Source organism: Papillibacter cinnamivorans DSM 12816, assembly GCF_900176335.1.
GTDB lineage: Bacteria > Bacillota > Clostridia > Oscillospirales > Oscillospiraceae > Papillibacter > Papillibacter cinnamivorans.
This window is the reverse complement of record NZ_FWXW01000004.1, coordinates 115,344-173,014: the sequence shown is the minus strand read 5'-3', so window position 1 is coordinate 173,014 and position 57,671 is coordinate 115,344. Positions and strand designations below refer to the sequence as shown.

Sequence of the window (57,671 nt, the reverse complement as noted above, 5' to 3'; positions counted from 1 at the left end):
CCCTGTTTTATCTGCGACTGCAGCGGCGAAAATTTCGGCAGCCTTTCCGCGGAGCAGCTTGATCGATACGCAAAGAAATTCAGATATCCGGAGCAGTTTCTCCGCGTTAACGGAAACATTGAGGCTATCCCTTACAAACCCCAGAACAAAGACCACGAAAGATGAGGAAATTACGATGACGAAGAACTATGTTGTTGCCCTGGAGGCTACTTCCTATAAGGAAGTTCCCATTTCTGCAGCGTCCGAGGAAGTCGCTCTTGAGCTGGCGCATGAAATGTACTTCAATTCCGGTGAACTTGAATTCAGTAATGATGACGTCATAGAGATCACTGCTGGCATAAAAGCCGACGATACCAATGATGCCAGCGAGGTTGTAAGCATTGATGAGCTTGAAGCCCTCTGTGATATTGTAAGGTTCATCCGCTTCACCGACACCCCTGAAAAGGCCGTTGCGATTGGTCTTGTGCGCACTATGGAATACCTGCGTGGAGAGCGGATGGCATTGTCTTGACAAGCAACGTCTCTGTACGGACAGAGACCACTTGTCAGGGACTTGGCGTCCCTAAAACCCTGCTGAATAGGATGGTGTATTTTGAGAAAAAGAAATTGCAGATTTGAAGTTCGCTTCACAAAGGACGAGCTTTCCGACCTCACAAAAAAGGCCCGGAAGGCTCGTCTTTCTAATGGTGCATTTATCCGTCGTGCCGTCAGTGATTTGGAGGTGAAAGCGGCCCCTCCCGCTGATGTACCAACGCTGATTCGTGAGGTTCGCCGCGTCGGGCATAATATCGACCAGATTTTGAAGATTGCCAATTCCCAAGGCCTCGTAGATGTACCTCAGCTTCATAAGGCGTTGGAAGATAACCGCACGGTTGAGAAAGTGATCGTTAAGGCGTATACCATGCCGGAGGCCTAAGATGGCGGTAACCTCAATCTGGCCCATCAAGAGCCATTTGGAGACGGTCATCAACTATGCTCGCAATCCGGAAAAGACCATTGAAAAGAATTATGAGGGAATGGCCGCGCTCCACAAAATCGACAATGTGGTGGAGTATGCTGCGGACAATATGAAAACTGAGGAGCGTAAATATGTGACCTGCATCAACTGCCGAGAAGAAACAGCAGTCGAACAGTTTATGGAAACAAAACGCTATTGGGGTAAAACCGATGGCCGAATCTGCTTCCACGGCTATCAGTCCTTTAAAGAAGCTGAGGTTACAGCGGAAATCGCACATGGAATTGGAGTGAAGCTTGCAGAGAGGTTATGGGGAGACCGCTTTGAGGTAGTTGTCGCCACGCATTGCAATACAGGTCATTACCATAACCATTTTGTTCTGAACTCGGTTTCGTGCGCAGACGGGTATCATTTTGATAATTCACCATACGACTATCGCCGTATGCGGGAAGAATCCGACAGGCTTTGCCGCGAGTATCGGATTTCCGTTATTGAGAATCCAACCGGTCGCGGCAAAAACTATGGAGAATACCTCGCTGAAAAGAATGGAAAGCGTTCACCGCGCGGAACAATCCGGGCAGACATTGATCGTGCGATAGCGGTAAGCATCTCGTGGAGGGGCTTTCAAAAGGAAATGGAGACTTGCGGGTATGAGTTTAAGATCAACGGTGAAAGCGGAGCTCAGCTAAAATATCCGGGCCTGAAACCACCCGGAGCAAAGAGCTTCTTTCGGTTTCATAAGCTCGGCGCAGGATATGGCCTCGATGACATCTATGAACGGCTTTCCCAAGAACTAAGCAGGACCGTTCCATTTCCGGAGGAGGAACGCGATGAAGTTTTACGCCATAGAGCAAAGACCCAGCCGCAATATCACAAACATATGACGGGACTGCAGGGCTTGTACATTCGCTACTGCTATGAACTTCATATCATAGAGAAGCATCCGGCATCCGCAAAACGGGTGTCTTTTTTTATGCGTGAAGATCTCGCAAGGCTGGATAAATTGGATGCTCAGACCCGATTTCTCGGCAAGTCTCAAATCGAAACCATCGAAAACCTGATGGCACATAAAAACAAAACAGCCGGCAAAATGGACATTCTCGCTGCCAAGCGGAATGAACTTCGAAATGACCTCAAGCGCGTATCCCGCAATGGCGACTCAGCCGACGTGGAAGCGGTTAAGGCACAGATTGCGGATACTTCCGCACAGCTTAAAACTTTACGAAAGGATTTGGTTTTATGTGACGCTATAGCATTGCGCTCTGCTCAAACCAGAGAAGAGCTTGAATGGTTAATCGACCAGCAAGAAAACAATCGAGAGGAGGAAAAACAATATGAGCTATTCGGGCGACGCGGCAGAACAGGTCGTGAGAATGACACTCGAGGGAACTGAGGTTGCGGCTAAGATAACCGGTGCCAGTGCAAAGCAGATTGCTCTCCTGATCTATGCCGTGCTGAAAGATCAGAAAAAGACGAAAGGTAAAACCCGTTTGACCAACATGCTTCGCAGCGGTAAGGAGCTGAAAGTTTTCGCTGTCCATGATAAGGATTTGGTGAAATTCTGCACCGAGGCAAAGAAATACGGCATTCTTTATTGTGTTCTCAAGGATAAGGATGCATCTGATGGAATTACGGACATTATGGTTCGTGCTGAAGATGCTAGTAAGGTCAACCGCATTTTTGAACGTTTTGAATTTGCTACCGTTGATATGGGCAGCGTGAAAAGCGAAATCGAGCACAAACGAGCCGAGAAAAAAGCGGATATGCAGGTCCCGGAACGTACCGTAACTGAAAAAAGCAAGGAAGACTTGTTCCTCGACGCGCTTATGCAGGTAAGTCCCACGAAGGAGGAAGCGCAGACAAAAAACCCTACGGAGGCTCGGAACTTGAAATCAAATCAGTCCGAGCCTTTCTCAAATCGGAACGGACGAGCCGTAAAGGATACCGGCGATGATCCAACCCCGTCGAGGCGTTCTGTCAGACAGGACCTAAAAGATATTCGTGAAGACCAGCGGCATAGAACTACCGCATCCAAAGAGCGTTCCAAGACGCAGAAACCTTCGACGCATATCGAACCCCAAAATAAGAAAAGGAAAAAGGAGCGATAACTTATGCCTAACTATGATGACATTTTTACTTCCCCGGCTCCTGCCAAGGAAGCTCCTACCGACCTGCCTGCATTCAACAAGGAAACGTGGGTCGGAAAGAAACAGCAGGAGCGTTCCGACGCTTACTCACTCATTGATGACACGGCCCTCAAGATGGCCTGCAATGGCGAGCTGTTCCAGACTTATCTGGATGTCCAGGCTCGCTTTGACCGCTATTCTGTGGGAAATGCAATTCTCATCACCGCGCAGAATCCGGAGGCCACCAAGCTTGCCGATTTTGATAAGTGGAAAGAGGACGGTGCCTATGTGAACAAGGGCGAGACCGGAATCACTCTTCTGGAACCCGGCAACGAGTATGAGCGTGAAGACGGTTCCACCGGCGTTTCCTATAATGCCAAGAAGGTTTTCGACGTTTCTCAGACCAATGCCAAGCAGAAAGCCGAGCCTGTTGTCACCCGCGATGAGCGACTGCTTCTCAAAGCACTCATTAACGATGCGCCGTGTCAGCTCTCCATCAGCGAAAATCTGCCGGATAACGTCAATGCTGTATATAAACCAGACAGCAAAACGATCCTGATCCGTCAGGGCATGGATGCACAGACAATCTTTCGCAGCCTTGCAAATGAGCTTGCACATGCCCACATGGACAAGGGCGATTACAAGCGTTCTGAGAGCAGCTTTAACGCTTACTGTTCTGCCTATATCCTTTGCAAACGCAACGGCATCTCGGTTGATACCTTTAATTTTGACCGTATGCCTGAAACAGTCAGCAAAATGGACGCTCCTGCTATGCGCAGGCAGCTTGCCGCAATCCGTGATGTGTCCAATGAAATTTCGATGGATATGAACCGTGTTTTTGAAAAGAACCAGAAAAACCGAGACGACGGTGCCCGCTGAGGAGGTGTTCCCTAATGACAGTAGATAAGAGGATGCTTTATCTTGATAATTTCGAGCAGCGAGTGATGGTCAGGAGCCTGAACGACGCTCGCACGCAGCTGATGCAGAATGAGAAACCGACCGAAGATGTTGATGACCTTCTGCTGAAGCTGATCGATGCCCCAACTAAAAAAGCAAAACGAAGGCTTGAGCGTGAGGCAAGATAAGTTTTCCCGTTTAAGTCTGATTCTGTATGCCTGCGGGATTATTCCTGTTGTATGGCTCGCGCTGCTCGTAGCTCCGGCTTTTGGAGATGGGACTATTGGTTTCCTGAATAATGCGGGGGGCATATTTGCGAATCCGCTCCATATCGAGATTTGTGAGGACAGTGTAAAAGCCGTCCTCATATCTCTTCTCTGCTATGGCATGGGGATCGCTATATATCTCTCTAACGACCGGAACTATCGGCGGCGGGAAGAACATGGCTCGGCGAAATGGGGCTCGCCAAGCTCTGTCAACAAGAAGTACTCATACAAGGAGAAGACAGAAAACAAGCTGCTGACCCAGAATGTATCTATCGGCCTGGACGGACGAAAGCATCGACGAAATCTGAACGTGCTTGTCTGCGGCGGGTCCGGCAGCGGTAAGACAAGATTCTTTGCCAAACCCAACATTATGAATGCCAATACCAGCTTTGTTGTGCTCGACCCTAAAGGTGAGCTTTTGCGCGACACCGGTAATTTACTTAAATCCAGCGGATACGACATTAAGGTGATTGACCTCATCAACATGGACAAAAGCCATTGCTACAACCCATTTGTCTATCTTAGGAGCGACAATGATATTCAGCGTCTCGTGACGAATCTTTTTAAGAACACGACGCCGAAAGGAAGTCAGTCTCAAGATCCGTTCTGGGATCAGGCAGCAACTATGCTGCTCCTAGCTCTTGTGTTTTACCTCCACTATGAAGCGCCGGAAGATGAGCAAAACTTCCCGATGGTCATGGAGATGATCCGTGCCGGTGAGGTCAAAGAAGATAACGACGAATACATTTCGCCTCTTGATGAGCTGTTTGACCATCTCGAAACGAAGAATCCTGAGCACATCGCACTAAAATATTACCGCAGTTATCACTCCGGTAGCGGCAAGACTCTGAAATCCATTCAAATCACCCTGATATCCCGCCTTGAGAAGTTCAATCTGGACTCTTTGGCCAGTATTACGCAAAATGATGAGATGGAACTTTGGCGGCTGGGTGAAAAGAAAACTGTCATCTTTGCGGTTATCCCCGACAACGACAGCAGCTTCAATTTTATTATCGGTATGCTCTACACGCAGCTATTCCAACAGCTTTACTATCAGGCAGATATAGTACATGGCGGCAGGCTACCGATTCACGTCCACTTTGTCATGGACGAGTTTGCCAACGTCGCGCTGCCGGATGAGTTCGATAAGCTTCTTTCCACAATGCGAAGCAGGGAAATATCTGTTTCTATCATTATTCAGAACCTTGCACAGTTAAAAGCGTTGTTTGAGAAGCAGTGGGAGTCTATCGTCGGTAACTGTGACGAATTCATTTATCTCGGGGGTAATGAGCAATCCACACACGAATATGTGTCTAAGCTGCTTGGCAAAGAAACAATCGACCTGAACACCTATGGCCAATCCCGCGGCAGAAGCGGCAACTATTCTACCAATTGGCAATTAACAGGACGTGAGCTCTTGACCCCGGATGAAGTGCGTATGCTGGACAACCAGTACGCGCTTCTTTTTATTCGGGGCGAGCGCCCGGTAAGAGATCTCAAGTACAACATTCTAAAGCATCCAAACGTTGCACTTACCGCCGATGGCAGTTCGAGGCCATACAGGCATGGTGAAGACACGCGCAGCATTGCTTCCATCACTATTGATTCTCAGCTTTTCGAAGAAGCTGCTCAAATAGATTATAGCAAACACGAGTTTCAAATCCTCACCGAAGCGGAACTGGAAGAAAAAATCAGAGAAATGGAGAAGATTCAAAATGAACAAGAAAGCAAATAGGATTCCTATGCCGGGTAAGGTAAAGAAATGCTTTCGTCGCTACTGTACCCTCGTGCTGATAGGGGCCCTCGCCGGATGCCTCTCGCTTACGGTATTTGCAGCCGATGATCCGCTGACTGTGGTAAACAACCTGAGCACCTTTATCTTCGGCCTGATCCGCGCTGTCGGTCTCATTCTTCTTGGCTGGGGTATCGTCCAGGTTGGCCTTTCCCTGCAGTCCCATGACCCCTCTCAGCGTTCAAATGGTTTTCTGACCCTTGCGGGCGGCATCGTTATCACCTTTGCGAAGGAAATCCTGGACCTCATCATTGGTTGACTATCTAAACAAGCCGGGCGGGTCTGGTTTAACAGACCCGCCCGCAAGGAGGTGAATTAAGTGTCGGATAGCTGGGTTGTCCAAAACCTTGAAAATGCGCTTGAGGTCTGGAACGGAAAACTAAGCGAAGTATGGCAGCTCATCATACAGTCGCCGCAGACATTCAAAGGCGGTGACATCTGGAACGTTGTCGTTAACATATATGGCGCTCTGCAGGCCATCGGTTATGCGCTTCTGGTCCTTTTCTTTGTGATTGGAGTCATGAAAACCTGCGGAAGTTTTGCGGAGGTGAAAAAGCCGGAGCATGCGCTCAAGCTGTTTATCCGCTTTGCGCTGGCAAAGGCCGTTATTACCTATGGAATGGATTTGATGCTGGCACTCTTGAACATAGTCCAGGGCGTTATTTCCACAATTATGAACTCCGCGGGGTTCGGCTCTTCTGCAACAACCGTATTGCCGGCAGAAATTGTAACGGCAGTTGAAGACTGCGGATTCTTTGAGTCCATACCATTGTGGGCGGTCACGTTAATTGGCGGACTGTTCATATGGGTACTGTCGTTTGTAATGATACTCAGCGTCTATGGACGTTTTTTCAAAATGTATATGTATACTGCAATTGCTCCGATTCCATTGTCTTCCTTCGCAGGTGAGCCGACGCAGAGCATAGGCAAGAGCTTCATAAAGAGTTATGCGGCAGTTTGCCTTGAAGGAGCGATCATTGTGTTGGCCTGTATCATTTTTTCAGTCTTTGCCAGCTCGCCGCCGGTCGTCGATGCGAGCGCCGCACCTGCCGCGATGGTCTGGAGCTATATCGGGGAGCTGATTTTCAACATGCTGGTGCTGGTAGGGTCAGTCAAAATGGCAGATCGCATTGTCCGCGAAATGATGGGGCTTTAATCACCGATGTTTTGATGCAGCAGTTCCTCAACGGAAATGTCGAGTGCTTTTGCAAGAATAACAACTTCGTAGTCCTGCACAAGCCGATACTGCCCCTCCAAGCGCGAGAGGCTGGTTGCGCTTATATCCATACCCAACGTTTGCAGCTTGGCAAGAAAGTCCTTTTGCTTTATATGCTTTGCTTGCCGAATGGCAACGACTTTTGTTCCAATAATATTTTTATTGCCCGGCAAGTCTTTTCTTGGTTTCATAACATGCACCTCACATATATAAGAATATTATGTGAGGATATCCTTGTTTTAATGCGTATTTCGCAGTAAAATAAAAATAATTCGATATTCGCATTATAATGGGAGGCACACAATGGAAGATAAGCGTAAAATCTGCTGTTTCACGGGGCATCGTCCGGCAAAGTTGTCTTTTGGATATGATGAAGAAAGTCCGGAGTGTCTGCGTCTGAAAGTGAGACTGCTCAGCCTAATCGATGAAATGAGAATGAAGGGAGTGACGAACTTCCTGTCGGGAATGGCTCAGGGCGTTGATATTCTTGCTGCCGAAGCGGTGATAGACATACGAAGGACTTATCCGCAGAATAAAATCCGACTAATTGCCGTCGTGCCGTATGAGGGCCAGGCGGACAGATGGAGTGAGGCATATCGGGAGCGGTACTTTAATATCCTTGCGGTAGCCGACGAAGTCATCACTTTACAGCACCGATACACGGACCGTTGTATGTTGGATCGGGATCGTTATATGGTTGATGCCTCCGGATACATGATCGCCGTTTACAACGGTTCAAAGGGCGGCACAAAATACACCGTAGATTATGCGATAGGCAAAGGGTTGAACATTACTATTATCAACCCAGACACGCTTGCACGTGAAAATATCTCGCCGCCTACGCAGAGCATGGAACGGTGAAACTTTCATTCATCGTATGCTGTTGGGCAATTCGACACATTCATAACTATAATAATTTAATCTTCAGAGGCGTCACGCGTTCGCGTGGCGCTTTTGCTACATCGGGAGGATTGAAATTGGAAGTAAAAATCAACAGAGAGATTCGGAACTACACCGAGTCAATGTTTTTTGGACTGTCTATGCGACAGTTCATTTTTTCTATCTTGGCTGTCGTCATTGCGGTAGCGCTGTACTTTCTTCTGAAACCGGCTGTCGGAATGGAAGCGGTCTCTTGGATGTGCATACTCGGCGCGGTTCCGTTTGCCGCCATGGGCTTCATCACTTACCACGGCATGACAGCCGAGCAGTTTATTTGGGCCTGGCTGCGTTCCGAGATGATCGAACCAAGGGAAATCATATTTGAACCTGTTAACCTCTATTACGAAGCGCTCAAAAGCAAAATCAAAGAACACGAAAGTGAGGGTATAAAGCGGTCATGATGAAGACACTACAAAGAGCTCTTAAGCAGGATCAGGAAAAATACAGCGTTCCTCGGAAGGTACATGACGTGATCCCGATCAAGCGAATTTGGAACGACGGCATTTTTCTTGTCGGCAACAAGTATGCTAAAACCTTTAAATTCACAGATATCAACTATATGGTGGCCAGCCGTGAGGACAAGGAAAGCATGTTTTTGACTTATTCTGAATTGCTCAACAGTCTGGACAGCGGGGCTACCACAAAGATAACAATCAACAACCACAGGATAAATAAGCGAGATTTTGAGAGTTCTATCCTGATGCCTATGCGTAGCGACGGACTTGATGAGTTCAGAGACGAATACAATCAGATGCTGATTGATAAAGCAACCGGAGTTAACGGCATTACGCAGGAAAAATATATTACGATTTCCGCATGGAAGAAGGACATTGAGGAGGCGAGAACCTATTTTGCGCGTGTCGGCGCGGATCTGATTTCTCACTTAAATGCGCTTGGTTCTAAGTGCGTGGAGCTTTCCGCAACGGAGCGGCTTCGCATCCTGCATGACTTCTATCGTTACGACGAGGAAAGCTCTTTTACTTTCAATGCAAAGCAAATGGCAAAATGGGGACATAACTTTAAGGATTACATTTGCCCGGATGCAATAGGGAAAAACAGCGATTTTCTGAAGCTCGGCGATAAGTATTGCCGGGTTATTTTTTTAAAGGACTACGCGGCCTATATCAAGGACAGCATGGTGTCCGAACTTACCGACATCAACCGAAATATGATGCTGTCCATTGATATTATCCCGGTCCCAACAGACGAAGCCGTTCGTGAGGTCGAAAGCCGCTTGCTCGGTGTTGAGACGAATATAACAAACTGGCAGCGTCGGCAAAACAGCAATAGCAATTTCTCCGCCGTTGTTCCCTATGATATGGAGCTGCAACGTAAGGAAAGTAAAGAATTTCTCGACGACCTGACAACGCGCGACCAGCGGATGTTATTTGCGGTCGTCACCATGGCGCACATGGCGGATACCAAAGAGCAGCTTGACAGCGATACGGACGCAATCCTGTCTATCGCGAGAAAGCATATGTGCCAAATGGCTGTCCTGAAGTACCAGCAGCTTGATGGCCTCAATACCGTTCTGCCAATCGGCACACGGAAAATCAACGCATTCCGTACTCTTACAACGGAGAGTCTGGCAGTATTTATGCCCTTCAAGGTTCAGGAAATTATGGACAAGGGCGGCATCTATTTCGGTGAGAACGCAATCTCCCATAATCTCATCATGTGCAATAAGGCCAATCTTATGAACCAGTCATCCTTTCTGCTTGGTGTTCCCGGTTCCGGTAAGTCCTTCTCGGCGAAGGAAATGATTACATTCCTGACGTTGAATACTGAGGATGATATTCTCATTTGTGACCCGGAGGGCGAATATGCGCCCCTGATCGAGGCCATGGAGGATATGGGCTCTGTCATCCATGTTTCTGCAGGCGGTAAAGACAGGCTGAATGCCATGTATATGGTCGATGGCTATGATGAAAACAACCCAATTGTTGTCAAGTCACAGTTTATCATGTCGCTGATCGAGCAGATCGACAACAACGGTGTAGGGCCGCAGCAAAAGTCCATCATTGACCGCTGTACGGCTGCCGTCTACCAGGAAGCGGCGGAAACCGGCATTATTCCAACGCTCAGTACGCTGCGGGAAAAACTGCTTGAACAGCCGGAACCGGAGGCAAGACAGATCGCACTGTCGCTTGAACTCTACACCACAGGTTCTCTTGACATCTTCGGACACAAGAGCACGGTAAACCTTGACAAGCGAATTATTGTGTTCGATATTCATGGCCTCGGCGCGCAGCTCAAGCCGGCGGGTTTGCTGGTGATTACCGACACCATGCTGAATCGCGTTACGCTTAACTGGAAAAAGGGCAAACGCACGCATGTCTTTATTGATGAGTTTCATGTCGTTTTTGAAAATGAGTTCAGCGCGGCCTTCTTTAACTCGGCCTGGCGTCAATTCCGCAAGCGAAATGCATCCCCCACAGCCATTACACAGAACGTAGAGTATCTGCTTGATTCCATACAGGCCAGCACGATGCTGTCCAACTCCGAGTTTATTGTCATGTTGAATCAAGCGGCATCCGACCGTGAAAAGCTGGCACGACTCTTAAATATCTCAAATGAGCAGATGAGCTATGTCACAAACGCTGATGCCGGCTGTGGCCTTATCAAATACGGAAGCGCACTCGTTCCTTTTATCAATCGTTTTCCGCAGGATACAAAGCTATATCGGTTGATGACAACCAAACCCGGAGAGGGTTCCTTCGCACTGGGGCAGGCTTAATGCCTGCTCCAACTATTATTATCATGGAGGTGTGGTGTGATGAGCAAAATCAAGACCCGTGAAACACTAAAAGACATAAAAGCCCTGGATAAGGCAGCCATTGCCTCCGAGCGAATGAGGGACGCATTTATACGTTCCAAAGATACCGCCTCAAACCTTATGGATGACGGGCAGGTCTCTCCAAGTGAATATGCAAACGATAAAGTTCAATATGTATCGGAGGACATTCCCAGAGAAGTAACTCACAAGATTGCCTCTGATACCAAAAAAGCGGCACAGAGTGGCCGTGAAGCCATTCAGCGCCGTCGTATAATCAAAAACGATGAGAAAAAATCAACTTATCAGACTGAAGAACAGTATCGTCAGCAAAATCAGCAGGCGTCATCTGCTCGGCATTCTGCAAATGCTCAACAGAATACAGTACAGAGCAACACTGCAGTTCAGCGTCCTCAAGCACAACGCTCTGATACCAAGCGAATAACGAATCAAGGTCGTGAGCTAACAAGAACGCAGACCAAAACAAACGCAATCAGGCAATCTCAAAACTCTTCTGTCGGGACCTCTGAAAAACTGGGACAGATTAACCATCCGAAAGAACCATTAAAAGCGGTGAAGCAGCCCGGCCGCGCAATAAAGCAAACAGGAAAAGCTACAGCAAAGTCTGCCAAACGCACAGTTAAAACAGGAGAACACACATCAAAAGTGGCGGTCAAAACCGCTCAGAATACTGCGAGGGCTGCACAAAAATCCTCCATCGCCGCTCAGCGAGCCGCAAAACTTGCAGTACAGTCTGCCCGAGCTGCCGCCAGAGCGGCTGCTATCACAGCTAAAGCGGTTGTAAGAGCAATATCAGTTGCAGTGAAAGCCATAATTGCCGCTGTCAAGGGACTTATAGCAGCAATAGCTGCCGGCGGATGGGTCGCGGTAGTGGCTATTGTTCTGATCTGTCTGATTGGAATGATTATTGCTTCACCTTTTGGTATTTTCTTCGCCGGCGAGAACACAGACCCGGATGCAGTGCCTGTATCTGCGGCGGTCGCACAGGTTAACTACGCTTTCAATGAAAAGCTGGAGACGATACAATCATCCGGTGATTTTACCGATGTCGTCATAAAAGGAAGTTTGGCTGACTGGCCGGAAGTATTGGCAATCTTTGCGGTGAAGGTTGCCGGCAGTGATGAGGTGGATGCAACCGATGTTGCAACCCTTGATCCTGCTCGTATTGAAAAGCTGAAAGCTGTTTTCTGGGACATGAATTCTATCTCTAGCCATGTTGAAACAATTAGCCATCCAGACAGCGACCCAGACGACGATGTTGACGATAGTTGGTCGGAAAAATTACTGCATATCACTATAGCTCACAAGACTGCCGAAGATATGACAGCCATATATAATTTTTCAGAAAAGCAAAACACTCTACTGGAAGAACTGCTGGTAGAGCGGGATACATTACTTGAACTGATCGGCGAAGTGACCTTTATAAGCGCCGATGCTGCGGCAATTATTAAGAACCTGCCTGACAATATTTCCCCAGAACGAAAAGTGGTAATAAAGGCGGCCTGCTCTCTTGTCGGAAAGGTAAATTACTTCTGGGGCGGCAAGAGCTTGACCATCGGTTGGGATTCTCGTTGGGGTACCCTTCAAAAGGTTACGGCAGATGAAAGTCCAACTACCGGCACCTATCGGCCATACGGTATGGACTGCTCGGGTTTCGTGGATTGGGTGTTTTATAACGCCAGCGACGGTAAATATATTATTAGCCACGGTAGTGGTGCTTCCGCCCAGCACAGCTATTGCCAGACTATTTCGTGGGATGAGGCAATGCCGGGTGATCTCGTGTTTTACCCGGAAGATGAGCATGTCGGCATCGTAGCGGGAAGAGATGAAGATGGGAATTTGCTCATCATTCACTGCTCAAGCGGATACAACAATGTTGTGATTACAGGCGTTGACGGTTTTACTTCTATCGGCAGGCCTCTGCTTAACTGATTCCAACCAGTATATTCCAACCTTTTCGGAGATTTGTCAATTGAATCTTTTCTTATAATGCTATGGGGCAAGTATTAGGGACAGGCGGCGGCACATAAGATCAATATGAACACAGCCGCCGGATCAGCTTTACAGAAGCGGTCTCCGGCGACATAGTATTCTTTCGATCTGTCCCCACACTGGCATATACGCAGGCTTTGACGAGAGCGGTCAACCCATAGTCATACACTGCGGCTGTACCAATGGTATCTCTTTAACTAATCTGCCAATTTTCAGCATCATCGTAGTGTGTTGTGCAAACGACATATTCAATCACAGTATAGGCAATAAAATCTTTTCTACATGAAGAAGCGATAATCATAAATCGAACCTTCATATTGCGAAAGCAATAACCCAATACGAGCAATCTCATTGGATGATTCTATTGTGCAAGGCAATTTGGAGTAAAGTCCAAAACTATTCCAATTCATTTTAGATAGACCTAAAATTTCAGATGCAATTTGTGCCATATCCCCAGAACCGTAGTGCTTGACGATTTTTAGCGGAAACGGAATCGTCTTACTACCTTGGATATACTTAAATTTTGGATTTCTTATTGATGGTGCAATACCATGAGTGTACAACAGCATTATGTTTTCGTTCAATGGGAAACACAATCCACGCCGGACAGGAAATCCATCAATAGCAAAGTCCCTTGAATACTCAAAGCATCTTACATCATCTTCGAAATTGATTTCCAACAATTCAATGTCGGTAATCCCTGCTGACGAAAGGCACTTTACAAGTCCATCAATTTCCTCTTTCTTAAATGGAGTGCGCTTATGGATTACTACTCTTTTAGGAAGCTCGGTAAAAGATTTATAAAACAACTCCTTTATATTAAGCCCAAGTTTATATGCTTCATTTTCCGATAAAAATGGATTATTTCTACGATCTAAAACAACATCATTAAGTTTCGAGAGTTTATATTTTAAACCTTGCCCATCTGCCGAATAGATGTGGCTACATCCTACAACTATATCGATTCCAGTAGCGGATTTATTAATGCTGTATCCAATTCCAGCAAAAGCAGTATCTTCTCTTAAGCCGGAGATGACCCATGGAATACGACATGACTTAACATATATTGCAAGAGATAATGCCCACATTATTTGACAACGCAAATCACTCTCAAGCGTTTTTTCTCGAATAAATTGCGTGGCAATATTCTTTTGGACAGCATACGCCTTAACAAAATTATGTAGATCATAGGTTTCATAATCATCATTAAATGACGTTAGCCATTCAAATTCATTGGGTATATAAATCAGTACAACATCAACTTGTTGCGAACTCAATTTTTCAAGTTGATATATAATGCTACGTCCGAATTCTTTTACAGCCGCTTTTCTGTCAGTGTTGCTTGTGGCATTTATGTTCAACCAATGTGGTGCGGTTGTTAGTGGAATGTTTAATCCGACTTTAAAGGCACTATAAAAACCAGGAAACGGAAGCACATAATCAACATTGAACTTTACAGAGTGTGTATTATTCAATGCATTCAAGAAGGTGTAAAATTCAGAAGAATGACTCTGTGGACAAAGTACCCCTATGTTAATCGACGACCTCAGCACTTTGTCATTTAAAGGGAAGTCATAAGGATTATTTTGTGACAATCCTCTCATCGGATGAAAATCATTGACCAACCTGTTTTGCTCAGAGTTAAAGAAAGTCAATTCAGGGTCACGGCATTCAACACCATTCATGATTATTCTTTTTGGATTTATCGACGACGGTAAGCTTAATTGATGGCTTCCCGAATTGCCATTTATACCAATTAAGGCGCTGTTGGCACCAAAGCTGAAAAAGAATCCCTCGTTATTTTCAGGAGGAAAACATGCTTTTACCACGCTGTTACCAATAAGAGCGCTTGTCCATTCATCAATATAATTATTTATAGAAAGATTGGGTTTTGCGCCATTAACCCTTGCAGAAAACGAATCCGAGAAAGATTTAATAATAGCTTTTTTATATCTATCTGCATCTCTGAAATGGTATGCCGGTGCAAAGGACAAGTATGTATATTTGTAGTCAAACTCCAGTGATAATTGAACGCCCAGATATGCATGAATTGAAACATTTTCAATTTGATAAAAGAATGCATTCTTGGGATCTTTTGTATCCCATATTTTATCTTTTGAGAATGCAAACCCGCTTCTTTCTGCTAATACTCTTGTTGCAGTTCGAAGCAAGAGTTCTCGAAACGCTTCGTTCTGAATCGCAAGCTCTCGGGTAAATGGTGTTACATCAATGCCACCAACCAGTCGCTCTGAACATATTTTAACAATTTTTTCTTTTGCACCCCATGCATATACTAAACCCTTATAAGGAATCGCTATTATGTTGTGTTCTGAGAGAGCATTACAAAAACTCCATGGCTTTTCATCGGCAGAATAATTATATTTTAACTGATAGCAAGTAGATGGAAAGATTATCGGATACAAGTTTGTCTTAACGATCTTTTTGAGCGTACCAGTGGATTCTTGGAACGGCATTGAAGTAAGGTCTTTATGTTCGCCTAATGTATTCAAAAGAGTGTCTATCCTATTAAGAAAATTCGTGTTGTCGCTCATGCAATGCCGCGACAGAAGAAGCATAGTTTTATCGAACCCATCCGTAGCTATGTAGTATCCATGTCTTCCATTGGCGGATACAACATCTAATAATTCTTCAACAGCGGTAGGACAGTTTACTCCATATCCGCACCAATATAATCTTCCTGCCCCGGGTTGTGAATAAGCATCTTTTAATGCTGCCATCAAAGATTTATCCCGTCCACTATAGCCTATGACGATGAGGTTTCTCTTTGCAAGTTCATATTGTAAAGCTTTTAAAAGCACATCACTTTGAGAGTCGAGTTCAGCAGCAGTATTCTTTAATGCTCCATATTTGTAATCACCATGAAGAGCTACACAAAAAAGTTCTCTTATAACATCTGACCTATAAATGCGTTCTTGTGATTCTAAAGTCACTTCCACAGGTGTCAAGTTGTATTGATGCGCCGTCTTCAAAGATAAGCCATCAAAATTAGTCGTCCAAACACTTTTTATCCAACCAATTTCGGCAAGCATAGCAATTAAATGGTATCCTAAGCTTGGATTTTTATTTTCTGTTAAATGTTGAAAGTACTTCCTGCGGTCATCGTCAATTGGATATGCCTTTTCAGCATAGAATGAATATTCTTCATCAGAATTCACAGAAGGATAAATCATTTGAGAATCTAACCAGTTTTGAATTACAACGCGGACATTATCCATTTTAATATTTTTAAATGAGTCTGATGCTGTTGGGTTTTGGGAAATAAAAATTTCATGCTTCCAATCCCAAATGCATTCAGATGCTGATTGTATATCAGACTCCACCGAAGCTCCGGCACCTAAAAGTAACGAGTGAGTTGTGTCTTTATTCTGTTTGAGTGAACGAATAAACTCGTCAAATTTAAGCATCTGCATAAGGAACTCCTTTGTGGAAAAAATATGTATTCCAATAAAAAATTTTGCGCATAGCACATTAATCGACTACATTTACATAGCATGTCTCCGAATTGCACATTGCTATACCGCAATGATCTTTCTCAGATAATAATTCCATCACAGTGATCAATTTCATGCTGAATGATCTGTGCGGTCCATCCAGTGAAGGTCTTAAGGCGTACTTGAAATTCTTCGTTTTGATACTGAACCTTAATGGTCTTGTAGCGTTTGGCCTTGCGCGTACCGGTTAATGATAAGCAGCCTTCCTCAGTCTCATATGGTTTTGAGCGCCGGATGATTTCCGGATTGAACATAATCATATACTTGCCGTCATAGTCGAAAGCAATAATGCGCTTATTGATGCCAATCATGTTCGCCGCCATCCCGACACAACCGTCTTTGTGAGCGGTCAGCGTGTCCAGCAAATCCTTGGCTGCACAAATGTCATCTTTCGTGGCGAGTTCTGCTTTGTGAGCAAGAAACGCTATATCCTTATTTATTGGTTGAATCATACTTATCCGCCTCTTCAGCCCTTGTTTTCAAGGTGTTGAAAATATGCCATCAGCTTTTCATTGCACACCTGCTCAATTTTTGCCTTCTCATCTTCGTTCAGGTGTTTCCAGATGGTCTCGTCAACCTGAATAATCCCCAGCGTCTTGGTGTGGCGCATAATACTCATATCCTCAAAGCGTTTATAAGGATAAATTAGTATATTATGTAGAATCTCTTTATCCGAAATATCCGCATTAAGGTAAACGCTCTTTGCTTTCTCAACTACTAAGCCATTTTTGCGTCTATTTTCAAAAAAGGACCGGAAATACGTCACGATATCATCCAGCCTCACACGACCCTTATTGTCGGCGTACTGTATTACTGCTTTGATGAGCACCGGTTTATAGGAATAGCTCATGTCCATCTGCTTGATCATTTCCATGAACAGGTCCTTCCGGTTGGAGTCGTCAATCAGCGTCCAGCCGTACTGCTCAGCATATTTGTGGAGCGTTTCCTCTTTGAAATATTTAAACATCCGGTGTTCACTCATAGGAACGACCAGATCTGGGACGAGTTTACCGTCTCTTACATATTTTTCGATGGTCTCTGACTGTACGTCCACACGGCGCACAAACTCCATTTGAGAGATCATTCCGGCAGCTTCTGCCTGCCAGTTGAAGATGTCCACAAGCTCATAATCCGTGGCATCTACCGGCCAGTCGATAAGAGCATCCGGCTTTTCGCCTCTGGCGTACAGACCCTTCTCAGCCTCAAGTTGGCCATTCGGGGAAAGCGCTAATCCGCCCGCGTGGTAATCCTTGAGCTGAAACAGACGGTGCAGGGACTGCGGTATGTTGTATTGGCTTGCGTTGTCAACGAAGTCAAACACCATCAGGCAGTCCTTACCTTCGGCCAAACGCATACCACGGCCTAGTTGCTGGGTGTAGAGAACTTTAGACATGGTGGGACGCGCCATAAACAGTACTTCGGTTTGGGGGCAGTCCCATCCTTCGTTAAGCAGGTCGCAGGCACACAAAACCTTAATTTCTCCGGAAGCGAATTTTGCAAGATGCTCCTGCCGTTCGGAGGCTTTCATGCCGCCGGATACAGAGCAGGCGGTAACGCACGCTTCGGAAAAGAGGGAAGCGATCTCCTTCGCATGCTTCACGCTCGCACAGAACACCACGGTGCGACGGTCTTTCACATATTGCAGCCATGTGTCTACGATCAGCTTGTTTCGTTCCGGTACATAGATTTTGTTCTCTAAATCGCGGATATTATATTGAACGCTATTGAAGCGTACTTTTGTCAAATCAATATTGGTGTGGATGCGGATGCAGCGCACAGAAACAAGTTCGCCGATTTCTACGGCAGTCTGAATGTCCAACTTGTGTGCCGTCTTTTTGAAAATGTCTAGAATAACGGTATTGTCGTCCATACGTTCAGGCGTAGCGGTAAGCCCAAGCGTAAACTGTGGCTTAAAATAGGCTATGACTTTCTGATATGTATCAGCGGAGGCATGATGTGCTTCGTCAATTATAAGATAGTTGAAATCGCTTTCTTTGAACTTGTCAAGGTTGAGCGCGACGCTCTGGATACTGCCACATACCACTTGGGTGTCAGGTTCTTTAACCGTATCAACAAAGCGGCCGATGGTCACTTCCGGCCAAAGACTTTCAAAAGTTTCCACCGCTTGTGCTACCAGCTCGTGGGTGTGGGCGAGAAAAAGCGTTCTACCTGCACAGGACTTGGCATCCATCACCGCAGTCACAGTCTTACCGGTGCCGGTCGCGTGATACAGAAGACCGATAGTCTCGTGATTGGTTCGCATCCCTTGTAGTGCTTTCAGTGCGGCCTTCTGGTGCTCCTTGAGTTCAAGGTTTACTGCGTCTATGGACTTCGCCCGCTGGGAGGGGAGGTAGTCCTCAATCTCCTTGAACTGTGGATAAGCTCCGAGAAAAACGCGCAATTCGTCCTTGATGGTATCTGGTTGTATCTGCATCTGGCGAACGGCGAACCGGTACACATCCCAGCCTAGGTGTACCATACTGTTTTGCTTAAGTAGATCATCATAGAATTTACCGGAAGCCACCAATTGTTTATTATGTGAGGCCTCGTCATCAACTTCGATAGCAATGCGATGAGACCCGTTTTCAAGAAGAAAATCAGCAAATCGACTGTTTTGATAAATATCATAAAAATGATACTGCGAGTAGAGATACCCTGCTTTTTCGGCACCAAATGTATCACTGAAAAGCTCTATGAACAGGTTTTCCGCAGAACTGCCTGATGCAGCGTAAAGTGTTGGCATTACGATTCCTCCCGGACTTCCTGTAACAGAATCCTTTTTTCAAATCCACCACGAGCTATTCGCTTTTTTTGGCAGATATCTTCTAACTGCACAATCGAATAACCTCTAGCAATTGCCGCTGCCCGGACAACTTCCAACAAATCTGCCAGTTCTTCAATGTTCTGATCTTGATGGTATTCCGCCAGTTCCTCGTCAAGCTTGGCATCTAACATACAAAGATATTCATCATCAGAGAGGATTGATGTAATACAGGTTTTTCCCGCAGCTGCAATGATTTCAGGAATACGATCACGCACTAATTTGTTATGAATAATAGTGTTCATTTTTAACTTTCCTGTTCTTGAGTAAGTTATTCTGCTAAACTTTTAGCCACCGAAAGCATTCGAAAAAATTCCTTTTCAAGTTCACCCATATTTGTCTCAGGTCCCCAACTTATGCGGATAGAATTTTCTATCTGCTCGATAGGAATTCCCATTGAGACAAGTACATAGCTGGGAGAATAGTTTTTTGATGTACATGCCGACCCGTTTGACACACTGCAATACTGCTTTGTTGAAATCATAAGAGCTTCAGAAGATACTCCGTGAAGGCATAGATTTAATGTGTTGTTCAAGCAATATTTCTGATCTCCATTAAAACTATAGCTAAGGCCAGAATCTTCGAGAAGTTTCAATAAAGACATTTTTATCGCACTTAGTTTAGCTTCATCCTTTTTGTATTCTATCTCAGCAATTTCGCATGCCTTCCCGCATCCACCGACAAGCGCTACCGGAATGGTGCCAGGACGTATTCCGTGTTCTTGCTGCCCACCGTACATTATTGCTTTCACAGGTGGCAGCTTATATTCCTTTTTCCTAAGAACTAATACCCCGACACCTTGTGGACCTCTTAATTTATGGGCACTGAAAGAAAGCATGTTGTATTTTAGCTCACGAATCTCCTGAACTAATTTCCCGCAGCTCTGAGTTGCGTCAACATGAAACAGCACATTTTGTTTTGACAGTTCTTCACCCAATTCCTTAACAGGCTGAATGATACCAGTTTCGTTATTAACATGCATCAGACTAACCAAGAGTGTATTAGCACAAACTTTTTTTAAAACTTTAGCAACATTGATCCGGCCAGATGATTCAGGATCAATAAAGTCCACGATAAAGCCCCTTTCTGACATTACCTTGACCGTCTCCATCACTGCCTTATGTTCAATTGAAGTCGTGATAATGTGATTTTTTCCGCTTTCAAGCGCATATGTTTGCAACCCCTGAATAGCAATATTATTGCTTTCCGTCGCTCCACTAGTGAAAAAAACCTCTGATGTGGAAACGCCTAATAATGAAGAAACCTGCTTTCTTGCAGTTTCTACAACAGAACGAGCATGATCTCCAAAGTCATGGGTACGGCTATCAGCGTTACCAAAGTTATTTTTATAGATATCTACCATCGCTTCTAATACTCTAGGTTCGACAGGAGACGATGCATTGTAATCCAAATATATACTCATCTTAATCTTCTACCGCCAATTTCAAGAGATCATCTAAACTCTTAATAAAACCAGTGCCGCAAAGATGGGCAATTCCGCGTTCCAAATTGAGCCTAAAATATTTGGACACAGCTTCTTTATCTGTAGGGAGCCCCATTGTCACACACCATGCTTTTACCAGTGCTTCATAGATCTCATAATAATCGCCACCAAAGGTGTACCAGGACATTTCCAGATTACTATCAGCAGCCAACAGGGTATCTGTTGGCAATGTTTTTTCCCCAAGCGAGTACGTCAGCGCCCATCTACATAGAATATTCCAGTTTTTAATGCCGGTCTTTCCTTTAAGGCGAGAAAGCTGATCTTTAGCCTGCTGAGACAGGCGAACTTGTTTAATAATCATTTTTCCTGAAAGTATCCTTTCAAAATAGTGGTACTTCTTGTTTCTTCACAGTAGCTTAATGTAAACTTATCCCCTATAGAGTCTTTCATCAATTCATAATAATTATGATCAATTTCAGTATCAGTGGATAGAATAATTGTTTGATCACTGGCATGTGGGAAATATGTAGTTACCACTGAAGTCCGATGCATGGAATCTAAACGTGAGAGCGGAGTATCAATAATTACAGGAAGTTTTTTCTTAGAACAAATAGCCAGTGCCCAGAGGATGGCTATTACCATCAGCTGTTTTTCTCCAGCTGATAAAGAGTCTTTATCTACTTTGATTCCGTTCTCCATGAGATATGACAAATCTAGAGTTTGGGGATCCATGACAATTTGTTGAATAAGATTCTTCTTGTTTGCGAGTTTTTTATAGCATTCCGTAATGGTTATCCCAAGTATACTTGTTTTCCGTTTCTGAAGTTCTATAGTGTATTCATCAATTATTCTCAAAGCAATGTTAGAATACTTAACCAAACGATCGGAATCATCCAGCAACTCGATATTTGTCAAATAATTTTCTGTTAAATGGTTGAATTCAATTGTCTTTGCAACTACGGATGCGTTTATAGAACTGCGATTCTGCTCAAGCGTTGCCAATTTTACTTCAAAATCAACTAAAATTGCATTCTGTTCTTTGAGTGACTGTAGTATACCACTCAATTTTTTCTCATTAATATCCAGCGACAGGTAATTATCTACTTCTTCCAGTTTTTTCTTTAGGCTCGACTTTCTTTGCAATGAGAACAGCGTAGTTCGCTTACTTTGATCAATAAGATCCTCAAGCAACCCATTTAACTGGAATAGCGCATGGTCAGACATTTCATACACGGATGTTGTTGCACCCGCAGAGGTTCTCTCCTTTACAAATTCAACGAAATCGTGACTTGCAGAATATGCGGCCTCGTGCTCTCGAGCGAATTCAATCAGCATATCATCGAGGTGACTTAATGCCTGTCGCATTATTAGATCATTATGCTCATCTTCGGCCTGTAGTTTTATCTGTTGAATCAAGTCTCTTACAAGTAAAAGTGGCAGTTCTCCAGATGCAATATCAATGAGTGCATTTTCGTTTTGTTCCATTTCAGCGAGAAGATTTGACTTTTGCTGCATCAATTCCTGCCTTTGTTCAACTACGTATCCACCACTGATTTCGTATTGAAGATGAAACCGATTTATCTTTTCTTTTTGTTGCTGTATGGAGACAGTTTGCTGCTCGATTTCGCTATCAATTTTTGCCAATTGATAAATCAAGTCATCTCGTTCCTGCCTAACGGCCTGGAGTTCTTCTGTAGATTCTTTTCCTTTAGTTTTTTTACTTATCCGTCGCAAACTTCGGTCAAGATCATTTTTTATAACATCTAAAACGCTTATACCCAGCATGGAGCGAATAGAATTTTTCATCTGTGCATTTGTGTTATCTACAGCGAGATCAGCTATTTTTTCTCCATCAAAAAAATAGAAACTTGATAACGCACTGGGAAGAATGTTTTCAACAAACATTGCCCAATTTTTTGTAAGAAAATCACTGTATTCGCTATTTTCCTGAACAGTAATAGTATCACTTGTCCTATTTGACAAGGCATCCCATTCTCTGCGAACCAAATATACCGCCGAATTACTTTCGTTTAAAATGAATTCAAGCTCGACAGAACTACGTTGACTCCAGGTGCCTTTGTTGACATATGATCTCAAATATTGACCATAAGATTTATAGCCACCTTCTTTGTAAGCAATAGAATTTGGTCCGTACAGCGCCAATAAAATTGCTTCAAGGAAAGTGGTCTTCCCACGACCGTTCATTCCACCGATTAGAACTATTGGGCGAGTATGGGTGAATTCAAATGTGTTTAAACCGGCATAAATGCCAAAGTTATCCATAGCTAGTCTTTTAATAATCATTACACATCACCCGCTGTGTCTTCACAACTATCTTCAGGGATATAGTCTAAAAACTTTTCGTTATATCTGCCGCCCATTTCCTTTTTGCGCGTCATTTTATTGGAATAATACTGTGTGGCATCAAATTCGTTTTGATAAAACGTCCGGCTAATTGTGGCTTCCAAATCATCAACTATACCTTTGCGTTGATTCAGGCCTGAAGCCTGATTTTCTACATCAATTAAGCTGTACATCATTTCAAAGACCAATTCTTCATCACTGTACAATTTTTCGCATACTGACTGCAATATATCCCATTCTTCTTTACCAAAATTGTTTTTATGAATCCACTCGGGATCTTCGAAAGGAATGTCCATGATGCTTTCATAAATCCGGGGCAAAGTGTCATCAAATTCATGCTTGTCCAACACCCATATTCTGCGAATAGATCTAAGCTCCTGAATTCGGATCAACTCAAGATCATGGAATTCTTCAGGACCGTTTCTGTTTATATGTTTTTGAACTTGAAGCAGCTTACAAAGCCACTCTTCACGGACTTCTTTTTTATATGGCCCATGAAATAACCTTCCGTAGTTACCCTGTAAATTACCATGCATTCTTCTAAAACTGCGTCGTTCTCGGTCTCCATCTTCATTACCAAATTCATTTCTAAATTTCAGAAGTGGTGTCATCCACTCTTTTTCCTCATCATTGGCGATCATAGCTTCCATGGATTTGTCTTTTTCAACCATCGTGCATACCCAACAACCGAAACGGCTTTTCCCACAGGACGGTAAATCCTTATCCATCATGAGCGGGCACTCGTTATCTGCTGTAGCGCCTTTGTACATGGTTAGCAAATCCATATTGGAGTATCCCCAAGGGTTCTTATATTGCATAAGGAATACCCAGACATCTTCGTCTGACCAGTCTTCCAAGGGAGAGAAGACTAACTCATTTGCGAGAGTCGGATTTGGGCTCAACAGCTCCCGAACACGCTTTTTCTCCAAATTGGTCATTGTTCTATTTCGGCGAGTACTTTCTTGCTTTCTTGTTCCTAGAACCAGAATGATTTCACCATGTTCTGCAATTTTACTCTTTATAAAGCGGTTTACTGGTTGAATCTTTAGGCGATCGGTGCACCAACGATATTTCATTCTGGGGAAGGGGTACCCCCGTCCAATTAGATTTACCCAAAAAGTATTATTGTAATCAGGAATTAACCTCTCCGGAATAAAAGGCAAATGCTTATCATCGGCTGCAATGCGCATAGAATCCAAAGACTTTTCCACCCATTTTGAAACCACAGGAGATTCTACTAAGGTATCCGTGTTCATGATATGTATTGGCTTTTTGCGTTGGTTGACCGGCAATTTTTCAATTGCCATCCACACCAATTGAACTGTGGCAGTACTGTCTTTCCCTCCAGAATAACCAATCATCCAAGGAATATCATCTGACAAATATAAATTTTGGACCGTGGTGATTAGTGCATTGATGCTTTCATTTGTTATGCTATTCATGTAAAATATCTTCCTATTCTGTTAACGACTTTGATAGTTGATTTTCAGCTGCGAATTCATCTGCTGTCAAAGGCAACCCAATCTCTTCCTTAATTACATTTGAAATTAATAGTGCCGCTTTCTTATTTGTAATAATGCGCCCATTTTGATTGATTGCTCTTAAATACCATTGCCGAGAGTTGCGATTCCAATTTACTTTTTCTAAATTTACCAAACACCGTTCCAGGCTAATATCCGTGTGCCTAAACAGATAATTTCCAATCCTCCCCAGCGCTTGGATAACTATGCTTTGGGTTGCAATGTAGTTTTCTCTTAAATCAACTTTCGTTATTTCTTTGTGTTCAAGCTCTTGCCACTGTAACATATGTAATGAAACATTATTCCAAAATACATATAGGAAGTCCCCAATGCCCGCATCAATGCTACGTCCAACAATTAGTTTATTTGCGGTGTAAAAGGTGTTTAATGTAAACAAGCTGGATGAAAATTTCCCTAGAATATCTTTTTCTTTATCCGTATATGTGTTTAAAAAATCAATTTTTCGAACAACATCCCTAGTAATAACCGCCATCTGATCCCGTGAATCATATAATTCTGAAATTGAGTTAGATGTTTTTACTGCATTCTTGTTCAAATCAGTAAAAATCTGCTGGCTTCTTTCTAAACCTTTATCCGCAAAAAACACAATAGGAATAGTTTCGTCACTTAAAGAAGGATCTTCTTGCAGTGCTTCCAAAATGGCTGATTTTCTATGTTGTCCATCATTAATTAGAAATTTCGCATCTAAAGCGACCTCCAGAACGCCAACATCCGGAATACCATCAGCTGGACGAAATTGAAAATTTCCGTCTATGGAAGCTGCTAAAGCAGAGAATACATAAGAATTCCTATTGCCTAAAATATATTTACTGATAATTGGAATTCGCGTTTCGTTTAATTTTCTTTGAGCACGGTATTCAGGTAATACATATTCATCATCAGATGGGAATAAACGTGACAGCATTTTCAAGGGAACCATTGCTATATAATAGTCTCTTGATGCCTGGATACCTTTTACCACTGGAAATTTATAGACAAAGTCCATGTTCTTCTCCTCATATACCACAGCAAGGGATATACTTAAGTATCTACTTAAGTATATCCCTTGCTGTGGTTAAAGTCAATATCAAGAAGAAGAATATTGGATTTTAGCGAGAGCTAAATGAAAGTTTAATTTTCCCCTCTAATGACTCTTTTCGAATCCATGCTAATACATTTTCTTTTAAATCTGCAATTGTTGCTCTTCCTGCCGTCATACTTGTTAAAAACAAAATAATTTCCTGATCAAGACTCAAACTTTGAATTAATGAATCTGCATTGTCTATTGCTTCTTTTAAGCGCAAAAAGACGTTTCTATCTATTACCCAAACTTCTGCAGCCTTAATATCTGCTAAGCAACTAGAAACCTTCTCTGAGTTAATGCCGCTAATCACCCTCAAGGTATTCGTTGTTGTTGAAGTTAAAACAGTGAAATGCTTTGCCCAGTCTTTTTTCACTGCTGTCTGAATTGACTTAAAATCCGTATCTGCGGAAGAGACCGCGTCTTTATCAGCGTATCCGGTTTTTATAGCATTCTGAAGATTAATCAGCAGCGCTTCCAAATCCGTTTTAATAGTATCCGCCAAGAAAAACTGTAAGTAGTCTTGTACATAATTCAGCTCTTCGATAAAGTCACTTGCCTGATTTACGAGCGTACGATACTTGCTATCTGTAGCCTCTTGTTGAGCTCTATTTACTTTAATCCCTTCAAGGCGACGCAGTTCTTTCATTTCCTTGATTCGACGATCTACTTTGTCAAAAATCATAATAATTCACTGCCTTCCTTCAAGGGATGTACTAATTACCATAAGAGCTTTTAATTCATCGGCGTATCGTGAGCAAGATTGTTCATTCTCAACTACATCGCCCAATGCATTCTTCCTAGAAATTAACTGCTTATCAACTTTATCAATATCTGCATCAATCTGGTTTAAGAAGTCAAGTAATGGCTGTAAGTCTGAGAGCGGATCTCCTGAAAAAGTCATAAGAATAGTCAGTGGGTCATCTTCATCCAGCACTTCACTTATGTCATTAATTGCCTTGGCAATTTGCTTAGTATTTTTCTTGACAGCATCGGATGATGAAACAGCCACGTTAATTTGCGCATTATTGATTTCTGTGTAAAACTCCTTACTTTTTGTTACTAGATCAAGGATATCGTCTTCATCAATCTCATCGTTATTAAAATAATCATAGATGGATTGAACAACAGTTAGCGCATTTGCGAGTTCAGCTTTAGCCACACTCTCAATACGATCAACAATGTCTTTCAGATAAGAGAAAACATCTCGACGAAGTTTCACAGTATCTTGTGATTGCAAGTCTTCTTCTGGAATAACAAGCTTATTAGTCTTAACATTTCGGAAAACACGCATTAGGTTTGGCTCATCAAGAACAATTACAGAACTGCCGCCACCTTGGGGCAAATTAAAATACTGTCGAACGGTTTCTCTGTTTGCGACATCGGCTCCCCTTTGAGAAAGAATAGTAACCAATGAATTCCATTCCCTTGAATGACTTGACTTAGCAGGTTTTGCTGTTTTTGCCTCAAACAAGTACTTCGCAGTTAAGTTTTTTAAACTCCGTTCCCTATATTCTCCGCACAAAATCATGCGGTACATTTCGGCAGCAATTGCCGCTTCAATATAACTGGTTTTAGAAAAAGCATTTACATTCACTGCTTTGACTAAATCATTTTTGATCCTTGATAACCCCGCAGTAATGAGGTATGCATCTAAATCGGAATCAGGATAGTTCCAGCTTTGATTTCCATATTCTCGCCAACGAATGAAAGCACTAATCAAGTTTACAGACTCCCAATTTGCGGGCATAGTATAAAATCCAGTGCCTTTTGTCTGATTCTCAAAACAAATCAATGTTGGGGTGGCATGTTCAACTTTCGACACGTTATCCATCGATATACCTTCAGCTGCCCAATTGATTGAGGAGAACAGGAATTTACACATATCTCCTTGAGCCGCACGAAGGATGCCTGTTATTCCTACCGTTGCAGAGACATCAATAATCTGACCATTAGACCAATTAGTTAATACCGCATTTGCTTTACTAACTCTTTCCTGCGATTTCAGGGGGATGGGCGAAGGAACAGGAGCCGGCTCTGGAGCTAGCTCGGGAGTCGATGCAAATACCGATCCAGGTCCTGGTTTTGGTGGTTGTATTTCAGATAAGCTTAATATCGGAAGGCCTAATTCCTCTATTATTTCTTTTTTTACCGCTGCAATGTAAGTCGAACCGTCTTGCGTATATTGATCAGGATTACCATCGCCCCAAATACTCAAGAATCTCAGCAAACGATCTGCTTGAGCTTCATCTTTAATCTGACTGTGAATACGGTAACTTAATGTAGTATTGACATTTACGATATTGTATTTCAAACTCGGGAATTTATCCACATTGCTCAATATATCATTTACAACAGGCTCAATAATATCTCGAATAATATATCTAGGCGTTTGATGCCCTTTTGTTAGTCCATACTTATAAAGATAACGAATGCTGCTCTTAGAAAAAGGATATAAACATAATTGCTTACCGGATTCGATGGTAACATATTCCCAATTGGCCCCCTCTTTGACCTCGTGAACTGGATATTCAGAAGGCGCTGCGTGATTGTTTAACCACACTGAAATAGTCGACTCCGGAAGAGACATTGTATTAATATATTTTCCGACAAATTCAAAAATCCCATCCTCGTCAAACACATCGCTGGGGATATATATATATTGAGTAATACGGTCCTTATGGTTATCCCTAAAATTATTCTGAAGATAGTTGCTGGTGGTGCCAACTATAGAAGCAATGCGGCAAATATTATCGTCCGCATTCATACCTGTATGTTCGACAATTAACGCATCGAGCAATGCATCATCAACACCGGTAAAGGAAGTAACGTCTTCAATAAACAAGGTCAGATTTTTCCCAATACGATAAAGTTCTTTTCGAATCTCCTGAAAAATCTGCCTGAAATCACCAGGTTCAATTCCGGCACACCGTTGAATGACATCATTTACAAATTGATTTAAATAATCTGCTATTTTCTTTGCATCTTCAGCGCCACTCTCATCTGCCATTAATTCGCGAGCCATTTTTTCAGCTTTAGGATCAGCGCCTGCTCTATAAATATCTTCGAACAAATCGGTAGAAACCATGAAATCATCGGCAATAAACTGAGCAACTGTATCCCGGTCAACCAGGGTATGTTCGGCAATTTTCGAATACATACGCGCAATTGGGCCTGTCGCAGACATCAAATAATTATGAACTACTTCATTGTTTAAAAATGCTTCCAAACGTTTTCTTTTTACATTAGTTATTCTTATAGGATGGCTTTCATCATCATGCTCAATTTCGATAATGAAATTATGATAGATCATGTCCTTGAGCTTGTTTTCATCAACGAAAACAGAGGCTCGCACCAATCTTTCATATATATCTCTATTTGCAATGCCTTGAACTTCCGACTTCTCAAGAAGTTGGCGAATTGTTCCTTTTAATGTGTTATCACTACGTCTGATAAACAAAACGACTTCATTTTCTGGCTTTTCTTGCTGAAAGCGGGCTTCAAACCATCTGATTAAATGAGACTTACCAGTACCGCTCTGACCATAGACAGCGATGAATTGATGCTTATTCTCCGAATTTAAAATGTGCTTTTTATAGATAGCCTCTTCAGAGTAATCCCTGCCACCTGATGGCTGGATATCAAACTTATTAAGTAAATGGAGGCGTCTAATTGCTACATGTGTTGCTAGAAAATCGCCTTGCGATGCAGTGATTGAATCTGCTTTTACAACATAGCTAAGTCGTTCTCTTGCTATATTTGAATCCATATTACGCCTCCTAACTGCAAATGGTTATGTTGGTAACGGTGTTGCTAATTGCGTGGGCTTTTAGTGTGTAAAGGTTCCAAATGTCCTCCTGGTCCAAAATATGTTCAAGTTTAACAACACCGGCATCATGAAGCGCACGAAGACCGTTAGAAATACCGTAGTTCAATTTACGGTTTGCCGGATTTGCATCAATTATCATATGGCAATATGGCATTATACGAGATATAAACTCTCCAAAAGAATACCTTCTGTTTTTGTCAAACTCAGCGATTTCAATTATATCTTTTAAGAAAACATCAGCATTGGGAATTACAAACATTTCCTGCAAGTATCCAAGGCCAAGAAATGATACCCAAAAGCGCCATGCACGCATAGCCACTGCATCCACTGGTCGGTTAATCATTTGGCTCAACAATGGTGCCATATTAGCAACATTTTTCTCACCCTTAAGAACCGCACCGTCAAGTGAATAATATGCTTTCGTAACTTGATAGAATTGTCCAGTGCTAAATTGTTCCAGCATACCATTCACATATTTTCTCAGGGAGTCAATTGATTTAATAGTGCTTGAATCTACTGCCAATGAAACCATGTTGTCTGAAATGGTAATCAATTTAAGTTCTTCCGCAGCATTACGATAATCGGAATAATATGTAGATCCATTATTCAGAAAGTCCGGTTCCATTTTGTCCTTCAGATCCGAGTTTGAGACCGGTTTTTTTTCTGCTATTTTGCAGAGAGTATAGACTCTTTCCGGAATGGCTGTTGTTACCATTTTATCTAGAAACATATTGCCTCCTTATGCGTATGGACAAACTGATTTAATAGGTATTACCGACCCATCAACTAAATCCGAAAAAGCCTTGTTTATCCATTCAAAAAATGTATTTTCCCTCAGGATATGCACCACTTTAATACCAGGTTGTTTGCTCAAGTTATTTGTAATATAAATTAGTTGATCATATATTTCTTTCGGTGTTCCGCTATAGGATACCGCGACCACACCCGAAATATAATAGTGACTTTTTCTCTTAATAAGTTCTCTCAAGGAGCAACCGTTCAAGATCAATAAATTTTTTAGGCAAGTAATTGAATCTAAATAATGCTCTATATTCTTATCAGTAGATATAACCAAAACAGCTAATCGTTTTTCCATGAGAAAATTCACTAATTGGGCTTCCTGTGATTCCGTCGCAATAAATATAATATCGCTGGCTCCTCCAAAAAGGGCTAACTGATCTTGAGCTAACTCCTTCATTGGCATTTTTACTGGCACCTTTAAAGGAAATTCGAGGAAGTCCCCTTCATTGACATTACTGTGAGCATTGCACCCCGCACAGTATTCTGAAACTTTATCATATGTTTCATAAAACATTTCAGACCAGCATACTTTTCCGCTGTTTTTTATTGCATGTTGCATCGAATGAAATGCGTCGACATAGTACGCCCACTCAGTTACACGAATTTGATCTATTTCTTGAAATAGTCTATTATCATTAACACGTAATGCATCTTCAATTATTTCAATCACAAAAATATACTTACCAGACTGTGGCAAAACTTCGCGAATACAAATCAAACCATACCGTCTTAGCAATAAGATTACATAGATATTCCAGTTCATATCGGCGTCAGAAGTTGGAGTGTCATCAAAGGTATCTGCCACACTGTAGTTCGGTTTAATTGTAGTATCTATATAATTTAAATTGCCAACTCGTTGCGAACTCTTACTGTTATACATGCTATTCCATCGACCAATAATCTTTTCTGTCGTCATTACCTTTTTAGAAATGCGTTGAAAAGAAATATTAATATCATCTGGATGGATACACATGATACTCAGACATGGCAATTTATCCCGACCACCACGACCAAGCTCTTGGTAATATGCATTTGGATTCTGCGGAATATACATATGTAAAACAGTGCGTACATCGCTCTTATCTACACCCACACCAAAAGCAGATGTTGCAATCATGATTTCAAATTGGTCATCAACCCAAGCATCTATCAACTCTTTCCTTTTAGGTCCCGTAGTTAATCCGGTAAATGTTTTTACATTCGAAATTCCATTTTCATTAAGAAGGTTCTTAATATCGGATGCATCATCTGGCCGTGCAACATAGATAATCATTGGATGTGGCATTTTTCGAACCAGTTCGAGCATCTTCCTGTTTTTATCGGTATATGACTTGGCCTTGACTAACATATAATGTGGTTCATGCCTTAAGGAATCGCATCGAATTTCAATCCATTTACCATCATGAGCAAAGAAATCTTTTAGGATAGAGACGCAATGACGTTCATACGTTGCAGAGAGCAGTATCGTCCTAATTGATGGATTGCTAAGAAGCATTTTCTTACGCCATGATTCCAAGCATTGATAATCAATACGAAATGATGCACCCCAATCTACGACAATGTGAGCCTCATCGATAACTATATTTTTTAAATAACGAGTAGCGTTTGCTTCTTTAATAACATCGGAAAAACCCTGATTATTAATTAGAGATTCAGGGGAAATAAACAGCATTCGTGCCGCTTTTTGCTTAATCGCTCTAAGAATAGGAGCAGCGTCCACACCACTACTGTAAGAAAAGATCTCGCTATCGATGTTACTAGACTTAATAATTTGCTTAGCTACTCGAACTTGGTCTATAGCTAAAGATACTGTTGGCACGATTACGACCGTCAAACCATCTTTCTGATATGACAGTGTTTGTGTTATAAGGCTTTTCCCACCACCTGTGGGAAGTGATACCAATGTTGTAAACCCATCTGGAGTGTTTAATGCACCATAGACCGCCAATTTTTGATCCATCGATTTAAAAAACGAAAAACCAGTAATTTTTCGAATCGCTGGATCCGTATGCAGAGCATAATCTTTTATAGAATGTTTCTCAGAACATTCCGCATTCAAGTAGGAATATTCTACAAAGGCGTGATTTATATAATCAGGAAAACAAAAGGCAGCAAAATACCTTTCACTCTGTGGATCTCGAGAGATAGCAAATAAATTATCTTCTGGGATCTTAATCTTATCAAGACAGATGTCTGTTTGAAATGTTAATAAATAATCCCTTAATGCAATCAGAAAATTATTTAATCCACAACCATGGTCACTGAATAAGTTAAAAGCAACCTTCAAGCGTTTAATTGTATGTAATTTGAATTGCTCAATAGAATCTTTGCCTTCATCAAATGCAATAGGCAGTTGGTCGATTCTGTAATTTAAATAATCTTCGACAAGAGATTCAATTCTCGATTTGCCCATTTGTTGCTCCCACCATCCATACAAAAGCTGCAGAATCCAAAGTAACTTTGGGTCGTCTTATTATTTCCCAAATTACTTCCTGCTCATGCTTAAGTGATTCTAATTTATCATCACTAATACCATAGAACTCACTATTTGCAACTCTAGCGGACAAAGTACGTTCCATTTCTTCCCGAGCACCGTGAATATTTGATCTACGTTTGAACTGCTCAAAAGCTTTTTCATAAGCTGTTTTCCGGGCATTTGTTATTATTTCCGTCCAGGATTCTTCAGAATATTCTTCCTTAAACCAAGCGACATTTGACGGTCCATTGATAATATCTTTTAAATAACCGGCTGAATGGCTTCTCTTTCCAAGATGAATCGTTTTTTCTTTTTTAAATCCAGCATTTAATACCTGAATATATTCGCGAAGAATCTTTTCATCGCTATAAGACTCTAAGTTCTCTATACTGATTGGAACAACAACTTGCTCAGACATCAGATAGTTTCTATATGGACTGAGTGTATAAATGGAAATTTCGTGATCCAAAAGATAAGCCTCATTAGGCGCTAATGACCAGGTGAAAATCAGTCCCTTCCAGTTTATATTTGCATGGATAGCAAATGCGCTGGCGTTTCCCTTACAGGATTTCATTGCATTATTTACAATACAATCGAAAATGTCGTCACCCGGAGCAAAGAAATGCAAATAGTCATTTTCTATAGCTTGTTTTCGTATAAAAGTTCCCTTTATGGAACGCTCCTGACTCTTTATCGCCTTGCTTTTATTATAAGCATCTTGGATATCATTAACGAATTTGTTCTGCTTAGAATTTAAATAATCGTTCCATCGAGGAGGAATAAGCTGAGAATTTATTGCAGATTTAGGAGAAAAAGAAGAAGCAGCATACGTAATTATCCCAGATTTACTGCCGAATCCGCAGAAACCAGCCAAATTAGCCCAATTTGTCATTGTAGTTGCGAATAGTTCGTTCTCATTACTCGCATAATAATCAATTAGCCGTTTTAATTCAGCATACATAGGCCGAAACATAAATCCAGCTGCATCATAATTTTGCTCTTTTCGGACAGTTTCTCTCATGGAATCAGCCAACTCAATTATCTTGGGAACCCGTTCAAAAAGTCCATATTTAAAGTCTTCCTGAACAGCAGAAATAATCTCATGGTTTATGTCCTTCATAATAATTTCCATGCCGCTTAGGGATTGCGTGAAGATTTTTAATCCCTTACTCCAGAAACTAAACAAAGCATCTTCAAAAGAATCTTCAGTATGAACTACAACAGAATACACAACTGGCCTTGATTGGTCGCGTTCAAGACGATCCAACCTACCAATTCGCTGTTCTATCATATTGGCATCCCAAGGAAGATCGATATGAACAATATAATCTGCGCACTGGAAGTTTCTGCCTTCTCCGCCGGTATAATCACAAAGCATTAGTCGGCATGTTGATTCGGTCTGGAAACGGTATGCATTTAGTTCTATTTCCTCTGTGGACATACCCGCACCGAAGAAACTTATTTCTTCAGCAGAGAACACTTTTTCCATTGCACTCCGGTAAGCACTGAAAGTCTCTTTATAGTTTGTAAACAGAACTATCTTCTTATCATACAATTCTTCATACAGGAGATTCAGTACAGAGATTATTCTAGAACAATAATCATCTTCATATGTATCCGGGTCATTCAAAATTTCGGAAATGTTTTTTATTAGATGATCCTCTGAATACAACCAGTTTTCAGCATTGCTAAATAAATCAGGGCCTAATTCAACACCTTCCTTTTTTAATAATTTAAGCTGGTATAAAAAAGCCCAAGGTGAACTAAAGAACGCCCCTAATAATGGACGTACAATATTTTCAATATCAATCGAATCAGCACTTTCTGTCAACCAATCCGATATGAGCTGATAGCAAACAGACTCATATGTATTCTTATCTTTATCTAATTGATACGTTATTGTTGAGAGTTCACGGGTCGGAAGCAAACAATTCTCATCTTCGCTAGTTTCAAGGATTTTGCGGCGATTTCGAATAATATTACTCTCGACCTGGTAATTACTGCAGATATAGGAGATAATCACCTTGATTTGATAAACACCCAAATCTTCATCGCAAAAGCGAATATCATCTAATAATGCTGTTAACTTTTCGTCATTTAGATCATCACATATATCTGCCAGATCATCATAAATTTCCTCATACAGTTCTTTACAATCTTCCAAACTATGAGGATCATGCCCATTGTTTCTTTGATTACCTATTTCTTCTTCAAAGTCTCCTAAATCATCAAGTAACAAAGCGGTTTTTTGAATGATTCGACTTTGCTTTCCGACTAAGGAACTGAAGCGATCTAAATCATATGAATCATACTTTTGCGGTTGTAATAAACGAAGCAATTCAAAATACTCTTCTCGCCGCTGCTGAACGGGCGTAGCGCTTAATAGCAAGATGTTCTTTGCAGACAGGCTAATTGAATGTAATAATGAATAATAGCCTGTATTAGCGAGGTATTTATGTACTTCATCAATAATAACAAAATCCCATTTTTGTTTAGTATCGACCAAGCCAATTTCATGAATGGATCTAACTGTTATGCAGTTGTTGTCCTTTCCAAAACCAGTCGAAATATTAAATTTTAATAGAAGTTCAGTTCTCCATTGTTCTCCCAACGTCTCCGGAACAATAATTAGGGCATTTATATTGGCTCGATTTTGCATAAATATTTTGAGAATGGAAATTGCCTCAATGGTTTTGCCCATACCCACTTCATCAGCCAACATGTACCGACAGGGACTTTCTTGTAGGCAACGCATTATTGAATTTATCTGATGGGGCAGAAGGTATATCTTTGAACCTGCTAGCTCTTTAAACCCGTAAATGGAGTTCTCTAAAACATTCATACTCCGGGAAACAACTGCATGCCCCATATACCAGCATGGATTCTGGAATTCATATTTTTGCAGTTGAACAGATGGATCTACCTTTCCATTTGTAAAAGATGCTATGATATCTTTTTCAGAAACCCTATATATTGTTTTAGATTTTACTATCTGGACATAGTAATAGTAAAAGCCATCTTTAGACCTCTGCTCAGTTAAGACTTTACAGATTTCACCCTTTACTACTACATCTGAACCGATAAACATGCTGCAGTGATCAACTAAATTTATTGGTAACTCAATCGTTCCACGAGGAATATCTTCAAAAAACAGCAAAAACTCGAAGGGGTCATGAATCTTAACAGTTAATGTTTTTTTGAATTCATCAATTCTTATAATCTGTCCGCAAACGAAGACTCTAGGATCTGTCTTGCTTTCCAGATCTGCCGGACATCTTACATACATTTTTTCACTTAGCATAAGCTGCTCCTTAGGAATCACTTCTAGCGAAGTAAGCTGCGCATAACTCTCTATTTGAGCAATATTGGCACCATAAATCTACATTCTTTCGGAATTTGAGCTTTTGTAATACTTCATCAGACAATTCATCAGCCATCTTTTCATCTGTAATAGCTGGGAATTTATCCTGTAAAATATTCTTCCTAAATGTTTTTGGATCTGCAAGTTGCTTATGTATGAATAACTCCCGAATCATCATATACTGTCTTTGCTCCCCGGATAGGATTGGGAAAGCTTTAGTCATATTATCCAGCATACGATTCCTTATATTGTTAATTACATCCATACGATTTACATTTAAAATAAACGGGAAGTACTTTTTCAATTCATCAAATGCATCGTTCAATTTCTCAATCAATACGATTTCACTGATTGGCAATCCTTGAAGATCCTCTTTTACCTGATTCTCGAGCAAAACTTCTAAATATTTGACAAGCAGAAAGTTATCTTTGTATACGGTAGTTCCCTCGACAATAGACTCAAGCAAGAAACGGTATTTGCAAATACGATATCGGAAATAATCATACTCAGTATATAGCCCGGTCGCACTACCAGAAACTGCTATATCTGATACATCAGCAAGAAACCGACCAATTCTAGTTTCCTCATAAGGCATCTTTTTTACTCCAAGAATTTTTAACAAATAGTAGGGATCACGTTCTTTATCTCCATCCCGTTTAACGTAGCTCAGTTTAAACTTAGCCCGATTGAACTCTAGTCCATAGAGCAAAGCATATCGTTTGAAATTTTTGTATTCTTTTCGTGCCTTAACAAATACCTGATACTTCCAATCAACCGGTTCCTGCGCAACTTCGAAGAAATTATCATCTAATGGCCACGAAAAAACGGCCTTTTTAACAGAATTAATGTCCTCATCCGATAGGCATGCAAAGTGATAAATAATTGCGTCGTTTACGACTTTCTCATCTGATCTACGCATTATATCGCCATCAATCTGTTCAAAGTTCCTAACAATCCAGTTGGCACTCTTTCCCGGTTTTGTTTCCTGAACAAGATAAATGGACATAGTCGCTTTTAAACACTCAAACGAAGCAGACGCATCAATATTTTCCACCTCTTTAAGTCGCTCAAGAACTCGGCGAATAATATCAGTAAACTCTTCGTCCAAATCACGAGCATCTAAAATATCATCCTGTAAGTAGTTCTTAAGCCTCTTATAAAATTCTCTGAAATTATGCGACTGGTTTTCAAAATCCTCATAGAAATATGCTGCCAGTTCATCTAAATCAGTTAAAGCCTGCTCAAGTTTGGAAAGATCTTCCTTCGTAGCGCTGTAGTACGAGATGTGACTAACATATTCCTTTTTAGTTTGATCAGTTAAATGTTTCTGATTCTTTTTCAGCTTTTTAAGACGAGATACCATCTCATCAATAGAGGTACAGCCTTCAAACAAAGCAGATGTGCTTCCAAAAATGGTTGCTAATTGCCCTAAATATTCTTCCTTAAGAATCCCTGCTTCTAAGCATTCTTTGATATCATTAATGTCTGTAATAAGGATTTCATTGCTGGAATAATCCCACATGCTGGCAATTGCTATAAAGAAATGCCCCAAAGGATAATCTAAAAATTGCCGTTCTCCAAATTGCTCGGGGAAATAGATCTTGAGAATATCATTAGCAGAACTATCTGCAGCATATATCTGTTCCCGCATACTACTCATCGGATTTGCAGGGTCTGCCTTTTCTGCAGCTTCAAACAGATCCGCAACGTAGCTCGCAAATTCTGTCATATTGTCAAATTCTATAATTTCATAAGAAGTATCATAAACAATATCGTCTGTCCGACCGTCTATTAACTTTCCCAAATTATCTGCCAATACATTCCCCTTATAACTTGCAGGATATTGCAGACTTGGCCTGAATTCTGTCCCATCAAAATTTATAATTTGGCAGTCAAATGCATTATAAATATCAATCCAGGTTTGATATGCATTCTTGTACTGTGTCTGATAATTAAACAAAAGAATGACTTTTTTATATTCAGACAGCTTTTCTATTGCACGTAGCATGATCGGGGAAAACTGATGGACGCCGTGGATTACAATTCGATCCATATGAACAGGAAATGGATCAAAGTCATTACGTGCTTTTGCCATGGTTTTTTTTAAAGTCTCATCAATAGATGCCTCATCAAAGTCACTTATTAATATAAAATCTTTTTTCTTTTCTGAGGACAAGATCTTTTTAAATACTTCAACAATAAAAGTCTGTTCCGGTGTAAGCTTGTCCATGATAATATCCTGAACATTCATGTTTAATTCAAACATTACACGGATACTCTGAAATACCTCTTCGCGATTAAAAAGAAAAGCTCTTGCGATATTCTCCTGCATGGTCTCGCCTAATACAGGGGAAAGGGCATTGGCAATAATGTTATCAATATCCGTGTGTTGCTTTACAATACACACAGTGCTTTCCCAATAATCGAAAAGAGATTCTATGAAGTTTTGTACTGTTGTAACTCGACCCTGCTGAAAGTCCTTTTTATAGAGGTTTTTTAGGCCATTGACCAAAGTCTGAGAAGCGCAGAAATATGGGCATGATTTAATTTCATCCCAGTATGGCTCAGCGTCTAGCTTATATGGGTCTCGATATGTGTAAATTTCAATTGGCATCTTATTATTCCTCCAACAAGGATCCCCAGCTTATGCTTGGATTCCGGTCCAAGTTCTTAATCCAGACACAGGTTCTAATTGCTCTTGTTAAAGCAACATACAGAATTCTTGATTCTTCAGATATCTGTTCGCCAATTTCGGCTGTTTCATCGTAATTTGAATTGCGTTCTCTGATTTTGTTCTCAAACAAAACTGTATATGCGAGTTTTGCTCCAGAATAATTCGCATCCAACTTCACTTTCCGAATATCGCCAATATCCTCATCAGTATACGGCAATACAACGGTTCCGTATTCCATGCCTTTTGATTTATGAATGGTCGTACACAAAAGCTGTATGCCGTTATCATCCACTTCAATCTCTCTAGCCAATTGTTGCTGGCCTGTCAAAATATTAATCTTTAAGTATTTCACAATTTGGTTGAGCGTGAGACCATCTACACGCGAATACTTAATAATCCGCTCCAATAAATATTCATGATTTGCCATGTAATATATCTGCTCTTGAGGCTGATTGCTAAATTGCTTCCAAGGTTGAAGCGCGTCATATAACTGTTTTAAAACGAAGAGAATGGGTTGTGTATAGGCCGCATTAATAACTTGCTGCCATGTTTTTTCCATACGTACTTTAAAGAATTCATCTAGTACACGGGTTAAATCCTTTATGCATTCCGATTCGGACATCCCATGATATTTTTGATAATCAAGTGATAGGTTAGTGTAATTTGATTCGATAAAGTTAATCATGTACACTGGATTCGCAGAATTATTTAATGCCAGCGTTAATTTATAAAGATCTTGAGATGATTCCAACTGAAATAAATCACCGCCGGATTTGATATCTATTTTTATGCCATTCTTTTTGGCAGCAGTTACAAGCTTCTCTACCTGCCAATTACTACGCACTAAAATAGCAATAGTGCGTTCTTCTTTGCTCAAAGGCTCTTGATATTTCTCCTGTCTCCTCTGCATGATATCTAAAAGAACCGCCTTTTGTTTGCATATGACATCTATAAAAGTATCAAAGAATTTGTCTTCATCTTTCGCGTGGCAAGGAATCGATAATAGCAGTCCATCATCTCCTATATCGGTCCTAACGCTACTTGAGAGCTGATCATTTTTGGCTATATAAGGAAGATAGTTTTGAGTACCCATGCCACTAAATATTCCATCGTATAAATCCAACAGACGATGGTCAGTTCTATAATTGATTGTTAGATGATGAATATCCCAGTCAAACAGGCTTTTACTCATCAATTGAGTAAAAGCACTCAGTCTGGCTCCTCGAAAGCGGTAAATACTTTGTTTTAGGTCTCCCACAACAAACATCCGGCAATTAGCATTGATTACCTGTTGCAGCTTCTGGAACAATTGAATTTGAGCATCATCAGTATCCTGAAATTCGTCAACAAATAGATATTTCAATCTGAGAGTTTCTAGTTTTCCGGGGATTTGATTTAAAACCTTACCAAGTAAAATGATACACTCCTTTAGGTCCATATCATTTGTAACATGCGTGTCTTCGGAATATTCCGTCTCGGAAGGAATTATAACCTTCTCAATTATTTCGTTAAAATAGGGAACTGTATTTTCAACAGTAACTCCCATCTCCGAAGGTTTAATTTGTTTTAAGTCAATGCTTTTGGCTAAAAGGCGATCTGCAATTCCAATTATTTTCTTTTTTAAATCGTAGATGGGTACAGGTATTTCATTAATTAAATTAGAGTTGTTTGTTTCCATTTCAATAAGAAAATTACTTAAATAAAAGTCGTATATTTTTCCGCGAAGATATTCGTTAGAGGAAACTCGGAAATTTGTTCCAAGTCCAGTATAGAGAGATTCTCCTCTTAAAATGTCGAAAGCAAAGCTATGGATTGTGGATATATGTGCCCGATCAGTGTCTTCAACGAATTTCAAATAACGCGGATCACTTGTAAGTACAAAGTAATTCACAAACATTTGCTTGAGACGAACTTTCATATTAATGGCTGCATCGTTTGTAAATGTTACCATTGCTATTTCGTCAGCAATATTAGCAACTGCGCTAATCTTCTTATTGCATAGGAAAGCTACGCGAGAGACCATAGAGTAAGTTTTTCCAGTACCGGCGCCGGCTTCAACTAGTATATTGTGCTCAGGAGAAGCATGCTCAACACCATACTGTTGCTGATTGAAAGTTGTGACGTGGGACAGTTTCCGCACTACTTCTAAATCGCCAATATTATAGGAACCTTCTTCAATTTTTACGGTAGATGGGGCAATGTCGGAAAGACCAATCACGCAATAGAGTTCAAGGTTGAAAGCTCTTGATGAGTTTCTCTCAATTTTTAGTCCAGTTCTATAACCTATTCTTAATGCATTTCCACTAGGCTGAATATTATGCGCTTTATAGCTTGCGTTAAATGCACTTGTTAGGGTTAAGTAATCCGAATCGTTTGCAACAAAAATGATACTTTTAGTTCCACAGAAATAATCCGAAATAATTTGGTCAATTTCTGATGATTGCAAATTGTTTGGGAAAACTGATAATATGGAATACGGTTTTGTCGGTATGCCCATAAGTTGAGGATGTTGGATAAAATCCGGCTCCCAATCTTGACGTAGTTTCGAAATAAAATCACAAGAGAAATCTGCATGTGGAATGTTCTTTGTTGAATCATAAGCACTCTGAATTTTCTTTACCAATTGTTCCTGACTTTCTAAGTCTTCCTTGAAAATTGCAAACTGCTCCTCTGAAACAATATCCAAGTGAGAGGTTAGATACTCTGCTTTGGAAATGAAAGGGTAACACACCATATCAAAAACAAGTGGACTGATGTTATATTTCTCAACGATCTTATTGAGTAATGCAAACCTATAGGCTCTTGCTTGCTTTTTAGGTGAACGTTGTGGCTTTTCATATCCTTCAACGATAATATTGTCGATGCCTTTAACATTAATTTTGTCGCTAAGCCATCCTTTAACTTCTATGATCAACACTCCGACATTTTCCATGAACAAGCAGTAATCAAATTCACGACCATTAATTTCACGATTATTGTATACGACAACATTGCTTGGAAGAAATGCTTCCAAGCTTTCCCATACTTTTGCCTCTCCGTGGTATGTGGGCTTTGGGTCGATCATTTTTGCCATGAAAATTCTCCCAACTTATAGCTAATGTTTCATACAAAAATTAAAATATCATTCAGAACGATTCGGAATATATTTTTCTGCTTTCCGGGGATTGTAACTGAATCTATACTAGCACTTCTTGTTCGTGGATATATAAGTCATGTCATTACCTCGGTTCCTTTCTGAAAACATGACTTTCACTTTATCGCTCGCTGATCACTTCTTATTTATTCTATTGTAGAGCCTATCCGATTATCCGGACTCTGGACGATATCCAGCATCTCATCAACTGTACAGTTGAAAGTGCGACAGATCTTTTTAATCACGTCCATAGATACTTTTTCATTGTTTGAAAGCTTTGCAAGGGTGCTTTGACTGATGCCAACCGCCTTACGGAAGTCAGTTTTTTCATTCTTATGTCAATCAGCAATTTGAACAACTTATTATAATAAACGTCCATATTCGCAACTCCCGGCAATTTTTCTTTATTTACAAACACATTTAGACAAATTATACCATAGAATATTCATCAATGGAATTGTTTTGTTCGGGTTCTCGGTTAATGTGAGTTGATATTTCTTATTCTAGAACACTGTCCTAAATTTCCAAAATCAAATCCCAAAGATTATTGATAAAGCTTTGCCATAAATGGCAGAGCTCATAGTTTAGCTGCTGTCATACCCTCCGTGTTATTAACCTTTTTAGCACTGTTTTTATTGAAAATGATAATTACTTTATATATTAAGTCGCTCTATGGCTTACACTGGCCGCACGGCTCATACCCCTGGACGATGAGATCTTCGCGCGATCCTGTATAAGTTTGCTTGTTTGAGTCCTTTATATCTTCGACACAGGAACATGATGGGTAATGGAATTTGTGCGTGTTCGTATTTAGTATATATATCTGTTCAATGGATTTTTCTGTGTTAGTATCTGCGGACGCTGTTTTCGGAGCTGCCGATTCTATAGAACCGGCGGTATTGCTTGTGGCCAGTGCACTGACCCCGGTGGCATAATCGATGGTAATGCCAGGCTGAATATTATAGCAGAAAACGCTGAAGCAGATACCGTTGCCTTTGTCTTCAACAGATTCCGCTTCCATCAACACGCCGGAAGCCACGAGGTTATTTCCATCAAATATGGGCGTCACGCGATATAGAACGTGATTGCCCGTTTCCTTTATGTAGTCAGCCACCATGTTCTCAAAAGGCAGCATACCATCAACATTCAGATAGCGTGTGCCGGTGATCAGATTCTTTTCGTTCGCGTTTTCCGCGGTGAGTTGATAGCCGATCAAATGGCATCTGTTATAGAGATATTTGCCGTCGACACTGTCATACTTAACTGTTTGCCAGCCCGAAGGCTTAATCTGCCCTATGGAACCGCGCTCCTCCGTAGGCATCGTATCTGTAGAGACGCAGGCATAGGCAACTCCGCAGCGGCCAAGTCCATCGAGATCGCTGTAGGATTCAAAAGAGGTTGTTTTCAGGTCAGCATCTGAAAAATACGGCAGATTATTATTGACAGTGACATATGGGCTGTCGGAATAGTCGGGAATCGAGTCTAATGTGTAGGCGCTTTCTGCGGAGCAAGCGGAAAGAAACAGCCCGATCGCCAGAAGTAGTGGGAATAGTGTGCGGATAGACTTCTTCATCGTGTGTAAATCTCCTCCGTAATTTTTTCGTGAGAAGATCCGGTAAAGTCTTCCGTATGAACAAGCTTCCACGCGTTTGTGACAAGGTCAACGGAGAAAGTCTGATCCGATGGATACCGCCGATTCCATCGATACAGAATAATCTTTTCTACCCACTGCAAATAGGGACTAATATCGCAATCCTCCACAAAGCAATACTCACCGGTTCCGGCTTCAGAAAGGTAGTTTTCATCCACATTTATCTGGGATGCACAATTTTCAGAAAACTGCTTGGCGGAATAATGGTTCATCCATAGCTTGCTGCCCTTCGTGACTTCCAGAATACGTTCTCGCAAGATCCGATCCTGGCTCTGCCTGCGATGATTGAACATCATCCCCATATCGTCATCAACACACGCAATGATAATCATTGATTTTCTCCTAATTATGATGGTAGATTCTGCGCTCCAGCGCAAAGATGCGTTTGCTGAATTCCCCGGCAGGGACTTCTTCCAGCGTTTCACGGTAGATTTCCATTCGGCTGTCAATCATATCAATGTAAGACAGCAACTCTCCCTCAGCACACATGGGGCGGACGGCTGCGCCGAAATCCGGTTCTCCGTGATGAGACAGAATAAGGTGTTGAAGCAATACCGATTTTTCCTCCGGAATCCTCAGCTCAGCCGCGATATCGGCTACCTCATGAGCACCCATGACAAGATGTCCCAACAGTTGTCCTTTCATGGAATAATCCGTAACAAGCCCCAGAGATGATGTGGTGAATTCTTCGCATTTTGCAAAATCGTGGAGTAAGGTTCCTGCGATCAGCAGGCTGCGGTCAATGACCGATCCGTACATGCCGGCCAAAAAATCCGCCGTCTGAAGCATATACGCAGTGTGCATCAAAAGCCCGTTGAGGAAACTGTGGTGTATGCCTTTGGCTGCCGGTAGACTTTTGACCTTTTCGCCGTAACGATTCATCATCTTTTGGCAGATCGATCTATAATCTTGATCCTCAATTGAATCAATGATATCCTGCAGCTCTTTCCAGGTGGCCTCAACGTCAATCGGTGCCGTAGGGACTAAATCGCTTACGCTATATTGGTCGCCGGCATCAGCTAGGCGCAAACGATCCACCGTAATCTGCAACGTTCCCTTGAATTCAGATACGGTTCCGCGGATTTTCACCACAGCTCCGATATCCTTCGGCGTTACGGGGCCGGTATAGTCCCAGATTTGCGCGTCCATCGTCCCTGTGCAGTCGGACAAGACCATGCTCAAAAACGGTTTCCCGGCCAATGTCGTCTTTGCATATGCATCCTGCAGCAGGAAAAATCCTTCCACCTGGTCGCTGATGCTCATATCTCTGATATACATAACGTTACCTCTGTTTCTTTATCATACGGAAATAATAATACCACAAATCGGCTGCTTCGGGCTATCTTAGAATCCGATTTTGGCTTTCGGTGTGCTGATATTCCTTGGCTCGGCTTGCATTGTGTCCGGGTCCATATCCGGCGCGTCCTTTTTCTCAACTTCCTCCTTCGGAACGACAATTGCAATCACGCTGGAATGCGTGATGAACATCACCTGCGCATATGCATAGTCTTCAAACTTGTCATAGAGCCTGCCAGCGCTGCAGGTGCCCGCAAAAACGGTTCCCACGCTGTTGGCCACATAGCCGATCGTGTCGATGAACGGGAGCTCGACGCGAATCGCCTCCGGGTCGTGTGAATTATCAGGTTCTTTGACCAATTTAACAAGGCGATTGACTTTATATGGGGTCATGCCGAGATAGTGGTTCATGCCGGTGATCGTAACGAAGTAATTTTCCATGATGCAGACTCCTTTCAAAGATGCTTTAAACTACATCTACATCATGCAGGAAATGCTGTCCAATAATCTGTACTGCATCTTTGCCTGGAGCTGAGTTCGGTGCCAAGACGCTATCTTAAGTGTGTAAAATCATGTAATTAAAATTGTTATATGTATCCAATTGTGATATTCTGATGTTGTCCTGAGTATTGGACATCACTTCCTATATACTTGAAATATAGCTGAAATAAGCATCAGTGTTGAGGGGAGTGCAAACTCATGGGCAAGGATTTTGATAATGGGTTTGGTGCCGGTTTTGTGTTCGGTACAGTGATGAACGGCGGCAACAGCTCAAAAAAAGACGGCTGCTACATTGCAACCGCCATTTATGGTTCCTATGACTGCCCGGAGGTATGGACGCTGCGCCGGTTCCGCGACTACCGGCTGAAGCAGACAGCACCCGGACGCGCCTTTGTCCGATGCTACTATGCGGTCAGCCCCACCCTGGTCAAATGGTTCGGCGGCGTTAATTGGCTTAAGCGGCTTGTACGCTACATCCTGAACCGCCTCGTAAGTAGTCTGAAAGCAAAAGGTGTGGAGGATACGTCATATAATGATCCCGAAAATTAGCGTTGATATGAGAGGTGTTTGAAATGGCCAGATCAGAGCGCCAGAAGTTAAAGTTGCTCTATCTGCGGGATTATCTGCTCCGGAATACGGACGAACAGCATCCCGTGACAATGAAGCAAATCATTGCCTATCTTGATCAAAACGATATCCCGGCTGAACGAAAGAGCATCTATACCGACATTGAAATGCTCCGAACATACGGCATGGATATTATTCAGGAGTCGGGCAATTATTATGTCGGCAGCCGGCATTTTGAAATACCGGAGCTGAAGCTTCTCGTTGACAGTGTCCAGTCCTCAAAATTTATCACATATAAGAAAACCGGCTCTCTGATTAAAAAGATCGAGGAAATGGCCAGCATCTATGAGGCGCAGCTGCTCAACCGGCAGGTCTATGTTGCGAATCGAATCAAGAGCATGAATGAATCCATCTATTACAATGTGGATGAAATTTACAATGGTATAGCCCATAACAAGAAAATCAGATTCCGCTACTTTGAATACACGATTTCAAAAGAACGCTCATTCCGCAAAGACGGGAGCCTTTACGAAGTAAGCCCTTATGCGCTCACCTGGGACGACGAGAACTACTACCTAGTTGCCTATGATTCAGATGCCGAAATCATCAAGCATTACCGCGTGGACAAGATGACGGATATATCGGTAACAGAGCAGATCCGCGACGGTAAAGAGCATTTTGAATCTTTGGACATGGGTACCTATGCAAAGAAAGTCTTTGGCATGTTCTCCGGCAAAGAACAAACCGTTCGACTGAGAGTCGCAAACCACCTGGTGGGTGCAATCCTGGACAGATTCGGCAAAGATGTTTCCATCATCCCCGACGGAGAAGAGCACTTCACCATATCGGTTGATGTTATCGTCAGCCCGCAGTTTTTTGGTTGGGTCAGCGGATTTGGTCCGGATGCGGTAATCACGGGGCCATATGACGTGGTTGAACAGATGCACCGTCACATCAGCGCGATTAACGAGCAATATCAAAGTTTTGAGCAGTAGATTCACATTTGAAAGTGCGATGGGCTTATGACATTTACTGAATTTAAGTCAAAATTCAATATTAACCTCAACCCCCAGCAAGAGGCTGCGGTTCAAGCGGTTGATGGGCCGGTTCTTCTTTTGGCGGTACCGGGCAGTGGCAAGACCACTGTGCTTGTAACGAGGCTGGGTTATATGCTTTATGCTCGGGACATCAAGCCGGAAAGCATACTGACCATGACCTATACCGTTGCTGCTACCCGTGATATGCGTGAGCGTTTTGCCTCCATGTTCGGGAACGAATTGGCGGACAAGCTTGAGTTTCGCACTATAAACGGCCTGTCCAGCATCATAATTCGCCATTATGAGCGGACGCTTGGGCGCAAGGCCTTTGACCTGTTGGATGACACTGGTAAACAAGCAGCCATCATCGGCGAAATATACCGGCAGAAAGCTGAGGACTTCGCCACAGAAAGTACCATTAAGACCATTCAAACCGCAATTACATATACAAAAAATATGATACTTTCCGACAATGAAATTGAGGAGTTGGAGCCGGAAGGCATAAAATTTGCTCCCATATATCATGAATACTGCCGGGTGCTTAAAGGCCGTAATCTCATGGACTTTGACGATCAGATGGTTTACGCACACCAGATACTACGCCGTTATCCGGATATCCTCCGCCACTTCCAAAAAAAGTTCAGCTTCTTCAGTGTGGATGAAGCGCAAGACACCTCCCGCATCCAACATGAAATTATTCGGCTCTTGACACTGGAGAGCAGCAATCTGTTTATGGTAGGAGACGAGGATCAGAGCATTTACGGCTTTCGTGCCGCATATCCCGAGGCACTGATGGAATTTGAACAGGTATACCCTGGCGCGAAAATACTGCTTATGGAGGAAAATTACCGCTCCACTAAGCAAATTGTTTCTACAGCCGATAAGTTTATCCGGCAAAATATTAACCGCCACCCAAAGCGGATGACGGCTGTTTGCGGAAACGGCAAGGATGTATCTGAAATATCTGTTAATGACCGCCGAGGACAATATCGCTATCTGCTTGCAGTGGCCAAAGACTGCAAGACAGAAACCGCCGTTCTTTACAGGGATAATGACAGCGCCCTGCCCGTTATCGACCTTCTGGACCGCACCGGAATCTCATACCGCTGCCGACAGGTGGACAGTACATTTTTCAGTCACTGGGTTATCCGTGATATCACCGATATTATTCGCTTCGCCTGTAACCCCTTCGACAGTGAAGTGTTCCTTCGTATCTATTATAAGTTGGGTGCCGGAATAAGCAAAACCGTGGCAGAGGCTTCCGTGAAGAAGAGTGCCAAAAAGAAATGTCCCATCCTTGAGTGCCTTTTGGAACAGCAAGAACTTTCTTCATGGACGAAAAAACAGAGCAAAGCATTACAGACGCATTTCACTAATCTAATCTCGGAGCCGGCAGACCGGGCGGTTTATAGAATCGTGAACTTTATGGGATATGGAGACTATCTGAAAGACCGCGGTTCAGATCAGAATAAGGCTCAAATACTGGAGGCTCTGGGCGCATCCGAGCCGACTCCAGACAGGTTATTGGAGCGACTTGATGAGTTATGTGAGGTTGTAAAAGCAGGGTCCGCAAATTCGGAATGTAATTTCATCTTATCCACCATTCACTCCAGCAAAGGGTTGGAATATGAAAGAGTAATTCTGATGGACGTTGTCGACGGCATTTTGCCAAAGATGGCAGCACCGGCGAAAGACGGCACAGCGGAGCCGGAGAAAGTGGCAGCATATGAGGAAGAGCGAAGACTTTTCTATGTGGGTATGACGCGAGCTAAAAAGGAGCTATCCATATTTCGTTTCCGTAAAGCTGAGCTTTGCTCTGCCTTTGCAAAAACAGTATTTCCAGACAAGTCACCCACTCCCCCAAAAAGCGCAACCCACAAGTCCGCTATAAATATAGCACGAATTTCACTGGTTTCAGAGGAAATAAAGTGGCTTGCAAAAGACTATATTCCCGGATCTCGGGTAAGCCATAAGAGCTTTGGCCCCGGTCGGCTAACGGTTAAAAACGACGATATTATTACCGTTCGTTTTGACGATGGAACTCAGAAACGTTTTTCCCTATCCGCCGCACTGCAAAAGAATCTGTTTAGTTTGTTGTGATGCAGGGCACATGAGTAATTTAAAAGATCAATGGCCGTTATAGCAATTAGGGGAAATTCAATGAATACGATAACGCAGAAAATTCATAGGGGGGCAATGTGGAAACAATGGACGATAATGATTCTTTATTTCTTGAACTAAATATAGATAATGATAATTTTACCTTTGCATCATCTGTTTTATCAGCATTATCTGATGCCGAAGCCGAATTACAAAGTCTGGATAATAGGCTTAGCGAAACTCTTGAAACGATAAAAAATCTTACACCTGAGTGTGATAAGACGGATTACGCATTATCTGCAAGTTCTGGTGCATTGTGTGGAATTATTGACATTTTTCTGGTTGGAAAACCGGGAGAATCTCCGATAGGCAAAATCACTGACAGTTGGTTTGAAAATAGGACAAAGGATTTTGCAAAACTTTGTTGTCCGAATAAGGACAATAGTACAATATCATCCGCCATAAAAAATCTTGAAGAAAAATTTAGAATACCTTATGACCAGCGCGGGGCCGGTGACGCTGCAAGTGAAATATTTGATCTTAATCCGAAAAATCATCATTTTAAATCACTTGCGCATAATCCAAGCTTATGTGGATTGTTCTTCTCAATATTGGATCAGTTTACAAATACCTCTCACTTTGTATCAGATGGTGAACTTATTTCACTACAAGATGCAGATGGAAGCTTCGAATTGCGTGGTAGCAATATACCAAGTAAGATGTTCTGTGCTTTTGTAAATTGGATAGGTCATTTAATTTCCGATATGTCGGGGTCATCAAGTAGCAAAGGCAGAGGAATGGGAATTCCATCGCCATTTTGGTCATGGAAAAATGATGTCATAGCCATTAAGAGAAAGCTTAATATTCCTGTCTCGCAATTTGATAAATCAGCAAGTGAATTGGCTTTGAAAATTTATAAAGAGGGATACGATGTAAGATTTCAAACTGCACAGGCTATTCCGGTATTTATTAACGAAATGGTCGTCAGGTTGATTTATACCATAAGACGACTTATTAAATATTTTTCTTATACTACAAAAGAAAACCGATCGTTTTCTTTAATGTGGATGTCTTGCGAACCGTTTTCTAACGAAACTGTTAAGCGTATGCTGACGGTAGCACACGGAACATTTTGCTTAATAGACATAGGTAATGCTACAATTCGTGGCTTTGCAACCGGTGGCGGATGTTTTAATGTTACAGAGTTTGTTATGAGATTAAATATCGTTGGCGTAGGTCGTTTTGCTATTTCATTGTATGGTGAATCCAAGAGAGGAATACAAGTGTACAATGCGAAAGAAGAAGTATATTTCATTGCGAGAGAAAAAATCATTATAATTGATTATATTGAAGGCCTTAAGACACTATCTGATGTTTATGATGATCAATACTTATTGACATTTATTGATAAGTTGCAGAATAGCGATATGTATATTGAAGCGTTTCAAAAAACGGTAATGTTGGCTAAGAAGCGAAATGTTCCTGAAGGAGAAATACTGAATGCAAAATCAGATATAGATTCGTATTTTTGTGGAGGAAAACGAGATGTCTAAAAAGAAATCAAAGCTTCAATTAGCGCAGGACAAAGCGCAGTCTGCAATCAATAAAACGAATGAAATAATCGAAAAGCTTGGAAGTCATACAAATAGTCTGTATTCCGTGTTGAATGACATTCAAGAACTTTTTGATAAAATCAGAAATGTTCCTAATGAGAAAAGACTACAGTATGAAAAGCTGAAAGACATTCGATTGAATTGGAAACAACAAGCCGAAAAAATAGAAAAAGATTATAAAAATGCTACGGTAAAAAATGCTGGCGCAGGTGCTGCTGGGGTTGGTGCCGGTGTTGCTGTTGCTGCTCTTGGGCCGACAGCCGCAATGGGAATTGCAACGACATTTGGCGTAGCGTCCACTGGAACTGCAATTTCTACACTAAGTGGAGCGGCTGCAACAAATGCTGCATTAGCTTGGCTTGGCGGTGGAGCTCTCGCCGCTGGTGGCGGTGGGATGGCTGCGGGAAATGCGTTTCTTGCCCTCGCGGGACCAGTTGGCTGGGCAATCGCTGGTGTTACACTTATAACGAGCGGTCTACTATTTTGGAAATCGAAGAGCGATAAAAAGCATATTGAAGATGTTTTTACTCTTATTAGTGAGCGCGATGTGAAATCTTATGATCTTGCGATTGCAGAGTTATATGAACGCATTTCTCGGATTGTAGATGAAAGTGAAAAACTAAAGGACGCCATTGTTCACATTGATACATTTGGTTTGGATTATAACAAAATGAATGAAGCACAACAGTATGAGCTTGGTGCATATGTGAACTTGATGTCATCGTCCACACAATTGCTTGTACATCCGATAATGGGTTTACATCCGAAATACTCTGCGAATGATTTCATTAAATTTGTTTCATGGAAAGAAAGGAAAACCGATAGTAAACTGTGCACTGATTTTAGAGATTTAATAATATCTTTGTCAAACCTTCTCTATAAGATTGATTTGAACAGCAGAGATAAAAAGCTGTTATATAAGACTTTTAAAAGAAATAAGAAGATGTTGAAATCCTTAAATATGAAAAAGAAAGAGTTTACGCCGGCTATTCTTGATGCTGTCGAAGATGCTCTTGAATATAGTTATGCTGATATTTGAACAAAGGATCTTCCTAATGAATTTTCGTTTTACCAGATTGTAGGTGCGAATGTTATTATTATTGGCGTTTATATTTTTAACGCCGGAAGCAAAATACAATGACAACTTCCAGTTTGTCGAGATTCGCATTATGTTTACACAGTGGGCAAGTTCGGTGCTTCGAGTCGCCAAGTTTGTAAATAATGATAATTAATATTTACATCTTTGTGGATTTACAGGTGTTTGTTAAAAAATAACACGTGTCTATCCGCAATATGTAGGAGGGAGAGTACATGGCAGATATTGAAATGGAAATATCTATTCCTACAGATAATAATGGTTATGTATTACTGCAGTGCCCCTTTTGTGGGGAGTATTTCAAACTTACTCCTGATGATTATGAAGATGAAGGCATTTTAGATATATTTTGTCCTTCCTGTGGTCTTTGTGGAGAAAACTTTATAACCGAAGATGTGTTAGAGCTTGCTATGGCAATGACCAAGAATGTTGCGATGGATATGATATATGATGCGATGAAAAAGTGGGAGAAACAATTCGATTCAGGATTAATTACTTTCAATGCAGGGAAAAAACCTAAGCCGGAACCAGAAAACCCTATTCAATCAGGAATTGAAGCTCTCACTATTATTCATTTACCTTGTTGCCAGAGAACCGCAAAAATCAAGCCTATGTTAAAATTTACCGGATGCTATTGTCCGTTTTGTGGGGTGAAAGAATATGAACCTGAATAGAAAAGACTTAAAGAAAACCATCTACGACTTTAATGCCATTTCAAACAGGCTGATGAAAGTTGATTTTGAAGAATATCTTGCTGTACTAAAAAAGTTTTTGAATTTTGTTGAAGGCTGCCCTATTGTTTTTGACTATATTAATGATTGCGGTAGCACTTCATTTGATATTGAAAAAGAAGTTGACTCTGTTTCAAATTCCTATGGTAGCGAATATTTTGATTTAGGTGAAACAGAGCAAGAAGAAGTAGCAAATGTATATCACCTTTTAAAGCACATAGTAGATCATAACATTGAAATCCATTTTGGTATTGCCATGGCCTATGCTTCAGAAAGCAATAAGTATCAGGATTTGGTAAAAGGATTTAACGAAAGAGTTGTTTTGGTATTAATACGTTACATTGAAAGTTATCTTACCAAAATTGGTATTGATATGGGGATAGATGAAACAGTAAAGTACTCAATCAAAGTAAATAATGGACAAGTTAATCTTGCGATCGAAAACTCAGTCATAAATGCAACCCAAAACAACGGAATTAGTCAAGCTGAACTTAAAGATTTATTACATACTATCAAAAACAATCTGCCCCAAGATATTACTCCAGAGGATAAAATAGCAATTTCAGATAGCATAGAGGTTATTGAAAGTGAACTGGCGCAGCCTAATCCAAGAAAGAGTTTTTTAAGAACCGCTTTGAGTACAATACAAGCCATTAAAGGAACCGTCGAATTTGGTGCTGCTGTTACCGCGTTGGTTACGTTTGTTTCAACCATCTTATAGATATGAATATGCACGTAAGATGGTCAAAGGATAAATTGCACGTGGTGTTTAGTGAAATCCAGTAGAAATTTACATCCCATTACCCTTAGTAAGCCCTGTTGCCGAGCTTCGCAGTTTGTTTAATACATACCATTGAAAGGATTAACAATGACAGGTAAAGAACGCTTGATAGAGCTGTTGAAGCTCCTATACGCCGTAACCGACGAAGATCATCAGCTGTCAACGGCGGAGATCGTCACCCATTTTGCTGGCCAAGGGGTACCTACTGACCGCAGCACGGTCAAGGCCGACATAGACGTTTTGAATAATTGCGGAATTGAAATCCTCGCTACCAAAGGCACACAAATTCGTTATTACTTTTCCGATAGACAGTTTGAGCTTGCGGAGCTGAAGCTTCTGGTTGATGCGGTGGAATCCTCAAAATTCATCACCGCTAAGAAAAGCGACGTTCTCGTTAAAAAGCTTATGACTCTTGCAGGTGAGAATAGTGCAAAGGAGTTGGAGCGCCATCTCTACACAGCAGGCAGGATAAAACCTGAAAATGAATCTATCTTTTATGCGGTGGATATCATACATAGGGCTATCAATAGCGAAAGGCAGATAGCGTTTGTTTATTTTGAGTACGCTACCACTAAGAGCTTTGTGCCGAAGCATGACGGTGAGCCGTATATTTTCTCTCCATACGCCATGCTATATAACGAAGATAAATACTATGTCCTTGGCTATTCCGAGCAGCACGAAAAGATTGTTACCTTCCGCGTTGACCGCATGAAAGCGCCGGATATTTTGGATAAATGCATAGTCCCTCGCCCGGAGAACTTTGACCCGGTGAACTATACCGTCAACATCTTCAGCATGTACGACGGAGAACCTTATAATGTAACGCTCTTGTGCAAGAACGAGCTTATGAACTACGTGATTGACCGTTTCGGGGATGATGTCCGGACAGAGATCACCGATGAAGAGCATTTCACTGCAACCGTGGAGGTATCCGTCAGTCAGACCTTCTTCGCTTGGGTATTCCAGTTTGCCGGTGGGATACAAATAACAGGACCAGCTATAGTCAAAGAGCAATTCCGGAAGATGCTTGAAGAAGCGCATAACTGAAATCAATTTGAGGTGCGGTTAAATGACCGCACCTCTTTTTTGCCCCCTTGATTTGTTCTATCCACCCAGATATAATATGAGCACATCGGGAACACTTGTTCCGGATAGGAGAAAAGTATGAGAAGTAAGAGTACAGAGCTTATGTCCCAAATCAGAGAATATATTGAGAGATACTTTGATCGGTATTCCTCCACACCTACGGTGCGTGAGATTGCCGGAGCGATGCATATAGCAACCTCCTCCGCACACAGATACCTGGTCACCATGGCTAAAAGGACCATGATTTCTTATGAAAACGGCATTCTCTCCACCGCAAAAATCGAAATGATGACGCCACAGGTCAATCATGCGGCGATCGTCGGTTCCATACCCTGCGGTACGCCGGAGGAAAAGGAAGCGCAGATCGAAGAATACATTCCGCTCTCTGTTTCCGTGTTCGGCAGCGGCAGCTTCTATGTACTCAGGGCTTCCGGCGATTCCATGATCGAGGCGCAAATTGACGACGGTGATCTTGTCATTATTAGGGAGCAGGAAAAAGCCAATCTGGGCGATATTGTGGTAGCCCTTACCAATGAAGAAAAAAATACGCTCAAGCGCTTGTGTTATGACAATGATAAGGAAAGCTACTATCTGCATCCTGAAAATAAGGAGCTTGACGACATCTATGTGAAAGAGCTACGTGTTCAGGGAATAGCGACGCATGTGATAAAGGCGCTCTAAGAGGTGTGGCATGTTGAAGAAACACTATGTGGCAGTGGAGTATACCGAGGATACGGACGGGATCATTATCCCCACTGAAATCCGCTGGAATGACGGAAGGCATTGGGCGATCAGTAAAGTCCTGCACACCTGCTTCGCGTCTCACCATGAATTTGAAGGAATTCGCTACACAATAAAAATCGGTCGCGCGGAAAAATACTTATACAGGGATGGTCAACGATGGTATGTTGACTGCTCTCCGTAGGAGGTGGAACATGACATATGGCATTGTATTCCTATGAGGAAATCGACGAACTTGGCGAGGGCCTTATCCGACAATATCTTGGCGCTGAAGCCGAAGAAGCCTTCTGTGTGGATATTGAGGGCTTTGTCACCGAGTTTCTTGGATTACCGCTTTTCTATCGTACGTTTGCCGAGAAAGATTCTGATAAGATCGGATTTATATCCGACGGCATTACACCGCTTCGGATATACAAAAATGGAGCTATCGTCCCGACAATTTTTCGCAAAGGAACCATCGTGATTGAAAAATATCTGCGCCGGGAGAATGAAAGCGGCAGGCGCAGGTTTACTGTCAGTCATGAGAGCGCACATTTCGTGATGGATCGTACCGTGCCTCAGGCGAGTTTTCATCGCGAGTATGACAATGAACGCAACTACACGCCGACAGACCTGAAGTGCCTGTTCAGCTTCAAGGAAACACAGATTGACAGAATGGGCGCTGCGCTCCTGATGCCCCGATTCATGGTTTTCAATGTCGCAAAGGCGCATGGTGTTCAGGAGGGCCTGCCTATTTATGGCGACAGTATCCTGCGGGCGGAAGATAAGCTACTCATTCGGGACATGGCGAATACAATGGGGGCATCCTTCACCGCGTTTCTTATCCGGCTTAGAGAGCTGGGAATCCTGAGGAGACATGATCTCTCAGAGTTTATTACCGGCGAAATGGGATTGGGAAAGGCCGGTGACCCGTTGTGAACCAAATCAGAACTTATCATCAGAAAGCTGATATTCCTCCTGAGGTCAGGCGCAAGCTGCAGATTTCTAAAAAGGAAGCGGAGAACCTGACCCTGCGGGACATCGTCTGCCCATACTGTGGTTATCTTGTTGAGCGAGTGTTTTCGGACATCACCGGACATAAAATGATTTATTGCAAGAAGTGCAAAGAGGAATACCCCGTCAATCTCGGTTATTTTCGCCGTATGAAACGGCGGCGATATATCCAATACAAAATACGGAAGCGACAGCACAGATAACATTTCCCGTACAACTGAATATCTGCAATACTACTTTTAATCGAGCAAGCGGAGTGATTCCGGCGTAGAGCCGGTTGAGACTGCCAAGCGCCGTACGAAGCCGGATTGAGTTATAGGTCACTACCTATGCTCATTCCGATTTCTACGGCGTTTTTTCTTGCCTTGATTAGCTTTGTACTGCGTTAAAAGTCCTTTCCCGACTGGCTCTGGAAAGGACTTTTTCATGATAAGCCGCTGGGAACCGTATATCGCCGAATACCCGTAATCTCCGAATTTTTGATTTTCACCAAAATTCAAAAATTTAAGGAGATTGCGAAATGGTTTGGAATAATGGATTTGAAAGAAAGAGATTCGAAGAAGAACAGGAACGTTTAGCTGAAGAATACCGCAAGCTCGGTATGAGCGAAGCGCAGATTAGGGAAATGTACTTATTTGATCTTGCCTGGTATAAAAGCAAAAGACGTTACTATACACACACTCAATCGTTTGCATCAGGCGCGTTTGATGGCGGCATTGAGGACGATTTCGAAAGCATGTTGGTTAAGGTGTTCTCAGAGGCTTTAAGATCCGCAATGGACAAGCCGATCAATCGTTCTCGTTATTGTTGGGTCGAAGATATTGAAAACCCTGTGCTTGTGCAGAAACTAAAGCAGCTTAATGAAAATGATTTGGAATTACTCACCCTCTTCGCCTTTGACGGCTATACTTTCACGGAAATCGGAAAGATCTATCGCTGCACACCTCAAAACATCTATAAAAAATATAAAAGAATAAAAAATAATTTGGTCTGAAGGTTTAAAATCAGCCTTTCTCGCTGGCTATAAGTTGAGAGGAGAAATTCCTCTCCTGATCCTTGACAACCAAATACTCATTCGCTAAGACCTCAGTTCCGACGATATGCGAAAGCATGAGCCGCCGAGTTGGGTACGCCGAGACCTCCTTCAAGGAGCGAGCGAGATAACCTGCTCAAGTACCGGGTTGCTACCGGTATGGCGATGACAGTAGGAATGACAATGGTACTCCCGTCCAGCCACAGTCTCACGCAATGGGGGCGGCTCTGTCAGAACGACAGTTGGGGTGAAACTCCCGTGAGGCGGCTTCGCAAGCCGCCGCTTAGCGACTTCCCAAGTGGTTCAAATACCACCGCGCACACGGGGTGTCGAGGACAAAATGTGTGCTTACATACCTGACCGCATTCTCATAATAGGAAAATAGAATGATGCGATATGTTATGGGCTGTATTCATTTCTTTGCGGTCGGGTTATACATAAGCACACCGGCT

48 protein-coding genes (1 of these 48 only partly in view) are annotated in these 57,671 nt (G+C 42.0%); 26 read left to right on the top strand and 22 right to left on the bottom strand.

The genetic code is table 11. The annotated features are described in order from the left end of the window. From B9A13_RS07660 to B9A13_RS07615, 10 genes are all read left to right on the top strand, one after another. On the top strand, window positions 1-165 hold the 3' portion of the coding sequence (locus B9A13_RS07660; RefSeq protein WP_084234556.1) for a DUF3846 domain-containing protein. The gene continues 882 nt to the left of window position 1, outside the view; the window shows 165 of its 1,047 coding nt (coding positions 883-1,047); its start codon lies off the left edge, out of view; the stop codon is at window positions 163-165. A gap of 10 nt (window positions 166-175) precedes the next feature. Continuing rightward, complete coding sequence (locus B9A13_RS07655) at window positions 176-511, top strand: hypothetical protein (protein WP_084234555.1); 336 nt, start codon at window positions 176-178, stop codon at window positions 509-511. Between the two features lie 81 nt (window positions 512-592). Further along, on the top strand, window positions 593-916 hold the full coding sequence (locus B9A13_RS07650; RefSeq protein WP_084234554.1) for a plasmid mobilization protein: 324 nt from the start codon (window positions 593-595) through the stop codon (window positions 914-916). 1 nt (window position 917) lies between these two features. After that, window positions 918-2,348, top strand: coding sequence for a relaxase/mobilization nuclease domain-containing protein (locus tag B9A13_RS07645; RefSeq protein WP_084234553.1), 1,431 nt, complete (start codon window positions 918-920; stop codon window positions 2,346-2,348). Further along, window positions 2,290-3,063: a PcfB family protein gene (locus tag B9A13_RS07640; protein WP_084234552.1), complete on the top strand. Its 774-nt coding sequence runs from the start codon at window positions 2,290-2,292 to the stop codon at window positions 3,061-3,063. The genes B9A13_RS07645 and B9A13_RS07640 overlap by 59 nt, the downstream gene beginning before the upstream one ends. 3 nt (window positions 3,064-3,066) lie before the next feature. Continuing rightward, entirely contained in the window at window positions 3,067-3,960 is an 894-nt protein-coding gene (locus B9A13_RS07635; RefSeq protein ID WP_084234551.1) for an ArdC-like ssDNA-binding domain-containing protein, read from the top strand. Window positions 3,961-3,974: 14 nt separating this feature from the next. After that, a complete protein-coding gene (locus B9A13_RS07630) occupies window positions 3,975-4,166 on the top strand; it encodes a hypothetical protein (RefSeq protein WP_084234550.1) in 192 nt (63 codons plus the stop codon). After that, window positions 4,153-5,979 carry a VirD4-like conjugal transfer protein, CD1115 family gene (locus tag B9A13_RS07625; RefSeq protein ID WP_084234549.1) on the top strand — a complete coding sequence of 609 codons (1,827 nt, stop codon included), beginning with the start codon at window positions 4,153-4,155 and terminating at the stop codon, window positions 5,977-5,979. Before B9A13_RS07630 ends, B9A13_RS07625 begins: the two co-directional genes overlap by 14 nt. Continuing rightward, a complete protein-coding gene (locus tag B9A13_RS07620; RefSeq protein ID WP_084234548.1) occupies window positions 5,960-6,295 on the top strand; it encodes a glutamyl-tRNA amidotransferase in 336 nt (111 codons plus the stop codon). The genes B9A13_RS07625 and B9A13_RS07620 overlap by 20 nt, the downstream gene beginning before the upstream one ends. A 60-nt stretch (window positions 6,296-6,355) precedes the next feature. After that, window positions 6,356-7,192, top strand: a complete 837-nt coding sequence (locus tag B9A13_RS07615) for a VirB6/TrbL-like conjugal transfer protein, CD1112 family (protein WP_084234547.1) — start codon at window positions 6,356-6,358, stop codon at window positions 7,190-7,192. Here the strand turns inward: B9A13_RS07615 and B9A13_RS07610 are convergent. Next, a complete protein-coding gene (locus B9A13_RS07610) occupies window positions 7,189-7,443 on the bottom strand; it encodes a helix-turn-helix domain-containing protein (RefSeq protein WP_084234546.1) in 255 nt (84 codons plus the stop codon). The two genes, B9A13_RS07615 and B9A13_RS07610, sit on opposite strands and share 4 nt — an antisense overlap. A 112-nt stretch (window positions 7,444-7,555) precedes the next feature. Here B9A13_RS07610 and B9A13_RS07605 point away from each other — a divergent pair, with 112 nt between their 5' ends. The 4 genes from B9A13_RS07605 (at window position 7,556) to B9A13_RS07590 (ending at window position 12,917) form a co-directional block, all read left to right on the top strand. Further along, window positions 7,556-8,113, top strand: a complete 558-nt coding sequence (locus tag B9A13_RS07605; RefSeq protein WP_084234545.1) for an SLOG family protein — start codon at window positions 7,556-7,558, stop codon at window positions 8,111-8,113. A gap of 116 nt (window positions 8,114-8,229) precedes the next feature. Then, entirely contained in the window at window positions 8,230-8,592 is a 363-nt protein-coding gene (locus tag B9A13_RS07600) for a PrgI family protein (RefSeq protein WP_084234544.1), read from the top strand. Then, entirely contained in the window at window positions 8,589-10,928 is a 2,340-nt protein-coding gene (locus tag B9A13_RS07595) for a VirB4-like conjugal transfer ATPase, CD1110 family (RefSeq protein WP_084234543.1), read from the top strand. The genes B9A13_RS07600 and B9A13_RS07595 overlap by 4 nt, the downstream gene beginning before the upstream one ends. A 39-nt stretch (window positions 10,929-10,967) precedes the next feature. Continuing rightward, on the top strand, window positions 10,968-12,917 hold the full coding sequence (locus tag B9A13_RS07590; RefSeq protein WP_242942815.1) for a C40 family peptidase: 1,950 nt from the start codon (window positions 10,968-10,970) through the stop codon (window positions 12,915-12,917). 338 nt (window positions 12,918-13,255) lie between these two features. Here B9A13_RS07590 and B9A13_RS07585 read toward each other — a convergent pair whose 3' ends face one another. From B9A13_RS07585 to B9A13_RS07485, 21 genes are all read right to left on the bottom strand, one after another. Beyond that, window positions 13,256-16,408 (bottom strand): SIR2 family protein, encoded by a 3,153-nt coding sequence (locus tag B9A13_RS07585; RefSeq protein ID WP_084234542.1) that lies wholly within the window; start codon window positions 16,406-16,408, stop codon window positions 13,256-13,258. Between the two features lie 122 nt (window positions 16,409-16,530). Continuing rightward, the gene (locus tag B9A13_RS07580; RefSeq protein WP_084234541.1) at window positions 16,531-16,941 is read right to left on the bottom strand and encodes a peptide deformylase; all 411 of its coding nucleotides are present in this window, start codon (window positions 16,939-16,941) and stop codon (window positions 16,531-16,533) included. A 14-nt stretch (window positions 16,942-16,955) separates the two neighbouring features. Continuing rightward, entirely contained in the window at window positions 16,956-19,232 is a 2,277-nt protein-coding gene (locus B9A13_RS07575) for a DEAD/DEAH box helicase (protein WP_084234540.1), read from the bottom strand. Beyond that, window positions 19,232-19,555: a nucleoside triphosphate pyrophosphohydrolase gene (locus tag B9A13_RS07570; protein ID WP_084234539.1), complete on the bottom strand. Its 324-nt coding sequence runs from the start codon at window positions 19,553-19,555 to the stop codon at window positions 19,232-19,234. Before B9A13_RS07570 ends, B9A13_RS07575 begins: the two co-directional genes overlap by 1 nt. Window positions 19,556-19,581: 26 nt before the next feature. Next, window positions 19,582-20,733, bottom strand: coding sequence for a cysteine desulfurase family protein (locus B9A13_RS07565; protein WP_084234538.1), 1,152 nt, complete (start codon window positions 20,731-20,733; stop codon window positions 19,582-19,584). Between the two features lies 1 nt (window position 20,734). Beyond that, entirely contained in the window at window positions 20,735-21,115 is a 381-nt protein-coding gene (dndE, locus tag B9A13_RS07560; RefSeq protein ID WP_084234537.1) for a DNA sulfur modification protein DndE, read from the bottom strand. Continuing rightward, on the bottom strand, window positions 21,112-23,058 hold the full coding sequence (dndD, locus tag B9A13_RS07555; protein WP_084234536.1) for a DNA sulfur modification protein DndD: 1,947 nt from the start codon (window positions 23,056-23,058) through the stop codon (window positions 21,112-21,114). The genes dndE and dndD overlap by 4 nt, the downstream gene beginning before the upstream one ends. Then, complete coding sequence (dndC, locus tag B9A13_RS07550) at window positions 23,058-24,560, bottom strand: DNA phosphorothioation system sulfurtransferase DndC (protein WP_084234535.1); 1,503 nt, start codon at window positions 24,558-24,560, stop codon at window positions 23,058-23,060. The genes dndD and dndC overlap by 1 nt, the downstream gene beginning before the upstream one ends. A 13-nt stretch (window positions 24,561-24,573) precedes the next feature. Further along, complete coding sequence (gene dndB / locus B9A13_RS07545; protein WP_084234534.1) at window positions 24,574-25,644, bottom strand: DNA sulfur modification protein DndB; 1,071 nt, start codon at window positions 25,642-25,644, stop codon at window positions 24,574-24,576. A 103-nt stretch (window positions 25,645-25,747) separates the two neighbouring features. Then, entirely contained in the window at window positions 25,748-26,404 is a 657-nt protein-coding gene (locus B9A13_RS07540) for a hypothetical protein (RefSeq protein WP_084234533.1), read from the bottom strand. 6 nt (window positions 26,405-26,410) lie between these two features. Next, entirely contained in the window at window positions 26,411-29,488 is a 3,078-nt protein-coding gene (locus B9A13_RS07535; protein WP_084234532.1) for an ATP-binding protein, read from the bottom strand. Window positions 29,489-29,498: 10 nt separating this feature from the next. Next, window positions 29,499-30,278, bottom strand: coding sequence for a hypothetical protein (locus B9A13_RS07530; RefSeq protein ID WP_084234531.1), 780 nt, complete (start codon window positions 30,276-30,278; stop codon window positions 29,499-29,501). Window positions 30,279-30,287: 9 nt separating this feature from the next. Then, complete coding sequence (locus B9A13_RS07525; RefSeq protein WP_084234530.1) at window positions 30,288-32,762, bottom strand: DEAD/DEAH box helicase; 2,475 nt, start codon at window positions 32,760-32,762, stop codon at window positions 30,288-30,290. Then, a complete protein-coding gene (locus B9A13_RS07520; protein ID WP_084234529.1) occupies window positions 32,743-36,126 on the bottom strand; it encodes an SNF2-related protein in 3,384 nt (1,127 codons plus the stop codon). The genes B9A13_RS07525 and B9A13_RS07520 overlap by 20 nt, the downstream gene beginning before the upstream one ends. Before the next feature lie 10 nt (window positions 36,127-36,136). Then, complete coding sequence (locus B9A13_RS07515) at window positions 36,137-38,800, bottom strand: hypothetical protein (RefSeq protein ID WP_084234528.1); 2,664 nt, start codon at window positions 38,798-38,800, stop codon at window positions 36,137-36,139. A gap of 4 nt (window positions 38,801-38,804) precedes the next feature. Then, entirely contained in the window at window positions 38,805-41,933 is a 3,129-nt protein-coding gene (locus B9A13_RS07510; RefSeq protein ID WP_084234527.1) for a UvrD-helicase domain-containing protein, read from the bottom strand. Window positions 41,934-42,139: 206 nt separating this feature from the next. Next, complete coding sequence (locus B9A13_RS07505) at window positions 42,140-42,292, bottom strand: helix-turn-helix domain-containing protein (RefSeq protein ID WP_423241265.1); 153 nt, start codon at window positions 42,290-42,292, stop codon at window positions 42,140-42,142. Between the two features lie 371 nt (window positions 42,293-42,663). After that, a complete protein-coding gene (locus tag B9A13_RS07500; protein ID WP_200809696.1) occupies window positions 42,664-43,566 on the bottom strand; it encodes a DNA/RNA non-specific endonuclease in 903 nt (300 codons plus the stop codon). After that, a complete protein-coding gene (locus B9A13_RS07495) occupies window positions 43,563-43,976 on the bottom strand; it encodes a ribonuclease Z (RefSeq protein ID WP_084234526.1) in 414 nt (137 codons plus the stop codon). Before B9A13_RS07495 ends, B9A13_RS07500 begins: the two co-directional genes overlap by 4 nt. Window positions 43,977-43,986: 10 nt before the next feature. Further along, the gene (locus B9A13_RS07490; protein ID WP_084234525.1) at window positions 43,987-44,922 is read right to left on the bottom strand and encodes a 3'-5' exoribonuclease YhaM family protein; all 936 of its coding nucleotides are present in this window, start codon (window positions 44,920-44,922) and stop codon (window positions 43,987-43,989) included. A gap of 66 nt (window positions 44,923-44,988) precedes the next feature. Continuing rightward, complete coding sequence (locus tag B9A13_RS07485) at window positions 44,989-45,381, bottom strand: HIRAN domain-containing protein (RefSeq protein ID WP_084234524.1); 393 nt, start codon at window positions 45,379-45,381, stop codon at window positions 44,989-44,991. A 258-nt stretch (window positions 45,382-45,639) separates the two neighbouring features. Here B9A13_RS07485 and B9A13_RS07480 point away from each other — a divergent pair, with 258 nt between their 5' ends. The 12 genes from B9A13_RS07480 to B9A13_RS07420 all read left to right on the top strand — a co-directional run bounded on the left by B9A13_RS07480 (window position 45,640) and on the right by B9A13_RS07420 (window position 57,180). Continuing rightward, window positions 45,640-45,990 (top strand): CFI-box-CTERM domain-containing protein, encoded by a 351-nt coding sequence (locus tag B9A13_RS07480; protein ID WP_084234523.1) that lies wholly within the window; start codon window positions 45,640-45,642, stop codon window positions 45,988-45,990. A gap of 23 nt (window positions 45,991-46,013) precedes the next feature. Next, window positions 46,014-47,003, top strand: a complete 990-nt coding sequence (locus tag B9A13_RS07475; protein ID WP_084234522.1) for a helix-turn-helix transcriptional regulator — start codon at window positions 46,014-46,016, stop codon at window positions 47,001-47,003. A 27-nt stretch (window positions 47,004-47,030) separates the two neighbouring features. Next, window positions 47,031-49,145: an ATP-dependent helicase gene (locus B9A13_RS07470; RefSeq protein WP_084234521.1), complete on the top strand. Its 2,115-nt coding sequence runs from the start codon at window positions 47,031-47,033 to the stop codon at window positions 49,143-49,145. A gap of 107 nt (window positions 49,146-49,252) precedes the next feature. Further along, window positions 49,253-50,698 carry a hypothetical protein gene (locus tag B9A13_RS07465; protein ID WP_084234520.1) on the top strand — a complete coding sequence of 482 codons (1,446 nt, stop codon included), beginning with the start codon at window positions 49,253-49,255 and terminating at the stop codon, window positions 50,696-50,698. After that, on the top strand, window positions 50,691-51,797 hold the full coding sequence (locus tag B9A13_RS07460) for a hypothetical protein (protein ID WP_084234519.1): 1,107 nt from the start codon (window positions 50,691-50,693) through the stop codon (window positions 51,795-51,797). Before B9A13_RS07465 ends, B9A13_RS07460 begins: the two co-directional genes overlap by 8 nt. A gap of 272 nt (window positions 51,798-52,069) precedes the next feature. Then, a complete protein-coding gene (locus tag B9A13_RS07455) occupies window positions 52,070-52,528 on the top strand; it encodes a hypothetical protein (protein WP_084234518.1) in 459 nt (152 codons plus the stop codon). After that, entirely contained in the window at window positions 52,515-53,306 is a 792-nt protein-coding gene (locus tag B9A13_RS07450; RefSeq protein WP_084234517.1) for a hypothetical protein, read from the top strand. The genes B9A13_RS07455 and B9A13_RS07450 overlap by 14 nt, the downstream gene beginning before the upstream one ends. 147 nt (window positions 53,307-53,453) lie before the next feature. Beyond that, window positions 53,454-54,413, top strand: a complete 960-nt coding sequence (locus B9A13_RS07445) for a helix-turn-helix transcriptional regulator (RefSeq protein WP_084234516.1) — start codon at window positions 53,454-53,456, stop codon at window positions 54,411-54,413. A 117-nt stretch (window positions 54,414-54,530) separates the two neighbouring features. Beyond that, window positions 54,531-55,133, top strand: coding sequence for a transcriptional repressor LexA (gene lexA, locus B9A13_RS07440; RefSeq protein WP_084234515.1), 603 nt, complete (start codon window positions 54,531-54,533; stop codon window positions 55,131-55,133). 261 nt (window positions 55,134-55,394) lie between these two features. Beyond that, window positions 55,395-56,111 (top strand): ImmA/IrrE family metallo-endopeptidase, encoded by a 717-nt coding sequence (locus B9A13_RS07430; protein ID WP_084234514.1) that lies wholly within the window; start codon window positions 55,395-55,397, stop codon window positions 56,109-56,111. After that, window positions 56,108-56,389 carry a hypothetical protein gene (locus tag B9A13_RS07425; protein WP_143806911.1) on the top strand — a complete coding sequence of 94 codons (282 nt, stop codon included), beginning with the start codon at window positions 56,108-56,110 and terminating at the stop codon, window positions 56,387-56,389. Before B9A13_RS07430 ends, B9A13_RS07425 begins: the two co-directional genes overlap by 4 nt. A gap of 317 nt (window positions 56,390-56,706) precedes the next feature. Further along, window positions 56,707-57,180: a hypothetical protein gene (locus B9A13_RS07420; RefSeq protein ID WP_084234513.1), complete on the top strand. Its 474-nt coding sequence runs from the start codon at window positions 56,707-56,709 to the stop codon at window positions 57,178-57,180. The last annotated feature ends 491 nt before the right edge of the window (window positions 57,181-57,671 follow it).

What these genes read in the sequence shown, in the direction of transcription:
- B9A13_RS07475 (WP_084234522.1), top strand. Translation starts at nt 46,014, where the DNA reads ATGGCCAGATCAGAGCGCCAGAAGTTAAAGTTGCTCTATCTGCGGGAT.
- B9A13_RS07630 (WP_084234550.1), top strand. Translation starts at nt 3,975, where the DNA reads ATGACAGTAGATAAGAGGATGCTTTATCTTGATAATTTCGAGCAGCGA.
- B9A13_RS07500 (WP_200809696.1), bottom strand. Translation starts at nt 43,566, where the DNA reads ATGAAGAAGTCTATCCGCACACTATTCCCACTACTTCTGGCGATCGGG.
- B9A13_RS07595 (WP_084234543.1), top strand. Translation starts at nt 8,589, where the DNA reads ATGATGAAGACACTACAAAGAGCTCTTAAGCAGGATCAGGAAAAATAC.
- B9A13_RS07535 (WP_084234532.1), bottom strand. Translation starts at nt 29,488, where the DNA reads ATGGATTCAAATATAGCAAGAGAACGACTTAGCTATGTTGTAAAAGCA.
- B9A13_RS07585 (WP_084234542.1), bottom strand. Translation starts at nt 16,408, where the DNA reads ATGCAGATGCTTAAATTTGACGAGTTTATTCGTTCACTCAAACAGAAT.
- B9A13_RS07420 (WP_084234513.1), top strand. Translation starts at nt 56,707, where the DNA reads ATGGTTTGGAATAATGGATTTGAAAGAAAGAGATTCGAAGAAGAACAG.
- dndE (WP_084234537.1), bottom strand. Translation starts at nt 21,115, where the DNA reads ATGATTATTAAACAAGTTCGCCTGTCTCAGCAGGCTAAAGATCAGCTT.
- B9A13_RS07655 (WP_084234555.1), top strand. Translation starts at nt 176, where the DNA reads ATGACGAAGAACTATGTTGTTGCCCTGGAGGCTACTTCCTATAAGGAA.
- B9A13_RS07590 (WP_242942815.1), top strand. Translation starts at nt 10,968, where the DNA reads ATGAGCAAAATCAAGACCCGTGAAACACTAAAAGACATAAAAGCCCTG.
- B9A13_RS07530 (WP_084234531.1), bottom strand. Translation starts at nt 30,278, where the DNA reads ATGTTTCTAGATAAAATGGTAACAACAGCCATTCCGGAAAGAGTCTAT.
- B9A13_RS07520 (WP_084234529.1), bottom strand. Translation starts at nt 36,126, where the DNA reads ATGCTAAGTGAAAAAATGTATGTAAGATGTCCGGCAGATCTGGAAAGC.
- dndB (WP_084234534.1), bottom strand. Translation starts at nt 25,644, where the DNA reads ATGGACTTTGTCTATAAATTTCCAGTGGTAAAAGGTATCCAGGCATCA.
- B9A13_RS07455 (WP_084234518.1), top strand. Translation starts at nt 52,070, where the DNA reads ATGGCAGATATTGAAATGGAAATATCTATTCCTACAGATAATAATGGT.
- lexA (WP_084234515.1), top strand. Translation starts at nt 54,531, where the DNA reads ATGAGAAGTAAGAGTACAGAGCTTATGTCCCAAATCAGAGAATATATT.
- B9A13_RS07495 (WP_084234526.1), bottom strand. Translation starts at nt 43,976, where the DNA reads ATGATTATCATTGCGTGTGTTGATGACGATATGGGGATGATGTTCAAT.
- B9A13_RS07525 (WP_084234530.1), bottom strand. Translation starts at nt 32,762, where the DNA reads ATGGGCAAATCGAGAATTGAATCTCTTGTCGAAGATTATTTAAATTAC.
- B9A13_RS07635 (WP_084234551.1), top strand. Translation starts at nt 3,067, where the DNA reads ATGCCTAACTATGATGACATTTTTACTTCCCCGGCTCCTGCCAAGGAA.
- B9A13_RS07580 (WP_084234541.1), bottom strand. Translation starts at nt 16,941, where the DNA reads ATGATTCAACCAATAAATAAGGATATAGCGTTTCTTGCTCACAAAGCA.
- B9A13_RS07490 (WP_084234525.1), bottom strand. Translation starts at nt 44,922, where the DNA reads ATGTATATCAGAGATATGAGCATCAGCGACCAGGTGGAAGGATTTTTC.
- B9A13_RS07575 (WP_084234540.1), bottom strand. Translation starts at nt 19,232, where the DNA reads ATGCCAACACTTTACGCTGCATCAGGCAGTTCTGCGGAAAACCTGTTC.
- B9A13_RS07465 (WP_084234520.1), top strand. Translation starts at nt 49,253, where the DNA reads ATGGACGATAATGATTCTTTATTTCTTGAACTAAATATAGATAATGAT.
- B9A13_RS07605 (WP_084234545.1), top strand. Translation starts at nt 7,556, where the DNA reads ATGGAAGATAAGCGTAAAATCTGCTGTTTCACGGGGCATCGTCCGGCA.
- B9A13_RS07515 (WP_084234528.1), bottom strand. Translation starts at nt 38,800, where the DNA reads ATGCCAATTGAAATTTACACATATCGAGACCCATATAAGCTAGACGCT.
- B9A13_RS07480 (WP_084234523.1), top strand. Translation starts at nt 45,640, where the DNA reads ATGGGCAAGGATTTTGATAATGGGTTTGGTGCCGGTTTTGTGTTCGGT.
- B9A13_RS07610 (WP_084234546.1), bottom strand. Translation starts at nt 7,443, where the DNA reads ATGAAACCAAGAAAAGACTTGCCGGGCAATAAAAATATTATTGGAACA.
- B9A13_RS07620 (WP_084234548.1), top strand. Translation starts at nt 5,960, where the DNA reads ATGAACAAGAAAGCAAATAGGATTCCTATGCCGGGTAAGGTAAAGAAA.
- B9A13_RS07485 (WP_084234524.1), bottom strand. Translation starts at nt 45,381, where the DNA reads ATGGAAAATTACTTCGTTACGATCACCGGCATGAACCACTATCTCGGC.
- B9A13_RS07445 (WP_084234516.1), top strand. Translation starts at nt 53,454, where the DNA reads ATGACAGGTAAAGAACGCTTGATAGAGCTGTTGAAGCTCCTATACGCC.
- dndD (WP_084234536.1), bottom strand. Translation starts at nt 23,058, where the DNA reads ATGATTATTAAAAGACTAGCTATGGATAACTTTGGCATTTATGCCGGT.
- B9A13_RS07430 (WP_084234514.1), top strand. Translation starts at nt 55,395, where the DNA reads ATGGCATTGTATTCCTATGAGGAAATCGACGAACTTGGCGAGGGCCTT.
- B9A13_RS07645 (WP_084234553.1), top strand. Translation starts at nt 918, where the DNA reads ATGGCGGTAACCTCAATCTGGCCCATCAAGAGCCATTTGGAGACGGTC.
- B9A13_RS07540 (WP_084234533.1), bottom strand. Translation starts at nt 26,404, where the DNA reads ATGATTTTTGACAAAGTAGATCGTCGAATCAAGGAAATGAAAGAACTG.
- B9A13_RS07570 (WP_084234539.1), bottom strand. Translation starts at nt 19,555, where the DNA reads ATGAACACTATTATTCATAACAAATTAGTGCGTGATCGTATTCCTGAA.
- B9A13_RS07450 (WP_084234517.1), top strand. Translation starts at nt 52,515, where the DNA reads ATGAACCTGAATAGAAAAGACTTAAAGAAAACCATCTACGACTTTAAT.
- B9A13_RS07640 (WP_084234552.1), top strand. Translation starts at nt 2,290, where the DNA reads ATGAGCTATTCGGGCGACGCGGCAGAACAGGTCGTGAGAATGACACTC.
- B9A13_RS07470 (WP_084234521.1), top strand. Translation starts at nt 47,031, where the DNA reads ATGACATTTACTGAATTTAAGTCAAAATTCAATATTAACCTCAACCCC.
- B9A13_RS07565 (WP_084234538.1), bottom strand. Translation starts at nt 20,733, where the DNA reads ATGAGTATATATTTGGATTACAATGCATCGTCTCCTGTCGAACCTAGA.
- B9A13_RS07510 (WP_084234527.1), bottom strand. Translation starts at nt 41,933, where the DNA reads ATGGCAAAAATGATCGACCCAAAGCCCACATACCACGGAGAGGCAAAA.
- B9A13_RS07460 (WP_084234519.1), top strand. Translation starts at nt 50,691, where the DNA reads ATGTCTAAAAAGAAATCAAAGCTTCAATTAGCGCAGGACAAAGCGCAG.
- dndC (WP_084234535.1), bottom strand. Translation starts at nt 24,560, where the DNA reads ATGAATAGCATAACAAATGAAAGCATCAATGCACTAATCACCACGGTC.